Origin of the sequence: Pseudogemmobacter bohemicus (assembly GCF_003290025.1) — a bacterium.
Taxonomy (GTDB): domain Bacteria; phylum Pseudomonadota; class Alphaproteobacteria; order Rhodobacterales; family Rhodobacteraceae; genus Pseudogemmobacter; species Pseudogemmobacter bohemicus.
Map to the genome: position 1 here is coordinate 120,729 of NZ_QNHG01000005.1, position 53,290 is coordinate 174,018.

63 protein-coding genes and 1 riboswitch (1 of these 64 running past the window's edge) are annotated in these 53,290 nt (G+C 62.4%); of the genes, 31 read left to right on the forward strand and 32 right to left on the reverse strand.

Annotated features, from left to right (window positions below; translation table 11 throughout):
* The 7 genes from DRF71_RS28240 to DRF71_RS22935 all read right to left on the reverse strand — a co-directional run.
* Nucleotides 1-411, reverse strand: a 411-nt coding sequence (locus tag DRF71_RS28240; protein WP_332872077.1) for a DUF6629 family protein, incomplete at its 3' end; no start/stop codon positions are given.
* 16 nt (nucleotides 412-427) lie between these two features.
* Nucleotides 428-1,363, reverse strand: a complete 936-nt coding sequence (gene arcC, locus DRF71_RS22910) for a carbamate kinase (protein WP_456300094.1) — start codon at nucleotides 1,361-1,363, stop codon at nucleotides 428-430.
* On the reverse strand, nucleotides 1,341-2,342 hold the full coding sequence (gene argF / locus DRF71_RS22915; RefSeq protein ID WP_112312793.1) for an ornithine carbamoyltransferase: 1,002 nt from the start codon (nucleotides 2,340-2,342) through the stop codon (nucleotides 1,341-1,343). Before argF ends, arcC begins: the two co-directional genes overlap by 23 nt.
* 18 nt (nucleotides 2,343-2,360) lie before the next feature.
* Nucleotides 2,361-3,590, reverse strand: a complete 1,230-nt coding sequence (locus DRF71_RS22920) for an arginine deiminase (RefSeq protein WP_112312794.1) — start codon at nucleotides 3,588-3,590, stop codon at nucleotides 2,361-2,363.
* A 13-nt stretch (nucleotides 3,591-3,603) separates the two neighbouring features.
* Nucleotides 3,604-5,040 carry a YfcC family protein gene (locus DRF71_RS22925; protein WP_112312796.1) on the reverse strand — a complete coding sequence of 479 codons (1,437 nt, stop codon included), beginning with the start codon at nucleotides 5,038-5,040 and terminating at the stop codon, nucleotides 3,604-3,606.
* A gap of 70 nt (nucleotides 5,041-5,110) precedes the next feature.
* Nucleotides 5,111-5,764, reverse strand: a complete 654-nt coding sequence (locus tag DRF71_RS22930) for a methyltransferase family protein (protein WP_112312797.1) — start codon at nucleotides 5,762-5,764, stop codon at nucleotides 5,111-5,113.
* Entirely contained in the window at nucleotides 5,761-6,072 is a 312-nt protein-coding gene (locus DRF71_RS22935) for a DUF2933 domain-containing protein (RefSeq protein ID WP_112312799.1), read from the reverse strand. The genes DRF71_RS22930 and DRF71_RS22935 overlap by 4 nt, the downstream gene beginning before the upstream one ends.
* 199 nt (nucleotides 6,073-6,271) lie before the next feature.
* On the opposite strand from DRF71_RS22935, the gene DRF71_RS22940 reads away from it, so the two are divergent.
* From DRF71_RS22940 to DRF71_RS22970, 8 genes are all read left to right on the forward strand, one after another.
* A complete protein-coding gene (locus tag DRF71_RS22940) occupies nucleotides 6,272-6,646 on the forward strand; it encodes a hypothetical protein (protein WP_112312801.1) in 375 nt (124 codons plus the stop codon).
* Between the two features lie 93 nt (nucleotides 6,647-6,739).
* A complete protein-coding gene (locus tag DRF71_RS22945; RefSeq protein WP_112312803.1) occupies nucleotides 6,740-7,357 on the forward strand; it encodes an RNA polymerase sigma factor in 618 nt (205 codons plus the stop codon).
* Nucleotides 7,354-7,947, forward strand: a complete 594-nt coding sequence (locus DRF71_RS22950) for a sigma-70 family RNA polymerase sigma factor (protein WP_112312805.1) — start codon at nucleotides 7,354-7,356, stop codon at nucleotides 7,945-7,947. The genes DRF71_RS22945 and DRF71_RS22950 overlap by 4 nt, the downstream gene beginning before the upstream one ends.
* Nucleotides 7,948-8,036: 89 nt before the next feature.
* A complete protein-coding gene (locus DRF71_RS27720; protein ID WP_157971252.1) occupies nucleotides 8,037-8,243 on the forward strand; it encodes a hypothetical protein in 207 nt (68 codons plus the stop codon).
* 71 nt (nucleotides 8,244-8,314) lie between these two features.
* Nucleotides 8,315-10,699: a heavy metal translocating P-type ATPase gene (locus tag DRF71_RS22955; protein WP_112312806.1), complete on the forward strand. Its 2,385-nt coding sequence runs from the start codon at nucleotides 8,315-8,317 to the stop codon at nucleotides 10,697-10,699.
* On the forward strand, nucleotides 10,696-11,193 hold the full coding sequence (locus DRF71_RS22960) for a hypothetical protein (RefSeq protein ID WP_112312808.1): 498 nt from the start codon (nucleotides 10,696-10,698) through the stop codon (nucleotides 11,191-11,193). The genes DRF71_RS22955 and DRF71_RS22960 overlap by 4 nt, the downstream gene beginning before the upstream one ends.
* Nucleotides 11,194-11,273: 80 nt before the next feature.
* Nucleotides 11,274-12,593, forward strand: a complete 1,320-nt coding sequence (locus DRF71_RS22965) for an SAM-dependent methyltransferase (RefSeq protein WP_112312810.1) — start codon at nucleotides 11,274-11,276, stop codon at nucleotides 12,591-12,593.
* Between the two features lie 18 nt (nucleotides 12,594-12,611).
* Nucleotides 12,612-13,655 (forward strand): type II glyceraldehyde-3-phosphate dehydrogenase, encoded by a 1,044-nt coding sequence (locus DRF71_RS22970; RefSeq protein ID WP_112312811.1) that lies wholly within the window; start codon nucleotides 12,612-12,614, stop codon nucleotides 13,653-13,655.
* An 11-nt stretch (nucleotides 13,656-13,666) separates the two neighbouring features.
* Here the strand turns inward: DRF71_RS22970 and DRF71_RS22975 are convergent, their stop codons facing one another.
* Nucleotides 13,667-14,167, reverse strand: coding sequence for an SRPBCC family protein (locus DRF71_RS22975; protein ID WP_112312813.1), 501 nt, complete (start codon nucleotides 14,165-14,167; stop codon nucleotides 13,667-13,669).
* A gap of 48 nt (nucleotides 14,168-14,215) precedes the next feature.
* The gene (locus tag DRF71_RS22980; protein ID WP_157971253.1) at nucleotides 14,216-14,563 is read right to left on the reverse strand and encodes a hypothetical protein; all 348 of its coding nucleotides are present in this window, start codon (nucleotides 14,561-14,563) and stop codon (nucleotides 14,216-14,218) included.
* A gap of 646 nt (nucleotides 14,564-15,209) precedes the next feature.
* Between DRF71_RS22980 and DRF71_RS22985 the strand changes: the two genes are divergently transcribed.
* Complete coding sequence (locus DRF71_RS22985) at nucleotides 15,210-15,533, forward strand: four-helix bundle copper-binding protein (protein ID WP_198672324.1); 324 nt, start codon at nucleotides 15,210-15,212, stop codon at nucleotides 15,531-15,533.
* A gap of 131 nt (nucleotides 15,534-15,664) precedes the next feature.
* On the opposite strand, the gene DRF71_RS22990 is transcribed toward DRF71_RS22985, so the two are convergent.
* Nucleotides 15,665-16,054, reverse strand: coding sequence for a DUF305 domain-containing protein (locus DRF71_RS22990; protein ID WP_112312816.1), 390 nt, complete (start codon nucleotides 16,052-16,054; stop codon nucleotides 15,665-15,667).
* A 77-nt stretch (nucleotides 16,055-16,131) separates the two neighbouring features.
* Nucleotides 16,132-16,320 carry a heavy-metal-associated domain-containing protein gene (locus tag DRF71_RS22995; RefSeq protein ID WP_112312817.1) on the reverse strand — a complete coding sequence of 63 codons (189 nt, stop codon included), beginning with the start codon at nucleotides 16,318-16,320 and terminating at the stop codon, nucleotides 16,132-16,134.
* Between the two features lie 169 nt (nucleotides 16,321-16,489).
* Here DRF71_RS22995 and DRF71_RS23000 point away from each other — a divergent pair, with 169 nt between their 5' ends.
* From DRF71_RS23000 to DRF71_RS23020, 5 genes are all read left to right on the forward strand, one after another.
* Nucleotides 16,490-18,967, forward strand: a complete 2,478-nt coding sequence (locus DRF71_RS23000; RefSeq protein WP_112312819.1) for a heavy metal translocating P-type ATPase — start codon at nucleotides 16,490-16,492, stop codon at nucleotides 18,965-18,967.
* Between the two features lie 12 nt (nucleotides 18,968-18,979).
* Complete coding sequence (gene cueR, locus DRF71_RS23005; protein WP_112312821.1) at nucleotides 18,980-19,450, forward strand: Cu(I)-responsive transcriptional regulator; 471 nt, start codon at nucleotides 18,980-18,982, stop codon at nucleotides 19,448-19,450.
* A gap of 17 nt (nucleotides 19,451-19,467) precedes the next feature.
* Nucleotides 19,468-19,683: riboswitch (cobalamin riboswitch) on the forward strand.
* Between the two features lie 35 nt (nucleotides 19,684-19,718).
* Nucleotides 19,719-19,895: a CbtB domain-containing protein gene (locus DRF71_RS23010; protein ID WP_112312823.1), complete on the forward strand. Its 177-nt coding sequence runs from the start codon at nucleotides 19,719-19,721 to the stop codon at nucleotides 19,893-19,895.
* An 18-nt stretch (nucleotides 19,896-19,913) separates the two neighbouring features.
* The gene (locus tag DRF71_RS23015; protein ID WP_112312825.1) at nucleotides 19,914-20,669 is read left to right on the forward strand and encodes a CbtA family protein; all 756 of its coding nucleotides are present in this window, start codon (nucleotides 19,914-19,916) and stop codon (nucleotides 20,667-20,669) included.
* Nucleotides 20,670-20,792: 123 nt separating this feature from the next.
* Nucleotides 20,793-21,188, forward strand: a complete 396-nt coding sequence (locus tag DRF71_RS23020; RefSeq protein WP_112312827.1) for a hypothetical protein — start codon at nucleotides 20,793-20,795, stop codon at nucleotides 21,186-21,188.
* 69 nt (nucleotides 21,189-21,257) lie between these two features.
* Here DRF71_RS23020 and DRF71_RS23025 read toward each other — a convergent pair whose 3' ends face one another.
* The 4 genes from DRF71_RS23025 to DRF71_RS23040 all read right to left on the reverse strand — a co-directional run bounded on the left by DRF71_RS23025 (nucleotide 21,258) and on the right by DRF71_RS23040 (nucleotide 22,928).
* Nucleotides 21,258-21,533, reverse strand: a complete 276-nt coding sequence (locus DRF71_RS23025; RefSeq protein ID WP_157971254.1) for a hypothetical protein — start codon at nucleotides 21,531-21,533, stop codon at nucleotides 21,258-21,260.
* A 71-nt stretch (nucleotides 21,534-21,604) separates the two neighbouring features.
* Nucleotides 21,605-21,787: a hypothetical protein gene (locus DRF71_RS23030; protein WP_112312829.1), complete on the reverse strand. Its 183-nt coding sequence runs from the start codon at nucleotides 21,785-21,787 to the stop codon at nucleotides 21,605-21,607.
* A gap of 81 nt (nucleotides 21,788-21,868) precedes the next feature.
* Nucleotides 21,869-22,255, reverse strand: a complete 387-nt coding sequence (locus DRF71_RS23035) for a DUF302 domain-containing protein (RefSeq protein ID WP_112312830.1) — start codon at nucleotides 22,253-22,255, stop codon at nucleotides 21,869-21,871.
* A 208-nt stretch (nucleotides 22,256-22,463) separates the two neighbouring features.
* Complete coding sequence (locus DRF71_RS23040; RefSeq protein WP_112312831.1) at nucleotides 22,464-22,928, reverse strand: EF-hand domain-containing protein; 465 nt, start codon at nucleotides 22,926-22,928, stop codon at nucleotides 22,464-22,466.
* Between the two features lie 184 nt (nucleotides 22,929-23,112).
* Between DRF71_RS23040 and DRF71_RS23045 the strand changes: the two genes are divergently transcribed.
* Both DRF71_RS23045 and DRF71_RS23050 read left to right on the forward strand, forming a co-directional pair.
* Nucleotides 23,113-23,850, forward strand: coding sequence for a response regulator (locus DRF71_RS23045; RefSeq protein ID WP_112312832.1), 738 nt, complete (start codon nucleotides 23,113-23,115; stop codon nucleotides 23,848-23,850).
* The gene (locus DRF71_RS23050) at nucleotides 23,847-25,250 is read left to right on the forward strand and encodes an ATP-binding protein (RefSeq protein ID WP_112312833.1); all 1,404 of its coding nucleotides are present in this window, start codon (nucleotides 23,847-23,849) and stop codon (nucleotides 25,248-25,250) included. The genes DRF71_RS23045 and DRF71_RS23050 overlap by 4 nt, the downstream gene beginning before the upstream one ends.
* Nucleotides 25,251-25,328: 78 nt before the next feature.
* Here DRF71_RS23050 and DRF71_RS23055 read toward each other — a convergent pair whose 3' ends face one another.
* Nucleotides 25,329-26,396 (reverse strand): hypothetical protein, encoded by a 1,068-nt coding sequence (locus DRF71_RS23055; protein ID WP_112312834.1) that lies wholly within the window; start codon nucleotides 26,394-26,396, stop codon nucleotides 25,329-25,331.
* 226 nt (nucleotides 26,397-26,622) lie between these two features.
* On the opposite strand from DRF71_RS23055, the gene DRF71_RS23060 reads away from it, so the two are divergent.
* The 5 genes from DRF71_RS23060 to DRF71_RS23080 all read left to right on the forward strand — a co-directional run bounded on the left by DRF71_RS23060 (nucleotide 26,623) and on the right by DRF71_RS23080 (nucleotide 33,680).
* Nucleotides 26,623-27,516 carry a recombinase family protein gene (locus DRF71_RS23060; protein ID WP_112312836.1) on the forward strand — a complete coding sequence of 298 codons (894 nt, stop codon included), beginning with the start codon at nucleotides 26,623-26,625 and terminating at the stop codon, nucleotides 27,514-27,516.
* A 323-nt stretch (nucleotides 27,517-27,839) separates the two neighbouring features.
* Entirely contained in the window at nucleotides 27,840-29,024 is a 1,185-nt protein-coding gene (repA, locus tag DRF71_RS23065) for a plasmid partitioning protein RepA (protein WP_227754464.1), read from the forward strand.
* Nucleotides 29,009-29,980, forward strand: a complete 972-nt coding sequence (gene repB / locus DRF71_RS23070; protein WP_112312840.1) for a plasmid partitioning protein RepB — start codon at nucleotides 29,009-29,011, stop codon at nucleotides 29,978-29,980. Before repA ends, repB begins: the two co-directional genes overlap by 16 nt.
* Nucleotides 29,981-30,219: 239 nt before the next feature.
* Nucleotides 30,220-31,275, forward strand: a complete 1,056-nt coding sequence (gene repC / locus DRF71_RS23075) for a plasmid replication protein RepC (RefSeq protein ID WP_112312841.1) — start codon at nucleotides 30,220-30,222, stop codon at nucleotides 31,273-31,275.
* A 224-nt stretch (nucleotides 31,276-31,499) separates the two neighbouring features.
* Nucleotides 31,500-33,680, forward strand: coding sequence for a ParB/RepB/Spo0J family partition protein (locus DRF71_RS23080; protein WP_112312842.1), 2,181 nt, complete (start codon nucleotides 31,500-31,502; stop codon nucleotides 33,678-33,680).
* An 84-nt stretch (nucleotides 33,681-33,764) separates the two neighbouring features.
* Here DRF71_RS23080 and DRF71_RS29640 read toward each other — a convergent pair whose 3' ends face one another.
* The 5 genes from DRF71_RS29640 to DRF71_RS23110 all read right to left on the reverse strand — a co-directional run bounded on the left by DRF71_RS29640 (nucleotide 33,765) and on the right by DRF71_RS23110 (nucleotide 37,832).
* Complete coding sequence (locus DRF71_RS29640) at nucleotides 33,765-34,490, reverse strand: hypothetical protein (protein WP_198672325.1); 726 nt, start codon at nucleotides 34,488-34,490, stop codon at nucleotides 33,765-33,767.
* A 26-nt stretch (nucleotides 34,491-34,516) separates the two neighbouring features.
* On the reverse strand, nucleotides 34,517-35,644 hold the full coding sequence (locus tag DRF71_RS23095; protein WP_198672326.1) for a hypothetical protein: 1,128 nt from the start codon (nucleotides 35,642-35,644) through the stop codon (nucleotides 34,517-34,519).
* Nucleotides 35,641-36,888, reverse strand: a complete 1,248-nt coding sequence (locus DRF71_RS28840) for a type II toxin-antitoxin system HipA family toxin (RefSeq protein WP_112312845.1) — start codon at nucleotides 36,886-36,888, stop codon at nucleotides 35,641-35,643. Before DRF71_RS28840 ends, DRF71_RS23095 begins: the two co-directional genes overlap by 4 nt.
* Entirely contained in the window at nucleotides 36,881-37,216 is a 336-nt protein-coding gene (locus DRF71_RS23105) for a helix-turn-helix domain-containing protein (RefSeq protein WP_112312847.1), read from the reverse strand. Before DRF71_RS23105 ends, DRF71_RS28840 begins: the two co-directional genes overlap by 8 nt.
* A 295-nt stretch (nucleotides 37,217-37,511) precedes the next feature.
* On the reverse strand, nucleotides 37,512-37,832 hold the full coding sequence (locus DRF71_RS23110) for an H-NS histone family protein (protein WP_112312848.1): 321 nt from the start codon (nucleotides 37,830-37,832) through the stop codon (nucleotides 37,512-37,514).
* Between the two features lie 428 nt (nucleotides 37,833-38,260).
* Here DRF71_RS23110 and DRF71_RS23115 point away from each other — a divergent pair, with 428 nt between their 5' ends.
* The 4 genes from DRF71_RS23115 (at nucleotide 38,261) to DRF71_RS23130 (ending at nucleotide 43,501) form a co-directional block, all read left to right on the forward strand.
* Nucleotides 38,261-38,665: a single-stranded DNA-binding protein gene (locus tag DRF71_RS23115; RefSeq protein WP_112312850.1), complete on the forward strand. Its 405-nt coding sequence runs from the start codon at nucleotides 38,261-38,263 to the stop codon at nucleotides 38,663-38,665.
* 399 nt (nucleotides 38,666-39,064) lie between these two features.
* Nucleotides 39,065-40,126: a hypothetical protein gene (locus DRF71_RS23120; RefSeq protein ID WP_198672327.1), complete on the forward strand. Its 1,062-nt coding sequence runs from the start codon at nucleotides 39,065-39,067 to the stop codon at nucleotides 40,124-40,126.
* Nucleotides 40,123-42,333: a Mov34/MPN/PAD-1 family protein gene (locus DRF71_RS23125; RefSeq protein WP_112312854.1), complete on the forward strand. Its 2,211-nt coding sequence runs from the start codon at nucleotides 40,123-40,125 to the stop codon at nucleotides 42,331-42,333. Before DRF71_RS23120 ends, DRF71_RS23125 begins: the two co-directional genes overlap by 4 nt.
* Nucleotides 42,323-43,501 (forward strand): patatin-like phospholipase family protein, encoded by a 1,179-nt coding sequence (locus DRF71_RS23130; RefSeq protein WP_112312855.1) that lies wholly within the window; start codon nucleotides 42,323-42,325, stop codon nucleotides 43,499-43,501. Before DRF71_RS23125 ends, DRF71_RS23130 begins: the two co-directional genes overlap by 11 nt.
* 124 nt (nucleotides 43,502-43,625) lie before the next feature.
* On the opposite strand, the gene DRF71_RS23135 is transcribed toward DRF71_RS23130, so the two are convergent.
* Together DRF71_RS23135 and DRF71_RS23140 are read right to left on the reverse strand one after the other, a co-directional pair.
* Nucleotides 43,626-44,021 (reverse strand): type II toxin-antitoxin system VapC family toxin, encoded by a 396-nt coding sequence (locus DRF71_RS23135; RefSeq protein ID WP_198672328.1) that lies wholly within the window; start codon nucleotides 44,019-44,021, stop codon nucleotides 43,626-43,628.
* 11 nt (nucleotides 44,022-44,032) lie between these two features.
* Nucleotides 44,033-44,302, reverse strand: coding sequence for an antitoxin (locus DRF71_RS23140; RefSeq protein WP_112312978.1), 270 nt, complete (start codon nucleotides 44,300-44,302; stop codon nucleotides 44,033-44,035).
* Between the two features lie 310 nt (nucleotides 44,303-44,612).
* Between DRF71_RS23140 and DRF71_RS23145 the strand changes: the two genes are divergently transcribed.
* Nucleotides 44,613-44,975, forward strand: a complete 363-nt coding sequence (locus DRF71_RS23145) for a bactofilin family protein (protein ID WP_112312858.1) — start codon at nucleotides 44,613-44,615, stop codon at nucleotides 44,973-44,975.
* A 6-nt stretch (nucleotides 44,976-44,981) separates the two neighbouring features.
* Here the strand turns inward: DRF71_RS23145 and DRF71_RS23150 are convergent, their stop codons facing one another.
* Nucleotides 44,982-45,296, reverse strand: a complete 315-nt coding sequence (locus DRF71_RS23150) for a WGR domain-containing protein (RefSeq protein WP_112312860.1) — start codon at nucleotides 45,294-45,296, stop codon at nucleotides 44,982-44,984.
* 42 nt (nucleotides 45,297-45,338) lie between these two features.
* The gene (locus DRF71_RS27725) at nucleotides 45,339-45,548 is read right to left on the reverse strand and encodes a hypothetical protein (RefSeq protein WP_126976287.1); all 210 of its coding nucleotides are present in this window, start codon (nucleotides 45,546-45,548) and stop codon (nucleotides 45,339-45,341) included.
* 85 nt (nucleotides 45,549-45,633) lie between these two features.
* Between DRF71_RS27725 and DRF71_RS23155 the strand changes: the two genes are divergently transcribed.
* On the forward strand, nucleotides 45,634-46,098 hold the full coding sequence (locus tag DRF71_RS23155) for a hypothetical protein (RefSeq protein WP_126976286.1): 465 nt from the start codon (nucleotides 45,634-45,636) through the stop codon (nucleotides 46,096-46,098).
* A gap of 39 nt (nucleotides 46,099-46,137) precedes the next feature.
* On the opposite strand, the gene DRF71_RS23160 is transcribed toward DRF71_RS23155, so the two are convergent.
* Nucleotides 46,138-46,434, reverse strand: a complete 297-nt coding sequence (locus tag DRF71_RS23160; RefSeq protein WP_157971256.1) for a hypothetical protein — start codon at nucleotides 46,432-46,434, stop codon at nucleotides 46,138-46,140.
* 109 nt (nucleotides 46,435-46,543) lie between these two features.
* On the opposite strand from DRF71_RS23160, the gene DRF71_RS23165 reads away from it, so the two are divergent.
* Both DRF71_RS23165 and DRF71_RS23170 read left to right on the forward strand, forming a co-directional pair.
* A complete protein-coding gene (locus tag DRF71_RS23165) occupies nucleotides 46,544-46,951 on the forward strand; it encodes a M23 family metallopeptidase (protein ID WP_408634565.1) in 408 nt (135 codons plus the stop codon).
* Nucleotides 46,948-47,418: a DUF411 domain-containing protein gene (locus tag DRF71_RS23170; protein ID WP_112312868.1), complete on the forward strand. Its 471-nt coding sequence runs from the start codon at nucleotides 46,948-46,950 to the stop codon at nucleotides 47,416-47,418. Before DRF71_RS23165 ends, DRF71_RS23170 begins: the two co-directional genes overlap by 4 nt.
* Nucleotides 47,419-47,478: 60 nt before the next feature.
* Here the strand turns inward: DRF71_RS23170 and DRF71_RS23175 are convergent, their stop codons facing one another.
* The 3 genes from DRF71_RS23175 to DRF71_RS23185 all read right to left on the reverse strand — a co-directional run bounded on the left by DRF71_RS23175 (nucleotide 47,479) and on the right by DRF71_RS23185 (nucleotide 49,946).
* Nucleotides 47,479-48,012, reverse strand: a complete 534-nt coding sequence (locus tag DRF71_RS23175; protein ID WP_332872078.1) for a TlpA family protein disulfide reductase — start codon at nucleotides 48,010-48,012, stop codon at nucleotides 47,479-47,481.
* 45 nt (nucleotides 48,013-48,057) lie between these two features.
* Entirely contained in the window at nucleotides 48,058-49,527 is a 1,470-nt protein-coding gene (locus tag DRF71_RS23180; RefSeq protein WP_112312870.1) for a multicopper oxidase family protein, read from the reverse strand.
* 62 nt (nucleotides 49,528-49,589) lie between these two features.
* Nucleotides 49,590-49,946: a hypothetical protein gene (locus DRF71_RS23185; protein WP_157971257.1), complete on the reverse strand. Its 357-nt coding sequence runs from the start codon at nucleotides 49,944-49,946 to the stop codon at nucleotides 49,590-49,592.
* A 182-nt stretch (nucleotides 49,947-50,128) separates the two neighbouring features.
* Here DRF71_RS23185 and DRF71_RS23190 point away from each other — a divergent pair, with 182 nt between their 5' ends.
* Complete coding sequence (locus DRF71_RS23190; RefSeq protein WP_112312873.1) at nucleotides 50,129-50,740, forward strand: membrane lipoprotein lipid attachment site-containing protein; 612 nt, start codon at nucleotides 50,129-50,131, stop codon at nucleotides 50,738-50,740.
* Nucleotides 50,741-50,810: 70 nt separating this feature from the next.
* Nucleotides 50,811-51,302, forward strand: coding sequence for a DUF411 domain-containing protein (locus DRF71_RS23195; RefSeq protein ID WP_232831647.1), 492 nt, complete (start codon nucleotides 50,811-50,813; stop codon nucleotides 51,300-51,302).
* 39 nt (nucleotides 51,303-51,341) lie between these two features.
* On the opposite strand, the gene DRF71_RS23200 is transcribed toward DRF71_RS23195, so the two are convergent.
* The 3 genes from DRF71_RS23200 to DRF71_RS23210 form a co-directional block, all read right to left on the reverse strand.
* Nucleotides 51,342-51,782 (reverse strand): hypothetical protein, encoded by a 441-nt coding sequence (locus tag DRF71_RS23200; RefSeq protein ID WP_126976248.1) that lies wholly within the window; start codon nucleotides 51,780-51,782, stop codon nucleotides 51,342-51,344.
* 203 nt (nucleotides 51,783-51,985) lie between these two features.
* A complete protein-coding gene (locus tag DRF71_RS23205; protein WP_232831648.1) occupies nucleotides 51,986-52,708 on the reverse strand; it encodes a DsbA family protein in 723 nt (240 codons plus the stop codon).
* Nucleotides 52,709-52,820: 112 nt separating this feature from the next.
* A protein-coding gene (locus tag DRF71_RS23210; RefSeq protein WP_112312878.1) for a c-type cytochrome crosses the window boundary here: on the reverse strand, nucleotides 52,821-53,290 show its 3' portion. Its footprint extends 7 nt past the window's final position; 470 of the gene's 477 nt are visible here — the last part of the coding sequence; the start codon falls outside the window, past its right edge; it ends in the stop codon at nucleotides 52,821-52,823.

The window sequence follows — 53,290 nt, forward strand, 5'->3', positions numbered from 1 at the left end:
GGCCAGCGAGTCGCGGTTGACCGTTACCACCAGCCAGTCCGTTCCAAAGCCGTGGGGAGTGTAGAGCAGCAATCCCAGCACCAATCCGACCCCGGTCATGGCCAGGAACCAGGGCCGGCGGTGGCTGTCCGGCGGCTCCAGCACCCAGACCGAAAAGGGGATCCAGAAGGGCCACATGAACCAGGTGAAGAAGATGAAGCTCATTGCGCCCCAGACCATCGTGGCATGGTCGCCTCCGTTGACGCCGACCCAGACGAACCCTTCGCTGAACTGCTGGATGCCGGCGAACAGCGGCATCAGGCCGATGGGGAGGTAGCGCCAGTTGCTGCGTGCGGCCTTGACGATGATTGCGGTTCCGCCCGCCGTCAGAAGCGCACTGGCAGCAAAGCTGACCGTTGCCGAGAGACACATTGCGCTGTCCTTTCCCCTAAGCCGAGATCACGGTTCCAGCCGCCCCGTTCAGTATGGCGGCAGCATTTTCCATCCGGCCGATGCCGGCCAGTCGCCCGCCCGAAGCGACAAAATTCGTCCCGGCCGTCACCTTCGGTCCCATCGACCCGGCAGGCAGCACAAGGTGCCCGGCCTCGACGGCGGACAGGCGCGCAATGCGGCGCGCGGCTGGGGTGCCGAACCCTTCCATCACCCCGTCCACATCCGTCAGCATGAGAAGCGCGTCGGCCTTGATCGAGGTTGCCAGCAGAGCGCTGGCGTAGTCCTTGTCGATCACCGCCTCGACGCCCGCCAGGCTGCCATCGGCGCGCCGCACCACCGGGATGCCGCCGCCGCCGGCACAGATCACCACCACGCCCTGCGCCAAAAGCAGGCGGATCACCCGCAGGTCGGGGATCTCGACCGGCTTCGGCGAGGGCACGACGCGGCGCCAGGACGGGCCATCCGGGGCGATCGTCCAGCCCCGCTGCGCGGCAAGCGTCCTTGCCTCGGCCTCGGCATAGACCGGACCCACCGGCTTTGTCGGGTGCCGGAAGGCGGGATCGGCAGGATCGACCACCACCTGCGTCAGCAGCGTCGCGACCGGGCGGTCGTGGCTCAGCGCATTCTCCAGCTCCTGCTCGATCAAATAGCCGATCATGCCTTCGGTGCCCGCCCCCAGCATGTCCAGCGGGTCGGGCGCCTCGGGTCGGAAGGCAGCACCCTGCAAGGCCAGCAATCCGACCTGCGGGCCGTTGCCGTGGGTGATGACCAGATCATGCCCCGCCCGCACCAGCCCGGCCAATGCCAGCGCCGCGCGCGCCGCATTGGCACGCTGCACCACGGCCGTCATCGGCTCGCCCCGCCGCAGCAGCGCGTTGCCGCCAAGGGCTGCGACCACCAGCACCCGGTCAGCCCCCCAGCGTGGCGACAAGCACCGCCTTGATCGTGTGCAGCCGGTTCTCGGCCTGGTCGAACACGATCGAGGCCGCGCTCTCGAACACCTCGTCGCTGACCTCCATCTCGGTCAGGCCGAACTTTTCCGCGATCTCGCGGCCCACCGCCGTTTCGGTGTTGTGGAAGGCGGGCAGGCAATGCATGAACCGCGCCCTGGGATTGCCGGTGCGCGCCATCATCGCAGCGTCAATCCGCCATGGCGTCAGAAGTTTTATCCGCTCGGCCCATTTCGCCTCGGCCTCGCCCATCGACACCCAGACATCGGTGTAAAGGAAATCCGCGCCCTTGACCGCTTCGTCGGGATCCTTGGTCACGGTGATCCGCGCGCTGGTCTCTTTCGCAATCGCAAGAGCCTCGTCGATCACCGGCTTTTTCGGCCAGCAGGCCTTAGGCCCGCCAAGCCGCACATCCATCCCCATCTTCGCCCCGCCGATCAGCAGGCTTTCGCCGACGTTGTTGCCCGCATCGCCAAGGAAGGCGAAAGCGATCTTGCGCAACGGCTTTTCGGCATGTTCCTGCATGGTCAGGAAATCGGCCAGCACCTGGGTCGGGTGAAACTGGTCGGTCAGCCCGTTGTAGACCGGCACACCGGCGTAGCGGGCCAGTTCCTCGACGATCTCCTGGCCGAAGCCGCGATACTCGATGGCGTCGTAGACCCTGCCCAGAACGCGCGCGGTGTCCTTCACGCTTTCCTTGTGGCCGATATGGCTGCCGGACGGCCCGAGGTAGGTGACATGCGCGCCCTGATCATGCGCGGCGACCTCGAAGCCGACGCGGGTGCGGGTGCTGTCCTTCTCGAAGATCAGGGCGATTTCGCGCCCCCGGAGCATCTGCTGTTCGGTCCCGGCATATTTCGCGGCCTTCAGGTCAGCCGAGAGTTTCAAAAGAAAGCCGATTTCCGCCGGGGTATAGTCCCGCAGCGTCAGGAAATGGCGGTTGCGCAGGTTGAAGCTCATGGTTCTTTCCTTTTCAGGTCACGCCGGGTCTCGGATCGTCGGGCAGGTCATGCAATGCCCGCCGCCGCGACCCCGGCCCAGTTCTGCTCCCGGCATTTCGCGCACGTCGATGCCTTCGGAGCGCAGCATGGCGTTGGTGTCGTCGTTGCGGTCGTAGCCGACAATCACGCCCGGCCGCAGCGCCACCACGTTGTTGCCGTCGTTCCATTGCTCGCGCGCACGCTCGGCCTGGTCACTGCCGCCGGTGGGCACGATCCTCAGTTTCTTGAAGCCGATGATTTCCGCGACAACCTCGAAGATCGGACGGCGGTCCTCGCTGACGCGGAACGGCTTGTCCGGCCCGCCTGGGCGCAGGTCGAAGCAGGTGATGCCGTCGGCGACTTCCTTGAAGGTCGTCACCACATCGCCGCCGCAGAAGGTAAACACGGTGTCGAGATGCATCGCCGAGCGGGTGCGCGGCAGTCGGCAGGCGACGACGCGCGACGCCACGCCCTGGTCGAACAGGGCTTGCGCGAACAGCCCGATGCCTTGCGCCGAGGACCGCTCGCCCATGCCGACCAGAACGGTATCCTTGCCCACCGGCATGATGTCGCCGCCTTCAAGGCTGGCCGAGCCGAAGTCGCGCGCCGGATCGCCGAAAAGTTCGCGCACCTTGCCGGCGAACTTCGGATGGTGGCGGTAGATCGCGGTGGTGAGCAGCGTCTCGGGTTTGCGCGCCGCCCAGAACATCGGGTTCAGCGATACCCCGCCGTGGACGAAGGCGCTGTTGTCGCGGGTGAAGATCATGTTCGGCAGCGGCGGCAGGATGAACCCGGACTTGCCGAGCCAGGCCCCGAACAGCCCTTCCGGCACGAAGGGCAGATCGCCCACCGTCAGCCCGCCGATCAGCCAGCGCGCCAGATCGGCACCGGGCAGCGTCTCCATCCACAGGCGCAGCGGCTCCACCATGCCCGCGCCTACAGTGGTCAGCGTGACGCGGTGGTCGAGCACGAAGGCCCGGCCCGCCGGGATGTCCAGCGCCTCGGCCAGAAGATCGTTGGCGTCCAGCACCTCGATCCCTTCCGCGCGCATCAGGTCGGTAAAGACGGCATGGTCCTTGATCGCCTGCTTGACCCAGAAAACGTCGTCGAACAGCAGCTCGTCGCAGTTTTCCGGCGTCAGGCGGCGATGCGCGAGGCCGGGGCGGCAGACGATCACCTGGCGCAGGCGGCCGGATTCGGAATGGACACCGATGGAGGGTTGGGACATGGGCTTTCTCCGTTCAGAGCAGGGTGGCGACGCCGAGGGCGGCCATGATGAAGATCGTCAGGATCAGCAGAAGCGGCCAGACGAAGGCCAGCCAGCGTTCGTAGGGCACCCGCGCGATGGCCAGCCCGCCGATCACCACGGCGAAGGTCGGGTTGATCAGGTTCACCAGCCCGTTGGCCGACTGGTAGGCGGTGACGGCCAGCGACCGGTCCACCCCGGCAAAGTCCGACAGCGGCGCAAGGATCGGCATCGACAGCACCGCAAGGCCCGACGAGGACGGGACGAAGAAGCTCATCCCGACCTGGATCCAGTAAAGAAGCGTGATGAAAGCCAGTTCCGACAGGCCCGCCACCGCGTTGGCGGCGGCGTTCAGGATGGTGTCGGCGATCAGCCCCTGTTCCATGACGACCACGATGCCGCGCGCCAGCCCGATCACTAGCGCTACGCCCAGAAGGTCGCGCGCGCCATCGATAAAGGCCCCGGTCAGCCGCTTCTCACCCAGCCGACCGACCAGCCCCGCGACGATGGCGGCGGCGATGAACAGCGAGCCCATCTGTGCCATCCACCAGCCCTGCGTGGACACACCCCAGATCAGCGCCGCAAAGGTCAGTGCGAAGACGATTAGGACAACCGACTGTGTGGCGGTCAACGTGGCGTCAACGCCATTCGCCGACCCGGCAAAGGCGGCCCGATGGTCTGCCGCAAGGTCCGCCACGCGCGACTGCGACGGGTCGCGGCGCACGCGGGCGGCATATCGCATGACATAGGTGATTGCGATTGCTAGGCCTCCCAACAGGATCACCAGCCGCAGCGGAAGCCCGTCGGTGAAGGCGACGCCCGCAGCATTCGAGGCGATGACCGTCGCGAAAGGGTTGATGGTCGAGCCGAGTGTGCCGATCCCCGCACCCAACAGAATGATCGCCGCTCCCGTCACCGCATCATAACCTGCCGCGATCATCACCGGCACCAGAAGCCCGTAGAAGGCCAACGTCTCTTCGGCCATGCCGTAGGTCGTGCCGCCGAGGGCAAAGAGGCTCATGAGGATCGGGATCATCCAAATCTCGCGCCCCTTCAGCTTGGCCATCGCACGGCGGATGCCGGTGTCGATGGCACCGGTGGCGTTGACGACCCCCAGAAAACCGCCGAGCAGAATCACGAACAGCGCCACGTCGATGGCATTCGCGGCATAGCTGTCGGGGTCATAAAACCCCGCAACCGGCGCCATCAGGACGTCTAGGATGCCCTGCGGGTTGGCTTCGACCGTCTTGTAGGTGCCTGCGACCGCGATCTCGCGGCCGACCGCCTCGTTCTCGACCCGGTCGAAACGACCGGCGGGTATGATCCAGGTCAGGCCCGCAACCAGCACAATCAACGCGAAGAGGATCGTGTAGGCGGTCGGGAAGCGGGGGGCAAAGCGAGCTGTTCCCGGATCGGTGTTGACGTCGCTCATGCGGTGTTCCTTTCTGACGGGTTGGGGTGCTGATCGATAACCACCACCCGAATGCGGGAAGTGGTGCCGATCAGGTCGTTGCGCTGTCGGTACGGCCCATGGGCAGATAGGCGGGCACCCGACGTGCCCAGGCGTCATATTCAGCGCCAAACCGCGCGCGGGCCTCGGCCTCCTCGCTGCGGGACAGGCGGAGGTACATCCAGATCAATACGGGATACATCGCCAGCGTCAGGATCGTAGGCCATTGCAACAGAAACCCGGTCAGGATTAGCACAAAGCCCACATACTGCGGATGCCGGATCCGCGCGTAAGGCCCGGTCGTCGCCAGCCGCCCGGCGCGCTGCGCTGCGTAAAGCACCGGCCATGCCACCGAGAGCAGCCAGAACCCCGCCCCGATCAACACGAAACTGAGCAAGTGAAATGGTCCGAAATGCGGATTGGCTTTCCAGCCGAACAGCATTTCGGGCAGATGCCCGGCATCATGCGAGAACCAATCGGTGCCCGGAAAGGAAGATTGCAGCCAGCCGGACAAAAGGTAGATGGTCAGGGGAAAGCCGTACATCTCAGCGAACAGCGCCACCAGGAAGGCGCTGAAGGCACTGAAACTGCGCCAGTCGCGCGGAGTCTGCGGCTTGGTAAAGCTTAGGGCGAAGATGATGAAAACCGCCGCGTTGACGAAAGCGAGCAACCAGAGACCATAAGCAGGCGCGGTTTCGGGTGTCATGACTGTTTTCCTCTCTCGTCCTCGACCCTGGTCGCCGCAGATGGCCCGGATGCAACGTTCTTGTCGGATCTGCCGTGGTTGCCGTGTCCTCCACCATGCCCATGGCCGCCGTGCATCAGCGAGTGCAGCCCGAGGCAGGCAAAGAGCGGCAAGATCACAAGAATGCTGCGGAACGGGATGTGAACCCGGTGCTCGTAGACGAGAAGAAGCGCGCTTATGAGGGCAAATCCGATCAGCGCCATTCCCCAGCGCGTCCTGAACCAGGCGCCAGAGGCTTGGTTTCCAAAAGAATGATGGTGCTCGTTCATGGTCGTCCTCCGATGACATGGGCCTCGGCCCCGCACTGAGAAATAGACGCTTGAGCGGTATCGCCATTACACCCAATCACCGCACTCATTGCAGCAGAACGCCGAAGAGCGCAGTGCGGTGCTGTCGGCAGTGGTGCCGACCCGGTCTCCATTGATCTAAGTCAACGTGTGTTTCGTCCAATTGCTACAGGTTGGCCGTATGGATGGAATTTGGCAGTCGGAAATGGGTTCATGGTCGCGCGCGCTCCGCGCCGTCCTGACGGCCTTTGTGATGGCGCTAACTGTCCTGTCTCTCCTGACCGCTTCCCTTGCCGCAGATGCCGTTCCCCGATCCGAACCGCCGATTGCCACCTCCACTCATTCAGCAGCGACACAACAGGATGACTGCAGTCTGCCGACTGAAAACTATCATTGCCAGCTCCCGACCGTGGTGGTCGCTGAGAACGTATTCGACGCGAAACACCCGATCTGGGTCATCAGCATCCAGTGGGTGTTCGAAGGACAATCGGACCGCACGCAGCACCGACCGAACGATCCGCTCCGACCGCCGAGCGCAGTTTCCGACTTCGCCTGACACCAGAACTTCCGTAGGCAATTGCCGTCCTCAGCCGTCGGCGCGTCTTTTCGGGGGTTCTCTTCCCCCGATTGACAGCGAACGGAAAACGCCATGCGCCACACTGACCTTTCCCGGAAGGGACCGCCGCCCTCAAGTGCGGTCGAACCTGATCCGCGCACAAGGCTCGCCACAGGGCAAAAGGCTTATCTGAGCTACTTGCGCCGAAGGATCGCTGACCCGAGTGCCGCGGAAGACGTGTTGCAGGATTTCAACCTGAAAGTCATCTGCGCCACGAACCGGACGAAACCCATCCGCGACACCGATGCTTGGCTGGCCCGCATCCTGCGCAACAGCTTGTTCGACCATTACCGTCGCCGTGACGCGCGTCGGAGGGCGGAAAGGGCCTATTGCGATCATGTCATACTTCTCTCGGCCCCGGTCGAGGACGCGGCAGAGGCTCCACCTTCCAGCGAAGACTTTGCCGCAGTGGAAACAGCACTAGAGAGCCTTCGCCCCGATTACGCCGAACTGATCCGTGCACTGTATCTTCGCGGCGTGCCGCGCGACGCGTTCGCACTGGAAATTGGTGTAGAGGTTGGCACACTGAATGTCCGCACCCTGCGGGCCAGACGGGCGCTGCGCGCCTGCCTGGACCATCAGGCCGAAGCGTCTGGGGAGTACAATCGCGCCTCGAACGGCACAGGAAACGCAATGGAGACCGTGAGATGAGCCGAAAAGCCGTCGAGGCTGTCCTTCTGGAAGACCAGCGCCGGTTTCTGGGCTTCCTGGTCAGCCGCTTGCGCAACGTCGATGACGCGATGGACGTGATGCAGGATTTCGCCGCCAGGGCGATCGCGCGGGCTGATGACCTGCGCGACATTGCCAGCCTGCGCGGCTGGCTCAGTCGGCTTCTGGCCACCACACTTGCCGATCACCAGCGAAAATCTTCGCGCCGACGGCAGCGGGAAATGTCCGCCGAAGTCGAGTCCGAGACGCTGGACATCTTGGCTGAACCCGATGCCGAAATCGACGCCGCGATCTGCGAATGCATCGCCGACATGATCCGCCACATGCCGCGGGGACAGGCCGAACTCATAAGGCGGATCGACCTTCAGGAAGAAGGGCGGACGGCGGTTGCCGTTTCGCTCGGCATTTCCTTGGGCACGCTCGCCGTGCGCCTGCATCGGGCCCGGGCCAGATTGCGGGACCTGCTGATGCAGATGTGCCTGACCTGCCCGGATCACGGGTTTCTTGATTGCGGCTGCGCCCGAGCCCGGAAGCGGGCCGTCGAAACTTCGCCGGCTCTCGCCAAGGTGTAATGTTTGCAGCCTTGATACGTCCATATCTTGGCAACGGCGACCACAGGTCGGCTTTGTCGGAACCTTGAGCAAATCGACAGGAGAAGACGATGAACACGCATGAAACCAACGTTCTGGCCGAGACCGAGGCAGGCGGCTGCTGTGGCGGCGGATCGCAGCAGGCGAAACACCACGAGCACGGGCACGGCCGTGCGCAACGCGACCAGGCAACCAGCGAAACTTCGCAAACGGTGGAAGCCTCGCCAACTGCCGCGGTTCAAAAGCCGGTCGGCAAGTCGGGCTGCTGTTGTTCCTGAATGAATTACCGTGCGGCGCGCCGGGTTGCCGGGACGCGCCGCACGAAACTGCTTGACCGGGAAAATTGACCATGACGACGACCGCATCACTCGATTTCAACGCCACGTTCGACCGCCTCGGACATCTCGGCATCGAAAAGCAACTTCGCGCCCAGCCGGGTGTCACCTCGGTGGCCGCCAATCCGGCAGGTCCGTCGGTGACCGTGACCTTCGACGAAGGCAAGACCAGCATCGAGACGTTGCGCAAGGTCGTCGAGGACTGCGGCTTTCACTGCGAGGGTGAGGCCCTGCCGCGGCACGTGTGTTCCGCCCACGACGGCCATGCCGCAGCCATGGCGGACCATTCAGGCCATGGCACGGGACATGGCAAGGGGGCTGACAGCCCCGCCCCGGCCACCCCCTCCGGCCACGATGCAATGGCCCACGAGATGGGTCATGGTTCAGGCGACATGCAGTCGATGGTGCGCGACATGCGCAACCGGTTCTGGGTCGCCCTGATCTTCACCATTCCGATCTTCGTCTGGTCGCCGATGGGCGGCATGTTCACGCCGCCGGCGCCGCCGTTCGGGTTGCGGCTTGACCAGTGGCTGTTCATTCTGGCGACAGCCGCCGTGATCTGGCCGGTCTGGCCTTTTGTCGTCGCAGCTGTGCGAGCGCTGCGCAACGGCGTGCTGAACATGGCGGTGCTGGTGATCCTGTCGGTTGGAACCGGCTACGCTTTCAGCGTCGGCTCGACCTTCTTTTTCCCCGGCGTGCAATTCTACGAGGCGGTCGCGGTCCTTCTGGTGTTCATCCTTCTTGGCCACTGGCTCGAGATGCGCGCCCGGGCCGGTGCTTCAGAGGCGATCCGCGCCCTGATGGACCTTGCGCCGCCGATGGCGACCGTCATCCGCGATGGGCGCGAGGTCGAGGTGCCCACCGCCGAGGTGCAGAAGGGCGAAACCGTGGTGATCCGTCCGGGGAACAAGATTCCTGTCGACGGCGAGGTTACCGAAGGCACGTCGCTGGTCGACGAATCCATGCTGACCGGTGAGTCCATGCCGGTGCAGAAGACCGTCGGTAGCACAGTGATCGGCGCCACGATCAACAAGTCGGGAACCTTCCGCTACACCGCCACCAAGGTCGGTGCCGACACGGCGCTCGCGCAGATCGTCAAGCTGGTCCAGGAGGCGCAGAACTCCAAGGCGCCGGCGCAGCTGCTGGCCGACCGGGCATCGCAATGGCTGGTGCTGGTCGCCATCGTCATCGGCGTCGCGACCTTTGCGGTCTGGTATGGCTGGATCGGGGCGGAGCTTCTGTTCGCGCTGACGCTGACGATCACCGTCTTCGTCATCGCTTGCCCTGACGCACTGGGGCTGGCAACCCCGATGGCCGTGATGGTGGGAACCGGGCTTGGCGCGATGAACGGCATCCTGTTCAAGAACGCGAGCGCGCTCGAGGATGCGACGAAACTCGATGTCATCGTCTTCGACAAGACCGGCACGCTCACCATGGGACAGCCGAAGGTGGTTGATGTCGTCGCCGCCGAGGGTGTCAGCCCCGACGAGGTGCTTGCCGCCGCCGCCGCCGTGGACAAGGGCTCGGATCACCCGCTGGCGGTCGCCATCGTCGAGCGCGCCGCCAACCTGACCCTGGGCAAGATGTCCGGGTTCGAGACGCTGGATGGCCGGGGGGCCAGCGCTACTGTCGCGGACAGTCGGGTTCTGGTCGGCAACCGCCGCCTGATGGATGAGGAAAAGGTGCCGCTCGGTGCCCTGTCCGAACGGGCGGAGGCGCTCAAGGGCGCGGGCCGGACCGTCGTGCACGTCGCCAGGGACGGTGCTGTCCTGGGGCTGATCGCGATCGCCGATGCGCTGCGTCCGACCGCGAAGGAAACCGTGACCCGGCTGCGCGAACGCGGCGTCCAGGTGGCGATGCTGACCGGCGACAACGCAGGGACCGCCGCGCGCATCGCCGGGGAACTCGGGATCGACATCGTGCTCGCCGACGTGCTGCCGGGTCAGAAGGCCGACAAGGTCAAGGAGCTTCAGGCCCAGGGCAAGAAGGTCGGCATGGTCGGCGACGGGGTGAACGACGCTCCGGCGCTGACCCAGGCCGACGTGGGCTTTGCCATCGGCGCGGGCACCGACGTGGCGATGGAAAGCGCCGACGTGGTGCTGATGAGAAGCGACCCGCATGATGTGCTGGGGGCGATAGTGCTGTCGAGGGCGACCCTGCGCAAGATGCACCAGAACCTGTTCTGGGCAGTGGCCTACAACGTGGTCGCCTTTCCGGTCGCGGCGGGGGTGTTCTTTCCCTACACGATCAGTCCCGAGGTCGCCGCCCTGGCGATGTCGGGAAGCTCTGCCCTGGTCGCCGTGAACGCCCTGCTTCTGAAACGGACGCGGCTAGAGGGCGTGACCCGCCGTTCTCCGGCCAAGGCTGCCGCGCCGCAGGCGCTGGAAGTGGCGTCATGAAACCCGACGGGACCGCCTTGTCGCGCCGGACGGCACTCGTCCTGCCGTTGGCGGCGGTCGCATCGGCGGCCTTCTCCGCGGTCGCGCGCGGGCAAGACGGTGTGAATGCCGACACGATGACCGTCGCCGGCGTCCTGGCCTATCTCGGCGTGATGCCTGCAGCCATCGTGCAAGGCCATCCAAAGTCCCACACCGAGGGCGCGATGCACGGCGGCGCGCCCGATGGGCAAGATCAGTATCATCTGGTGCTTGCCCTGTTCGACGCCGCGTCTGGCGCCCGGATCGAAACAGCGCAGGTTTCGGTTAATGTCATGGGTCTTGGTCATATCGGTGGAACCTTGCTTAACCTTGAACCGATGAAGATTGCAGATACGGTGACTTGGGGTGCTTTCGTAAAGCTTGCTGACCGCACTCCCTATCAGCTCTCTTTCAAAGTCGTTCTTCCAGGCCGGGCAAAGGCCGTTCCTTTTCCTTTCACCTACACGCATTCGTGAGGATAGCGCTTCGCGCCTGCAATCCTTTCGGCGCTCGCGCGTCTGTTGATTGCAACCTGACCATGATGGATCCACAGCAAATGCCGCAGCAGAGTTCATTCGAGAGTGAAGTTGAGATTGCGCCACGCGCGCAAAGGAGCCGGAGGGGATCGGTCGTCGGCGGCGCTTCGGCGCTGGTTGCCGCGATCCTGCGGCGGATCGTCCGGCGCGGATCGCTGGAATGGACCGAGGCGGGTGGCCGGACCTACCGCTTCGGCACCGGCGGCGCGCCCGATGTGGCGGTTCGGCTGCTTGACCGCGACCTGCCCTTGCGCCTGCTGACCCAGCCGAGCCTTGCGCTTGGCGAAGCCTGGATGGACGGCCGGCTGGTGCTGCAACGGGGGACGCTGCGCGAGCTTCTGGACCTGCTGACCTCGGGCGGGCCGGAGGCGCTCGACTCGCTGCCCGGAAATGGTCTGAGGGCGATGGCCGACCGGCTTCTGTCGCGGCGCCGGCACCGCAATCCGTGGGCGCGCGCGCGGTCCAACGTGGCGCATCACTATGACCTGTCCGACGATCTCTACGATCTCTTTCTCGACCGCGAGCGGCAGTATTCCTGCGCCTATTTCGAACGTGGTGACGAGACCCTGGACGAGGCACAGGCGGCAAAGATGCATCGCATCGCTGCCAAGCTGGTGCTGGACCGTCCCGGCCTCTCGGTTCTCGACATCGGTTCGGGCTGGGGCGGGCTGGCGCGGTCGGTGGCGCGCGATAGCACCGCGAATGTCACCGGCATCACCCTGTCGCGGGAACAGCTGGCCTACGCCACCGCGCGGACCGAAGCCGAGGGTCTGGCCGGACGTGTCCGCTTTCACCTGCGCGACTACCGCGACGAGCGTGACCGCTACGACCGGATCGTGTCGGTCGGTATGTTCGAACATGTGGGGCCATCGGACTACGACAACTACTTCTCGGCGATGGCCCACGCGCTGAAACCGGACGGCGTGGCGCTCCTGCACTCCATCGGCATCATGGGTCCTGAGGGCGGCAGCGATCCCTGGATCCGCAAGTACATCTTTCCCGGCGGCTATTGCCCCACGCTGTCGCAGGCCATCGCCGCGGCCGAGCGCGCGGGGCTCTGGGTGACGGATGTGGAAGTCCTGCGCCTCCATTGCGCGGAAACGCTGCGTCACTGGCACGAGCGGTTCGCCGCCCGCCGCGACGCAGCGCGCGCGCTTTATGACGAACGGTTCTGCCGGATGCGGGAGTTCTATCTCGCGGCCTGCGAGGCGGGATTCCGCAACGGTCGGACCATGGTGTTCCAGTTGCAGCTTGCCCACCGGCGCGATGCCGTGCCGCTGACACGGGCCTACATCGACGGCGCGAGCCCGGCTCAAGGCCGCGATACGAATTTTGCTTGAAACAAGAGGAATCGCATCATGACCACCACGCAGAAAATCCGCGTCGCGGTGAACGGCTACGGCGTCATCGGCAAGCGGGTGGCGGATGCCGTCGCCATGCAGCCCGACATGGTACTGGCCGGGGTGTGCGACGTTGCCGCCGACTGGCGCCCGCGCATGGCAGAGGCCAAGGGCTACGCGCTTTACGGTGCCGGCCCGGACCATGTCTCGGCCATGCGCGCGGCGGGGCTGGAGGTGGCCGGAACGCTGGAGGACATGCTGGCCCGCGCCGACATCGTGGTGGACTGCACGCCTAAGAAGGTGGCGGCGGCCAATGTCGAGGCCTATCGCCGGCGCGGCATCAGGTTTATCGTCCAGGGCGGCGAGAAACATGCCGTCACCGACCACTCCTTCGTGGCCGAGGCCAGCTTTGCCGGTGCCGTCGGGCGCGACAGCACCCGCGTGGTCTCGTGCAACACCACCTCCATCGTCCGCACGCTGACCGCGCTCAAGCGCGCGGGGCTGCTTGTACGGGCGCGCGGCACGCTGTTGCGGCGCGCGACCGACCCCTGGGAAAGCCATCTCGGCGGCATCATGAACACACTGGTGCCCGAGCGCGAGATCCCGAGCCACCAGGGCCCCGACGCGCAAAGCGTGGACCCAAGCCTGGACGTGGTGACAATGGCGGTCAAGGTGCCGCAGACGCTGGCCCATCTGCACTACTGGTCGGTCGAGATGACGCGCGCGGCCACCAGGGACGAGGTTCTTGCCGCCTTCGGCGCCTCGACGCGGATCGCGCTGATCCGCATGGACGACGGCCTCGACGCGCTGAACGCGGTCAAGGAGATGATGGCCGACCTTGGCCGCCCGCATGACAACCTCTACGAGGTCGCGCTGTGGCAGGACATGCTGTCCGTGCGGGGCAACGAGCTCTTCTATGCCTACATGGTCGACAACCAGGCCATCGTGATCCCGGAAACCATCGACGCCATCCGGGCAATGACCGGACTTGCTGCGGATGCCGCGGCGTCGATGGCGCTGACCGACACTGCCCTGGGGATCGGACACTTGGCCAAGCTCTGACCGCGCCGGACTCAGGCGATCCGGCTTCGGCCCGGACCTTGCGCGAAATGCGCCCGCGTGCCGACAGCAATCCGCGACGCGCACCAGCGCGCATAAAGTGGTGCCAATGCCCGACCGAGCAGGCGGCCCGGCAGTCGTTCCGGCAGCGTGTAGTCAATAAAGACGCGCAGTTCGGTCCCTGCCTCGACCTGCAGCGTCTCGAACCCCAGCCGATAGGTGTCGATCACGATCATCCGCTGCGGACCTGTCGTCTTCCAGATCTTGCGGACGGGCGGCACGCGTTCCGTGATCACTTCCGTCACCCGCAATGCCAGACCCAGCATCCTTCCTTCGACGCGGATGACAGAACCGACCCTGCGCCCAGCTTCGGCATCCAAATGATAGTGCATGCTGCCGCCCGCCATCATCAGCGATCCCCCGGACATGTGGGCGCCAATGCGCTCGGGGTCGTCGAGGTAGTCGAAAACCTCCCGCGGTGTTGCGCGAACCAGCACCGAGGTGGCAAAATGCATCACAGCCTCTCGCATCTCGTATCTGCTCTCGTTTCGTCTTGACGACGTTCAGTCGATCTGGCGGACAAAACCCGGATACCTGTTGAACGACAGTCTCTGTACTAGCGCCCCGTCGACAGTGCGGATCTCGGCGATGATGCTGCCATCCGCAGCCGTCTCGATCGTGCCGAGTGTCAGCCGTGGATTCTGCAGGCTGTCGAGTTGCGTCTGAAGCCAGCCGCGCACCACGTCGGGCGTCGTCTCCGGTGTCGCGGCAGGTGCAAGACCAAAGACCACTTCCGACCCCTGCCCGACCGCGCCGGTCATTCCGTCCTGGATGCCCGGCCCCGGGGTCGAACCGGCGACATGATGCTGGGCCATCATCTGCATCATCATCTGCATCATTTCAGCAGACATCATCATCCCCGGTCCCGCACCCTGCGAGTCCATCCCTGGACCCGCAGGGTCTGTTGGCTCGTCGGAGCCAGCCGCATTAGGGAGGGCGGGGTTCTCGGTGCCGGCCGTGTGATGTGGATCTTCCGCCTGAGGCGTGGTCTGACCGACCGCGCCGCCGGCCATCAGGACAACAGCAAGCATTGCTGCTGAGAAAGTTCGAACTGTCATCATCCTGTTCCTTTTCGGCTGAAGGCGGCCCGGTCGTGGCTTCGACCGACCGCCAGGCACCGACCGAGTCTGCCGCCACGGAGTTCCCGCAGAAGTCCCGATCATGCGAGAGCCAACCGACGCCTATCTTCATTGACGGATGTCGAGGCAAAAGATTACCGGGCAAATGCGTTTGCCCGGTCACGACAGATCTCGCAGAGCCCGGTTTGTAGAGTCCCGCGCAAGCTGTGTAATCCCCCGACCGCATGGACGTCTGTCATTTCGGTTCGTGCAGAAGTCAGCGGATATCGGTGGAACCACACAGAATGCCTTCGCGTTTTCAAGACCGATCCCGCTGGCACTGAACAGCCCGTCCGCGGGCGATAGGGGGTGGCTCAGGCTTCTTCGCTGCGCTCCGGTCCAAGGGCAATTTGGCAACCACAGAACAGGAGTACGAGAGATGAACATGAAGGAATGCATCGAAAACTGCAGCGACTGCCACAACATCTGCCTGGAAACGCTGGCCTACTGCCTCGGCAAGGGCGGTCAGCATGTCGCATCCGCACACATCCAGGCGCTTCTGGATTGCGCGGATACGTGCCGGATCAGCGCCGACTTCATGCTGCGAAACTCGGCGCTGCATGGCCGGGCTTGCGGTCTTTGTGCCGAAGCCTGCGAGCGGTGCGCCCAGTCCTGCGAAGCCTTCGGCAATGACGCGCAGATGAAGAAGTGCGCCGAGATCTGCCGGCGCTGCGCCAAGTCCTGCCGCGACATGGCTGCGTGACATGGCGGCCGGGCAGGCGCAGAGACGCCCGCCCGGTCAGTGTGCGTCATGACGTCCCCAAAAAAAACGCGGCAGAGCGGCTTTGCGGCCGCTCTGCCCCTTGCCGGATCAAGGCCGGATCAGTTCCCGGATCAGTTCGAGGCCGCCGGCGGCTCGACACCCATCGCCTTCAACAGTGCTGTCATTTCGGCAATCTCGGCTTCCTGCGCATCAATGACCTTCTGCGCCAAAGCGCGGGTGCCCTCGTCGTCGCCCTGCTCAAGTTCGACCTTGGCCATGTCGATCGCCGACTGGTGGTGCGGGATCATCATCAAGAGGAAATCGGCATCGGCGTCGCCCGTCAATTTCATTCCCTGCATCGACGACATCATCGTGTCCATCGCAGCCATGTAACCGCCCGTGGCGCCTTCCATGTTCATTGCAGAATGGTCCATCCCAGCCATGTTGTCGGACTGTGCAATGGCATAGCCGGAAGTTGTCATGACGAGAGCAGCCACTGCTGCCAGTGCGGATGTTTTCATGGTATTCTCCTGTTTTTTGGTGGTTTTTAGCGCTTGAAACGGGTAAACCCTTCAAACGGCATTTGGTTGCAGAATGGTCAGGCGGGCGCGTAGCCTACCTCGGTCAGCGCAGCGACCAACCGGTCGCGAGAAGCCGCTGATTTCACTTCGACCTTGTGCGACGCCGGGTCCGCGGTCACTTCGGCAGAGGGGTCCACCGACTGGATTGCCTTCGTGACGCTGCGCACGCAGCCGCCACAGGTCATGTTCTCGATATGGAACTGCATGAGTGTCTCCTTCGGACAATCGCCTCATGCAACTCGATATGGGCCTTCCCACCGTTGTAAGGTCAAGGGAACAAATCCGTGAACAGACAAATTGAAATCAGGGCTTGACCTTACCATCATGGGAAGCCCTATCTCAGTCAGCGGAGTACCTCGACACTGGAGTGCCGCTATGAACATACAAACCCTTCATCACGCCACGGCGGATCTCGGCAAGATCGTGATCGACGTCGAAGGCATGACCTGCGCATCCTGTGTCGGGCGCGTTGAGCGCGCACTTCAGGCGGTCCCCGGGGTCAAAACTGCAGCCGTCAACCTCGCGACGGAACGGGCAGAAGTCATCGGATCAGACGTGGACCGGTCGGCTCTGGTCAAGGCAATCGAGGACGCAGGCTATGATGTGCCAACGCGCCCCGTCGATCTCATCATCGAGGGGATGACCTGCGCCTCCTGTGTGGCACGGGTGGAGCGGGCCTTGAAGACGGTACCCGGTGTGACCGCAGCCAATGTCAATCTGGCCACGGAACGCGCCACGGTCACCGGAACGGCGGCCCTTGCCTCCCTGATCGGCGCAATCGCGGATGCGGGTTACGAGGCACGGGCAGCGACCGAAACCGCCATCATGTCAGAAGAGTCCGCCGCGAAGAAAACAGCCGAGGAAGCCGCATTGCGGCGCGATGTGCTTTTTGCTGCGGCTCTGACTCTGCCAGTGTTTGTCCTCGAGATGGGATCGCATCTGTTCATGTGGGTCCACATGGCGGTGATGAACAGCATTGGCATGCAGAACAGCTGGTACATACAGTTCGCCTTGACGACCGTGGTCCTCCTTGGTCCTGGCCTCAGGTTTTACCGCAAGGGGTTTCCGGCCCTGGCGCGTCTGGCGCCTGACATGAACAGCCTGGTCGCGGTCGGAACGTTGGCTGCCTTCGGCTATTCCCTGGTGGCAACCTTTGCCCCCGGAATCCTGCCCCCAGGCACCCAGAATGTCTACTACGAGGCGGCGGCAGTCATCGTCACATTGATCCTCCTTGGTCGTCTGCTTGAAGCTCGCGCAAAAGGCCGGACCTCAGAGGCGATCAAGCGGCTGGTCGGACTTCAGGCCAAGACTGCTCGTGTCCTTCGCAATGGCGGCCTGGTCGAAGTGCCAGTCGCCGAAGTCCGCCCGGGCGATGTCGTCGAGGTCCGCCCTGGCGAGCGGGTGCCGGTCGACGGCGAGGTCACGACGGGCGCAAGCTGGATCGACGAAAGCATGATCTCTGGCGAGCCCGTGCCGGTCGAGAAGGCACTGGGGAGCACCGTGACCGGCGGCACAGTAAACCAGACCGGCGCGTTCAGTTTCCGGGCGACGGCGGTGGGCGAGGCCACGATGCTGGCTCAGATCATCCGCATGGTCGAAGCCGCGCAAGGCGGTAAGCTGCCGATCCAGGCGCTGGTCGACCGCGTGACGATGTGGTTCGTTCCCGTGGTTATGGCGCTTGCCGTGCTGACCTTCGCCGTCTGGCTGATCTTCGGGCCTGATCCGGCCCTGACCTTTGGCCTGGTCAACGCCGTCGCCGTCCTCATCATTGCCTGCCCCTGCGCCATGGGTCTGGCCACGCCAACGTCGATCATGGTCGGCACCGGGCGTGGTGCCGAGATGGGCGTGCTCTTCCGCAAGGGTGAGGCCCTCCAAGCCTTGCAGAGCGTCAAGGTAGTCGCGTTCGACAAGACCGGTACCCTGACCGAGGGCAAACCGCGCCTGACCGACATGGCGCTGGCACCGGGCTTCGACCGCGCCGCAGTGCTGGCCGTGGTGGCGGCTGTCGAAGCGAAGTCCGAGCATCCGATCGCCCGCGCCATCGTCGCGGCGGCCGAAGCCGAGGGCCTGATCCTTCCTGAGATCACTGCTTTCGACTCCGTCACCGGTTTCGGTGTCACGGCGGCGGCGGGCGGACAGCGGGTCGACGTCGGCGCCGACCGCTACATGGTCAAGCTCGGCCTTGATGTCTCCGCCTTCGGCGACACCGCGACCCGGCTCGGCGACGAGGGCAAGTCACCGCTCTATGCCGCCATCGACGGCAAGCTTGCTGCAATCATCGCCGTTGCGGACCCGATCAAGGAAACCACGCCGCAGGCGATCCAGGCATTGCACCTGCTGGGGCTGAAGGTTGCCATGATCACTGGCGACAATAGCCGCACGGCGAACGCCATCGCCCGCCAGCTTGGCATCGACGAAGTTGTGGCCGAGGTGCTGCCCGACGGCAAGGTCGCTGCGGTGAAACGTCTGAAGGCACTGGGCGCGCTGGCCTATGTCGGCGACGGGATCAACGACGCGCCCGCCCTGGCCGAAGCGGATGTGGGCCTTGCCGTCGGCACCGGCACCGACATTGCCATCGAAGCGGCGGACGTCGTACTGATGTCGGGTAGGCTGACTGCCGTCTCGGATGCCATTGCGCTTTCCAAGGCCACGATGCGAAACATCCGCCAGAACCTGTTCTGGGCCTTCATCTACAATGCCCTGCTGATCCCGGTTGCCGCAGGCGCGCTCTGGCCCGCCTTCGGTATCCTGCTGTCGCCGATCATTGCCGCCGCCGCGATGGCGCTATCGTCGGTCTTCGTCCTTGGCAATGCGCTGCGACTGCGGCGCTTTGCACCTTCAATCGCCGCGTAAGGAGGCCCCGAGATGAACATCGGTGAAGCTTCAAAATCTTCGGGCGTTTCCGCCAAGATGATTCGCTACTATGAGTCGATCGGGCTCATCCCGGCAGCAGGAAGGACGGTTGCAGGATATCGCGTCTACTCGATGACCGATGTTCAGCTACTGCGCTTCATCCGAAGGGCGCGGGACTTGGGTTTTTCCGTCGAGAAGATCGAGGAGTTACTGGCGCTCTGGCAGGATCGTTCGCGGCAGAGTGCCGACGTGAAACAGATTGCGCTTGAGCAGATCGCCGGTCTTGAAGTTCGAATTCGTGAAATGCAGGCAATGATGGACACGCTTCGTCATCTGGCAGATGCGTGCTGCGGCGATCACCGCCCGGACTGTCCGATCCTTGCCGACCTCGTGAATGGCCCCGATCATGGCAGCGGAGCGCGCGAGGAAGATCAACAATCCGCGCCCCGCTCCGGCAAGGCTGCCGGACTTCAAGCGCATTGACATTCTGCGGCGTGCGCATGATCGTGATTTTGTTTGGTGTTCATGGGATGCAGAATCCCCGAACTCAATCGGGAATGAGGAAGGGCGGACCCAGTTGCGGCGCCCGATACCTCAGCCGCCCCCGCGACTGTATGCGGTAGTGGCCCTTCGATATGCCACTGGGCAACTGCCCGGGAAGGCGAAGGGTTGCAGTGACCGTGAGCCAGGAGACCGGCCAGACAGGAGACTTAACCCCAATCCCGTCGGGTGTGACGGGCGGAGAAACATCATGTCTGCCACCACTCTTTCCACCGCGTCCGTACAGCACGCAGGTCTGGTTCGGCCCATCCTGACCAGTGCTGTCCTTGGTGCGTTTCTCATCTTTGCGGCAGGTTTCGCCTCTTCAGATGCGCTGCATGCCGCAACACATGATACCCGCCACGCCACCGGCTTTCCCTGCCACTGACAGATCGAGTTCGCTGACATGACGAAGTCCCTGCTGTCCGGCGGGGTGATTGCTGGTGCCGTTACGGGCCTAGCGGTTGCCCTCTTGCAGTTTTTTCTGATCCAGCCACTTATCGTCGAAGCCGAGCGATACGAGACCGGCGAACTTGTCCTGATGGGGGTGGCGCAAGACGACCCCTCAGGATCGAGTGGCGATACGGTCCTGTCTGCGCACGATGCCCACGACGCGGATGATGAGTTTTCTGTCGTCGTGCGAAGCGGCTTGACGGTCCTGACTTTGGTTTTGACCTGGTCAGGCTTTGGCCTTGTTGCGGGAGCTTCTCTTGCGACACACCGTGCCCTGTGGGGTCCAAACAGCATCTCTGTGCCCGCGCTCGCTCTTTCCGGCTTCGCTACTTTCGCCCTGTCACCCAGCTTGGGACTGCCACCGGAGTTGCCAGGCATGCAGGCCGCTGAACTGTCGGACAGGCAAATGTGGTGGGTCATGACGGCGGCGGCGACGGTGGCGGGGCTTTTCCTCGCCAGTGGGGTGAAGTCCTGGCTCGGGCGTCTCGCAGGGCTTGCCCTGATGGTGGCCCCCCACCTTCTTGGGGCACCGCAGCCACCTGCGTCCGTCCCGGTCATTCCTCCGGATCTGGCCGCGCTCTACAGTGCGCGGGCACTCGGTCTGAGCCTGATCGGCTGGCTTGCTCTCGCTTCCCTTCTCTTCCGCTTGATGCCGGAAGACGGGCGGGAGCAACCTACTGCGGTCGCGGAAGCTGTCGACACCCGTTGAGTACAGCCGAGACGCGCGATCACAGACTTGTGTCAGGTGAACTCTGCGTCGGTTGACTTGCATCAAGGCGGTTGGTGGCTCCCAGCGTAGAACCTTCAACAGTTCAGACGCCAGGGATGCGTAATGCGGCGCACCATTCATGCTAAAGAAGTGAGCGGAGGCCGCAGACAGCGCCAATATAGTCTGCGGTTGATCTGCTGGATTGCAGTCGTCTTTCTGAGTCTTTTCGGACAGTTCTCTATGGCTGCGGCGCGCGACCATTCGTCGGGGTGCAGCAGCATGGTGTCGCTAGCCTCCACAGCTGCTGAAGCGAGTGTCAACATTCCTGTTGAAAGGCGGATGGTCAAGAAGCAGCAGATGCGCTGGATTGAACGCGGGGCAAACCTGCTCCTTCAAGTTCGCGTCGCCCTTGCCAACGACGATCTTTCGGAACATCTCGCTTGCCAGCCACCCCTTCAACGAAGGCAGACCATCATTTCGCCATTTGTGCCGCTACCGCTCTTTCAGCGTGCCGCATGACCTCAGGTCGTTGAACGGTCCCACGACCGACTGTTGATTTTGTTGAATTTCGTATCTCGAAACTAATAGCTACGCGACACGCACAGGCAGCGTTACAACCAGAGCCGCAATCAGCTCCAAGGCACCCGTCGCACCTCCAAACCCTCCCAATCCACGTGTCAGCGCAACGCCCAGCGTCAGCCCCAACAGAAACTCAGAAATTCCCGCCAGCGAGACAAACGTCAACCGACGACCCAGTTCCACCTTGGTCGCCAGCAGGTCCGAGACCGCCGCAAGGGCAACCGGGGTGACCGCGGCTGCGAAGAGCCCGCTCAACACCCGTTCCACATGGGCTGCGTTCAACATTTCGAACACTGCGAAGGCCACTGTAGCCGCGGCAAAGCCCACAAGCCCGATCAGCAGGACAGCCGCCGCACCTACTGATCCGACAGCCGCACCCAGAACGGTGCACAAAGAAACAAGGCGAAGATTTGAAGCGCCGTCAACAGCCCGGTAGCGCGCGACACCTGCTCCGCCTTGCTGGCCGCGCACAGCAGGCATTCGATCAGGTCGGGCAGCTGCGGCAGCAATATCCCGAAACCGACGGAAATGGTGAACAAGTCAGCATCAGGGCTGCAAGCATAGATGCCCGAGGTCAGGCTTTGACAAGATCACGAGGGGTGTCTGTCATGCGGCGCGGCTCAGATCGCTGCAACTGTGCCAGTCAGCATATCACGCACCCGCCCGGCCACCTTGTTAAGCGCCGGATTATCGATGGCCTGCATCGACGCCACCGGATCAATCGCACTTACCTCGACTCCGCCTTCGATCTCGCGAAGTATAACGTTGCAGGGCAACATCGCACCGACGCGCGGTTCCATCCCTATGGCTTCCAGTGCCATCTTCGGATTGCAGGCCCCTAGAATCCGGTAGGCTGGCATATCCACGTCCAGCTTCTTCTTCATCGTTGCCTTGACGTCGATCTCTGTCAGCACGCCAAAGCCGTTCTCCGCAAGCGCGGCACGGGTTCGGGCGTCGACCGCGTCAAAATCCGCGCCGGTGATCAGGCGGTTGATCGTATAGTTCATCGTGTTTCCTTTCGACTATTTGCGCAAATATTTGACCAGCGCCGCAATCGCGAGGCCGACCAGCACAAGGGTGACCATCATCCAGAGCCAGCCGAAGCCCATTCCAAATCCCATACCGTAGCCGTTCATTTTCATGGCCTCCTGATCTGTGTTGGGATTTCTCCCGCCAACCGGAGCTTTGCCCAGTTAGCGGGAGAAAAAAGGCGCGTCAGTCGTTGTCCATCATCCCATGACCCATGCCCGGCATGTTGCCCTGCTGCCCGCCCATGTGGCTTTGCATCATGTCTGCCATGGCGGACATTTCAGCCTCGGTCACCTGCGCGTCACCGTCGGCGTCGTGCATCTGGAAGGCTCGCACGGTCATCGGTCGGGTGTGAGCCGCGTGCATCACCGCGAATTCCTCCAGCGACAAAGTACCGTTGGCGTCGGTGTCATAGGTCTTGAGTTCAGCCTGAATCCCGGCTGTCATTTCCTCGGGGCTGAGCGTGCCGTCTTTGTTAGTATCGAACGTGGCCATGGCATAGCTCTGGCCGCCACCCATCATACCGCCATGCTGGCCCATCATCATGCCATCATGTTGCATCTGACCCTGCTGGGCGACGACCGGTACGGCGACAGCGGCCACGCCAAGGGCTGCAACGGCTGCGAGGGCGAATTTTGTTGAACGTTTCATTCTGTCTCTCCTGGATCAGATTGCGATGAATCCAATCTGGGGGCGAGGTGTCCCACAGGTTTGTCAGGGCGACGCCTGTTTTGTATCAAACTGTCGCAAGCCAAGGTCCTGAGAGAGGTTTGCGACAATCTTCTGTCCGCAGACCCACGGGGTTCAGCTAGGGTCGACAGCAGGAGACAAGAAGATGACCCAGCCGTCGCATATCCTGCCCCCCCATATCCTGATCGTTGATGACCACCGCGAGATCCGCGATGCGCTGGTGAAGTATCTGGAAAAGAACGGCCTGCGCGCAACTTCTGCCGCCAATGCCGTCGCAATGGATGCCGCAATGAAGGTGGGTCAATTCGACCTGATCGTGCTGGATGTGATGATGCCTGGCGAAGATGGCCTGTCGGTTTGCCGACGTTTGCGCGCTCAGGGGGACATTCCGATCTTGATGCTGACAGCCCTGGGTGACGAAACTGACCGTATCGTGGGGTTGGAGGTCGGCGCGGACGACTACCTGCCCAAACCGTTCAATCCGCGTGAGTTGCTGGCCCGGATCAAGGCGATCCTCCGCCGATCCGACCGGGCGGAAGTTGTTGGTGGCAGCCTTGCTGGGCACAGATTGGCCTTCGACCGATGGGTGCTTGATACCGACCGCCGGACCCTGACCGACGACAATGGCATCGAGGTCTCTCTGACAACCGCGGAATTCCGTCTGCTGACGGTGTTTCTGGAACGGCCGCGCTTCGTGCTCAGTCGCGAACAACTGCTCGATCTCACATCGGGTCGCGCCGCACAGGTGTTCGATCGCACCATCGACAACCAGATCAGCCGCTTGCGCCGCAAGATCGAGGCCGATCCGGCCAAGCCTGCGCTGATCGCAACCGTCTGGGGTGGTGGCTACAGCCTTGCCGCAGACGTCAGTGCAATGCCATGAGTGCGCGCTTCCCGAAGCTTCGCAAGCTGTTCCCGCAATCTCTTGGCGGGCAGTTGCTGATCATATTGCTTTTGGCGCTGGCCATCACACAAGGGCTTGGCCTGTTGTTGCTGACAGACGAGCGGAACCGTGCCGTTCGTGCAGCCCTCGGGCTGGAGGCGGCAGGGCGCGCTGCAAATGTTGTCTTGCTTCTGGATGGCGCCCCCACTGATCTGCGCTCGTCGATACTCCGCGCGGCGGATTCTCCGCTTGTCCGGTTTGAAGTCGGGCCCGAGCCTGCAGCGTCCCACGACAGCGCAGAGGCGGACATGGTTCTGCGGCAGATCCGCCAGATTCTCGGAGAGCCGGAACGGGAGGTTCGCGCCGATGTCCATGCGCTTCCCCTCGCGTCCATGCCTTTGCCAGACGGAGTGCCAGCCATCATGCGCCCCATGCATGAGGCGATGATGGCAGGGCGGACCGACCCCATTGAACTGACGCTGTCGATTCGACTTGCGGCGGGCGATTGGCTGAACGTGCGCACGATGTTTTACCGCCCTGCCCTGCAACTGACTCCACAGGCCCTTCTGCCAGTAGTGTTGATGGCGGTGGCGGTAGCTTTGGTGGCCTGGTGGACCGCGCGGCGCGTCGTCGGCCCGATGCGCGCTCTTGCAGTTGGCGCCGACCGCTTGGGCCGTGGGCTTGATGCCGATCCGTTGCCGATGACGGGGCCATCCGAGGTGCGCGAGACCACGCAGGCCTTCAACCGGATGAAAGCCCGACTCACCCGCTTCGTGAATGAGCGCACGCACATGCTCGCCGCCTTGAGTCATGACTTGCGCTCGCCCCTGACCGCGATGCGGCTCAGGATCGAAATGCTGGACGAAACCGAGGATAGTGTACGCCTGAAGGCACTGGTCGAGGAAATGCAGGCAATGGTCGAGGCGACCTTGGAATTCGCACGCGGGGTTGCACGGGCAGAACCCGCCGCTGAAGTCGATCTTGCCGTCCTGCTGACTGATCTGGTCAACGATGTAGGGCGAGATCAGGCCAATCTTGCCCCGTCGTCGCGTCTGCCCATCACCGTCCGCCCGCACGCCTTGAACCGCGCGCTAAGGAACCTGATCGATAATGCTGTCCGCTATGGCGGGGTGGCGATGGTAAAGTTGGACCGAACGCCTGGATTGGCCGTCATCACCATCGCGGACAAGGGCCAGGGATTGCACGAAGACCAACTTGAAGCAGTCTTTGAGCCGTTCGTACGCTTGGAAGGGTCTCGCAGCCGAGATACCGGCGGCGTCGGCCTCGGCCTGGCAATCGCCCGCACCATCATTCAGGCGCACGGCGGGACAGTCTTGCTCCGCAATGTGGCGGCAGGTGGACTCGAAGCAGTTGTGACCTTGCCACTCGGTGATGCTTGATCTCACCTCACAAAAGCGCCCACCATTTTCGGCCCTCCGAAGCCGAGCCTCAGAAAAAGCTGTGGTCACATCTGGCCGCTAAATTGCTGCACGCCAAATCCTGAAACGCCCTTGGCCAGTCACCTCGTGGATCAGCCCACTCGCCTCCATCCAAGCCAGGTTTCGCTGAACAGCCGCGCGGCTGGCGCCGATCAAAGTCTCGGCCATCGGTGCGGAGACCAAGGGCCATTCGGTCAATACAGAGCGCAAAGCCGGAGGCGTACGGCCAGACAACACCGACATGACAGTCTCCGCTTGGGTAGACCATATTTCGAGATCGTCGAGGTGCCGCATCGCTGCGAGGCATGCGTTGTTCATCCCGTCCAGCCATCGGGTCAACCGCTCTGCCGGAGGTCCGCCGGCACGAATCCCCCCTGCCCCACCCATTGCTACTGGTGCGAAAATCGCACCCTTCCCTTCGGCTGCAGCAATCCGGCCTGCCGTGACCGCGGCTTCCATCCGGTCACCATGCTGACCGAGACCTGCCAGGCTCCAAAGGTGGAAGCCCAGACAAGCCCGGGTGATAGGGTGCAGATGTCGAGCGGCTCCCGTCACGGCGAGCCAGCCATCGGCGCGATCGGTGAACCGCTCGGCGTCATCCGCTATGTTCTCAGGGTCCCGCCGGTCGAGAAAATCGGCTAGCCCAGCTTCAGGGCCAGGCCCCTCAGTAAGACGTCGAACAGCCCATCCAACGCGTGACAGCGCCCCAGAGTCTTCCTGAGGGCCAGACAGACGAAGCGCGATCCAGAGTGCAAGGCGGTCAGGGCTGACTCGATCGCCAACGAACCAGCTCAGCTCTGCAGCCTCGATCAGGGCCAATCTGTGCCGCCAACCCGATGGGCCGCGTCGCAGACGGTCGTCAAGCGCGCCCAATCTTCCGGCCACGCGTGCGAGGCGGGCCGCACAACCCGCTTCGGCCCGGGCCCATGCGGCAACGACTGAGGTTTCACTGGGCTCAGCCAATGGGCCGGGAAGCAGATAGTTCGGTTCCTCTTCCATCGGGCCGGGCAGGAACCACAGATCGTCCTCGGATGACTGCCCGCCCCCCTCAGGATCGCCGAGAGTTGCTTCAGCTTCATCAGGCAGAACAGAGACATAGGACTTCATATGTGCAAAATAGGTCTATTATGCAAACTACCCAAGGGTTTTCTGTGGAGCTGCATTTGCTCCTTATATAGTACGCGCGCGCCGTGTGCGTGGAGAACTCTCTGATCGCGTTCAGTACATGGAAACCAAGGGGTTTCTGGCGATCAGCGCCACACAGCATGCCCTTGCATTCGTTTACAAATGGTCGTTTATTAGTGGTATGTGCAACTGCAAACGACCTGTTTTGATGCCCCTGATCGGCTATGCGCGCGTCTCAACCGAGGATCAGACCCCCCTGCCCCAGTCGCAGGCCCTGAAATCTGCGGGCTGCGCCGAGATCCATGAGGAGCAAGCATCAGGCGGGAACCGCGCGCGGCCAGTGCTGGCCCGCGTGCTCGAGCGGATCGCCAAGGGCGACACGCTGGTGGTGGTGCGCATCGACCGTCTGGCGCGGTCGCTTTCGCATTTGCTGGAAGTGATCGAGCGGCTGGAGGCGAAAGGCGCCTTCTTCCGCTCGATCATGGACCCGATCGACACGTCCTCGCCGCAGGGCAAGTTCACCCTCCAGGTCCTGGGCGCCGCCGCTGAGTTCGAGCGCGCCCTGATCCGCGAACGCACCAAGGCCGGCCTGGCCAGCGCACGGACCGAAGGCCGGGTTGGCGGCAATCCGGGCCTGCGCGCCCGGGATCCGGCGGCGCTGCGCAAGGTGCGGCTGGCGCGACAGGACGGCTACATGGAGCGCCTGAACGAGACGGCGCAGGACTGGGTTCCCCATGTCCGCCGCCTGCGCCCCGACATGGCCTGGGAAGACGTAGTGCGCATCGTCAACGGCCCCCTACCCCGCGAGCGCCAGTGGACGCAGAGCCGACTGCTACGTGCCGTGAACGCCTATGTGCGCGACGGCTTTCTGCTCGAGACTGTGCTCGCCCGCGCCGGCCGCCGCGAGACCGACGACCGCCTGCCCGCCATCGTCGCCGCCATAAAGGGCGCGGACCCCGACATCACGCTTCAGGCGATCTGCACTCGACTGGAAGCGATGCGCGAGCGTACGCCCCGCGGGCGGACCAACTGGCAGCCGTCATCGGTGAAGATGCTCTTGGGGCGGGCCGAGAAACTGGGGCTGCTTTCAACACTCCGGTGATCTGGGCGACCTTTCGAACTGCCAATGCGAGCCGGCTTAAGACGCCATGGACTCCAAGGTCGCCGTTCTGACGCGGCGACCGAAGGTGAAGAGCTTGAACGCTCACTTGCAGTTTCGACTATGGATCACAGGACACGCGCACTCGGTTGAAGCTCGCTAGGGATGTGCATAACTTTCTCCACCATATGTAGATTCTTCTTGATGGACTCACGCGTTCATGTCATTTCGGTTCTGACGACAAAACGCGTCAGATCGGCTTAATGCCGTCAAAATCAGAAAGAGCCCTGGTAGGGGCCTGAGGGCAGTGAATGACTGATCGAGGCATGAAACTCAATCGCGGGGTTGGCACTGCCGACATCGGTGCATTTGCGGACAGCTTGGCCGAGTCTTTGAACCGGCAAATGCGGGCTGCCTTTCAACCGGAGGAACGCAAGTCGCTGCGGCGCTTCAGTTCAACGGAGGTGGCTGAACTGCTTCGTGTCAGCCCGTCGAATCTACGCAACCGCCATAAGGATGGGAGCTTTCCGGAGGTCTTCACTGACGGACGTGGGCATCGCTACTACTCAGCTGAAGAGATCGACACCCTGCGCGACATCCTTGCCCGGACCGGAAAGAATGCTGACGCGTATTTGCCGGGCCGCCGGGACGGCGATCGACTTCAAATCGTCTCGGTCGTCAATTTCAAGGGCGGCAGTTCAAAGACCACAGCCACGATCCATCTTGCCCAGAGGTTCGCCCTTCGAGGATATCGGGTGCTGGCGCTGGACTTTGATCCGCAGGCCAGCCTGACCACCTTTTTCGGCATCCGGCCCGAGCTGGAGTTTGCAGAAAGCGGCACTGTCTACGACGCCCTGCGCTATGAAAACAAAGTGCCGCTCTCATCGGTCATTCAGAAGACCTACTTCCACAACCTAGACATGGTACCCGCTGGATTGCTCCTGTCGGAGTACGAAACCGAGACGGCGAATGCCCTGGCGCGTCGCGTGCAGCCTATCTTTGCCGAAAGGCTGTCGCTGGCGCTCGACGAAGTCGCCGCAGTTTATGATCTGGTGCTGATCGACTGCCCGCCGCAGCTTGGGTTCCTGACCCTGACTGCTCTTGCAGCATCGACAGGACTTTTGGTCACGGTGGTGCCGGGGATGCTCGATATCGCCTCGATGAGCCAGTTCCTAAAACTTGCTTCAGAGACCGTGCAGACCGTCGAAGAGGCGATCGGGCGAAAGGTGGCCTGGGATTTTGTGAAGTTCCTGATCACACGCTACGAACCATCAGATGGTCCGCAGACGCAGATGGCAGGGTATCTGCGTTCGATCCTGGCTGGCCAAGTCATGACGGAACCTATGCTGAAGTCCACGGCGATTTCGGACGCCGGAATGACGCAGCAGACGATATATGAAGTCGATCCGAGCCAGTTGATCCGCAAGACGATCGACCGGGCCATGAGCAGCGTGAACAACGTCGCGGACGAGCTTGAGCAGACGATTCAAATGGCATGGGGTCGACGCTGATGGGCCGAAATATCTTCAACCAACCTCCTGTGGACGTGGCCTCGTCCCCTGCCCCAGCAAAACCGACAAAGCTTGGCGGATCCGTTGGCGGCCTGCGAGAGTCACTTCGAGAGATCACGGCCAACTCCATCCGAGATATTGACCCTGATCAGATCGAGGTCGATGGCTTGCGGGACCGGCTGGCTTTCGAAGACGACGGTATCGACTTGCTAGCCGAAAGCATCCGCAAGCATGGCCAGCAGGTCCCGATTATGGTTCGGCCCTCTGACCAGCCGGATCGCTACCGCGTCGTTTACGGGCGCAGGCGACTTGCCGCGATTAGAAAAGTTGGCGGACCGGTCAAGGCAATCGTCCGGACTTTGGATGACGACGCTTCGCTGATCGCCCAAGGACAAGAGAACAACCTCCGCCTAGATCCGTCATTTATTGAGAAAGCCTTGTTCATCAAGGAGATGCAAGAAGCCGGATATAAGCCCGGCGTCATCCAGGACGCACTTGGATTGACGAGGCAAGGCATCTCTAATCACCGAGTGGTAATCGAACAACTTCCCGACGAGTTGATCAGACTCATCGGCCCGGCGCATGGTACCGGGCGGCGTCAGTGGGGTGATCTTGCAGCTCTCGCCCCAAAGGTCCCCCTTACCGAGGTTGCGCGAGCAGCCCTCGCTGCCCTGCCCCAAGACGCTACCGGCATCGACAGGTTCCAGACTGTGTACAGTGCCTGTCAGCGGGCTGCGAAGAGTTCAACAAGCCTCTCAGCGCAGGGACGCAGTTCCACGGTGAAGGATGAGGGTGGCAAGGTTGTTGCGACCCTCTCCGTCGACGCCAAGTCCATCGGGATTAAAGTCAACCGCAAGGACAATCCAGATTTCGGCCTCTGGCTGGAGGAACGCGCCGAAGCCACGCTTCGTGACCTCTTCCAGAAATGGCTGGAAGAGCGAAGGCAGGAAGACTGATCCCTGCCCCTAAACATGTAACGCGAGCAGAAGGAGAGTAGCGAAGGCCAAAAAAGAAAGAGCCCCCCAAGGTTTCCCTCGGAGAGCCCATCATCGATTTGCACCTATGATGTAGCAATCTCCCACATACCGGTCAAGAGTCGCCGATTCGGTGGACATGATTTTTGTTGCCTTCTGCACGAGAAATCGTGCGAGAGGCCGGGAAAGCTATGGGCCGACGTGGCCGTCGTTCAACAAACATGGCATTCACTCAGGTTTCCACAAGTACCGCCGGCGCCAGACAGCGCGACCGGCATGAGAATTGTACGCCTCCCGACATCTGGGCGGTCTTTCGAGCCTTGCGCGATGCAAGGTGTGTCTTCGGACTGAAGCCGGGGCATATCCAGACCCTGCAGGCCCTCATCAGCTTCCTGCGGCCAGGGCAAGGGGACACTGTGTTCGCATCGAACTTCGAGATCTGCCGAAGAGTCGGCGGTATCGACGAGCGGACCCTTCGTCGTCACATCGACCGTTTCATCGATCTTGGGATGATCGAGCGCCACGACAGCCCAAACCGAAAGCGCTATCGCGTCAGCTCGCGTGATGGTCGGGTCGTCAGCTTTGGCCTTTCGCTTTCACCGCTATTGAAACGCGCCGGTGATTTCCTTGATGCTGCCGCAGAACTCGAAGAGACCCGCCGCGATCAGGTCTTCCTGCGGAAACAAATTCTCGTCGGTCTGGCTCATATCGACACTATCGAACCCGGAAGCGCCGTTTCAGAAAACGCTCGCAGAATGATGCGACGCAAGTTGGCAGTGGACGAATATCGTTGCCTGCTGGATCAGGTCACGAACCATCTTGGTCAAATGTCCACCGTGGTGGACGTTAAAATTACAACAAAACTGCCCGCCAATGACGGTCAAACTGTCCGGCACCTTTCTAAGTCCGAAAAAGAAAAAAAAGAATCTGAAAGAGTCGAGAGCGATCTGCTTCCCTCCGTCCCAACGCTGACCGCGATTTGCCGAGAAGCTACGGCATTCGCTCCAGCGGGGCTCCGAACATGGGACGACATCGAAAGACATGCACAGAACCTCGCGCCGATGATGGGTATTCAACCGGGCACCTTCAACGAAGCCAGCAAGCGAGTGGGTTCTAGGCGCACAGCAACTGCTATCTTCATCCTCCTGCAACTTGGAACTCGGGTTAGAAACTACGCAGCCTATTTCCACAGCATCACGCTTGGAAAGAGGGCCGATAGCTTCAGACCATCAGCCATTCTGGCAACACTTTCGGTTTCGACGTCTGTGCCTGTGTGATGTCCACCGCGGTGGACATTGCTACGAAGACCAGCTGCATCCTTCATTTTGACTACCGCGGCTCCCCCAGTGGCGACTTAATGCGCTGGTCAAAGACAACCATGTCTCACCCAAGTTTGCGCGACACGCGTCAAGACGAAGAAAAGTCAGAGAAGTGCAGGTGAAGGGTGACGGTGAATGAGATCGGGAGAGTGGCTTCCGGCGCCCGTCGTGGAGATGGTCTGATGGCAAAAGCTGCTCAGAATGTGACCCTGTCGCCCTCGCGCGATATCGCCTTCGACCGGCTGGTGTTGAGCCAGTCCAACGTCCGGCGCATCAAGTCCGGGATGTCGGTGGAGGAGCTGGCGGAAGATATCGCCCGCCGTGGGCTCCTGCAGAGCCTGAACGTCCGGCCCGTGCTGGATGAGGCAGGCGGTGAGACCGGCAAGTTCGAGATCCCGGCCGGTGGGCGCCGCTTCCAGGCGCTGTCCTTGCTGGTGAAGCAGAAGCGGTTGGCCAAGACCGCGCCGATCCCCTGCATCGTGCGGGACGCCGGGTCCGCGATCCTCGCCGAGGATGACTCGCTGGCCGAGAACATGCAGCGCGTCGCTTTGCACCCGCTCGACCAGTTCCGCGCCTTCGCTGCCTTGCGCGAAAAGGGCCTCGGCGATGAGGCGATCGCGGCTGCCTTCTTCGTGACGCCCCATGTCGTGCGCCAACGGCTGAAGCTGACCTCCGTCGCCCCTGCCCTCCTCGACGTCTATGCCGAAGACGGCATGACGCTGGAGCAGCTCATGGCCTTTACCGTGACGTCGGATACTGCGCGCCAGCTGCAAGTCTGGGAGGCGGTGAAGGGCTCGTGGAACAAGGAACCTTACGCCATCCGGCGCATGCTGACCGAGACCTCGGTCCGCGCGTCGGATCGCCGCGCGGTCTTCGTCGGCATCGAGGCCTATGAAGCGGCGGGCGGGACCGTGGCGCGGGATCTCTTCCAGGGCGACGATGGCGGCTGGCTGGAAGACGTCGCGCTTCTGGAGCGCCTCGTCGGCGAGAAGCTGCAGGCCGTGGCTCAGGCGCTCGTCGCCGAGGGCTGGAAATGGGTCGAGGTTGCGGCAGACTTGCCCTACGGCTTCGGCTATGGGCTGCGTCGTCTGTCCGGCGAAGCTGCGGCGATGTCGGAGGCCGAGGCAGCCGAGCATGCCAAGCTTCTCGCCGAATACCAGGCACTCGACGCCGAGTGGTCCGAAGCCGACGAAATCCCCGCGGACATTGACGCTCGTCTCAGCGAACTGGCCGATGCAATGGAAGCCTTGGAGACCCGGCCCGTGATCTTCGATCCGGTGGAGATCGGGCGGGCAGGGGTCTTCGTCACCTTCGACCGTGAGGGCAAGCTGGTCCTCCATCGTGGCTATGTGCGGCCCGAAGACGAGGCACCGATCGAGACCGGGGTCAACCCAGACGATGGCATCGACCATGGCGCGTCGGACGGGCAGGGCGCAGCAATCAGCGCCTATGGCACGGTGATTACCTCGGCAGGTCAGCCCCTCTCGGCCTTGCCCGACGAGGAAGACGACGGCGCGCTGAAGCCCTTGCCCGAGCGGCTGGTCATGGAACTCACAGCCCACCGCACCCTTGCGCTGCGCGAGGCCCTGGGGCGGTCGCCTGAGGTGGCCCTGACCCTTCTGCTTCTGAAGCTAGTGACCGACACCTTCCGCACGTCGTCGTCCTCGGGATCCTGCCTCGAGGCCTCGGTGCGCCCAGTCTACATGGCCGCGCAGGCGCCGGACCTGAAGGACAGCGCAGTGGCCCAGGCCATCGAGGAGCGTCATGCGGCATGGGAGACCGAGCTCCCTCTGGGCGATGATGCTGGGCTCTGGGACTATCTCACGGCGCTTGATGCCGCGAGCCGTCTCTCGCTCTTGGCCCATTGCCTCTCCCAAGGCGTCAACGCGCTCCATGAGCGGGTGAACCCCTATGGCGCGGGCATCTCGGCCTCCGGTCTCACCCGCCGCATGAAGCATGCCGACATGCTGGCAAAGGCCGTCGATCTCGACATGGTCGAAGCGGGCTGGGAACCCACGGCGGAAAATTATCTCTCCCGCGTGCCCAAGGTCCGGATTGTCGAGGCTGTGCGCGAGGCGAAGGGCGAAGGCGCGGCGCAATTGATCGACCATCTCAAGAAGACCGAGATGGCCACGGAGGCCGAGCGGCTCCTCAAGGGCAGCGGCTGGTTGCCGGAGGTCCTGCGCCGTGCCGATCTGGTTGCGCTGCAGGGTGAGGCAAGCACGGAGGGGCAGGGCGGTGACGTGGGGGATCGTGACGACTTGACCGCAGACCCTGTCGAAACCCTCGAGGACATCGACCTTCCGGCCTTCCTCGTCTCCGATCTGCCGCCCGAGACGGCGCAAATGATCGCCGCCGAGTGATCTGAAGCTTCGGGGGCGGGGAAACCCGCCCGCACTTCACATAAAACCAAACAATATCAATGCAATGAGTGCGTTTCTTCGCATTCAGAGTGAGGAATCATGTCTGCAAACTCCATCATCGACACCGCGCCATTGGGTGCTTTGGTCCGTTACTCCGACGGCAGCCCCAAACCGCCCGCGCGCTTCACCAAGAAGCTCGCTGCCTGGGAGCGGTCGAACGGCATCGGCCGCCTTGTGAAGAAGGAACCGCCGCGCCCCCATCAAACCTGGACCGCGCCCGCCTCCTTCACGCTGCACGAGGGCAACTTCTCTTCCGACGGCATTATCCTTGTCACCATCATGCGCAGCCATTCCGCCGACAGCACATTGGCCTTCGAAGTCGTCGAGGTGCCGCAACCCGGGCAGGTGAAGATCCTGCTCGACTTCGGCGGCACGAGCGAGCTGCTGCACCTCGCGGCCAATAGGGCCGCCGCCGAGCTTTGGATCGCCCGGGAGGGCTATCGCAACGCAAGGCTGGAAGTGGTCGGCGACAGTGACGACGGTGGCTGCAGGATCCCTGACGTGGTTCGCATCGAGCGGACTGCCGGCATCAGCGCCTTTGCAGATCGCGACGAGCGCCGTGATGTCGGCAGTCTCCAGCTTGGACTGACCGCACAGCCGCCTGAGCGCATCGCGCTGCCAGGCGGGCAGATCCGCCGACCATTTGAGAATGTCGGCAAGTGCTGCGGCTTCGTTCGAGAGGTCATTCTCCTGCGCGTCCATGTCTTCTGCCCCGATCCTGCCCGCATGGTCTGGCGGGCCGTTTTCCATGATGCTTGTCTTCCGCCGTCGTTGTCTCAGATGCCGCCTATGATGCGCCGCTCTTGGCCAAGCGGAATGATCCAGCCGCCGGCACGGTCCGGTCGTGCAAACTCGTCCGGACTCCCTTTTTCGGCGAGACGGCTGCGAATGGCTTGCGGCTCGGCATCGATAGCAGCGCGAATGAGCTCGTGCTCGACCCCGACAAAGACTGGCCGGAGATTAAGGCGGGAGAGTGCTTCTTGATCGGCAGGCTCAACGCCGGTGTCGGTAAGCGGTCCCGCGCGGGTGACGATGCCGCCGATCAGACCGTCCATGGCGGCGCTCGCCTTGTCCACATCCCGCACCGGGGATGTGTCGAGCAGCGATCGCGCCCGCTGGGTCTCACCTTCGAGCCTTCGCGGGAATGATTGCAGTGTGAGGCCGCGAAGCGCGTCCGCTAGTTCGGCATGCCCGAGCGGTTTGATGAGATTGGCGATATGGAGCCGAAGCATGCCGATGAAGAGCGCGTCCTTCTCCTCCTGGGTATGCGGCTCGCCTTCCTCGACCGGGTCCCGAACCGAAAGGCGGGCATCGGCTGGACCGGCCGTCGCCATTCCCCAGCGCGTGGCGATCGCGATACGCTTCACCGTGACCTTGCGGCCTCGGGCGGTGACGTCGATCCGCCGGGCCTGCGCCCATGCTCGGTCCAGCGCTTTGGCGGGACCGCCGACATCATGGCAACCCTTGGCTTCGGCGACAGTCAGCGACGACAGGTCGGATGCGCAGGCGATCCAGTCGGGCAGGTCGCCGCGGGATAGGCGCGTGATCTTGACCTGACGGCGGCGATCAAGGTCGATCGTGCGGCTGCCGAGATGGGCGAAGATCGAGAGGTTGAAGTAGCGCTCGAGGTAGGCACGCGCGACGAACCGTCCGAACAAGCCCGAGAGCGCGACCTTGACCTCCCGTGCTTGACCGAGCGGCTCCCTGAACACGAACGGCGTGCCTGCGCCGGTCGGGGTCAACAGCGCATCGAGGATCGACCAGGCGCCATAGGCTGCGCCTGGCGTCTGCAGCACCTCCCGGATACCGGCATCCTCGATCTCGGAGACTTCTAGATCAACGGTGGCCCCGGAGACCGGGCTTGCGGCTTGCGGATCGAAGCTATGAAAAAAGGTCCTGGTCATAGCGCCAGCGCCCGCGTGAGATCGTCATGCTCGAAGGCGCTGGCCATGCGGGTGATCTCAGCCGACCGGGCGCCGACGGCCTTCGCGGTCTCGCGCCATGTCGCGGTCACGGTCGCGACCTCTTTGATGATCGCTCGGGCTTGCGCCAGCGTGAGTGCGAAATATTCCGACGCCTGTTCGAGCAGATCGAGCGAGCAGGTTCCCTCGTCGAGGTCGATGTTCGTCGTCAGCACACGCGCCTTGAGATCGGTGGGCACCGGATTGAGGTCATAGGCGGGCGAGAGCGACCACCCGGCCTTGCCGAGCCAGAGAAAGCCGTGGTTGCGCAGATGATCGTCGACATTGGAGATCAGCACATTGAAGGCGACGCGCCGATAGAGCGCGTGGGCGTCCGTCTTTCCCTGCGCGCCATGCTGGGCCAGGGCATCGACGATCTCGGGGTAGCTGCCACGCTCGCCGTCCCTGGCGCCCATCATCGCCATTGCGGACAGGAACGGGATGCGGATCGCGCCATCGCGATCGAAGCGTCGCGATAGCATCACCGACTTGCCGGCCACTTCGACAAGTTCGTGTTGCGGGGTGGCGATGCCGGCTTGGCCGGCCAGCCGCAGCGCGATCTCCTCCCAGGTTTCCATGCTGTAGTCGTCGGTCTCCTTCGGGAACTTGGCGATGGAGAGATGGCCATGTTGGTCGATGACCGAGGCCTTCGGCCGTGCACCGCCGAGGGAGGAGCCGGGCGCGAAGATCAGTTGAAGGTCTTCGTCCGTTTCCTCGTCCCGGAGAATCCGCTCGGTGATCTGAAGCAGACGGCCCAGCTCGATCAGGGCCGGCACGCCGGCCCTGATCGGCGCTTGGAAGGCCTCTTCGCCGACCCAGCGAAATCGTAACGCGCCGAGCCGCGTCTCATCTGCGACCCCGAGCAGGTAGTCACTTTCCGCGAGCGTGCGGACTGCGCGGCCCTCGCGGTCGGCGAAGCGTCGCTCAGCGCGCTGCATGAGGCGGCGGCCCCACGTATCTGGCGCGGAGTCGCCGATGGATCCGAAGGTCACCAGTCCGGCCGGAGGAGCGAAGGCGCCACGCGTGAGAGCAAGCGCGGGCTCGAGTGAGAAGCGCTCGGCGTCCTCAAGCCAAGCGCCGTCATATTCGAAAAGGATGGTCTCTGTGCCGCGAACGCGGTTGCTTCTCGCCAGTCCGATCGGGCGAGTGCGACCGTGGAGATCGATATGGACTTCGAAGTCAGCCATCGCGGGACGACCTCGTTGGCCGCTTGAGATGAATGTGCTTTGGCAGATCGGCACTCGCCAGTGCCTGCCCGACGCTGTCGTTGCTTATGTCCGCAACTTGACCAAGACCTTCAAGCAGGCCAAGAGCCTGAAGTATGCCTGCATAGATGCCGATGCTAACATTTGTGTCGCCGGCTTCGACCTTTTGCAAGGTCGAACGGGACGTGAAGGCGCGCTCCGCGACGACCGCCATCGGTAGCTTTCGACGGCGTCTGGCATCGTGGATATCCGCGCCGAGCTTCCGAAGGGCGCGGCGCACGGCCGCAGGAGGAGTATGTGGAGTAGGCATTTGCCACCTTCGCACTACAGATTTTCAAAATATGTAGCACGAAGATTACAATTTTTCTAGCCCCACTCGGGATGACTTGCGCTTTCCGGCAGCGGGAAAAGCCCAGCCGCACTGTCACTGGCTACTCCCCACCCATTGCGTCGGGCGTACGAGGGTGGCGGCCGCCGCCGCCAGGGCCTTTCACCTTTAGGTCGGCCCGATCGACGGGAACACTGCGGCTACGCGGGGTCGGCTTCGCGATCCTCGCAAACAGCAAATGGGGCGAGGCGGTCCATTGGACAGCGATTCCCGCAAGTCAGCCGAGCAGCACGTCTGGGTCTTTGCCTGCATCGACATGGGCGGCAAACCAGCCCGGCTTGCGTCCCCGCCCGGACCAGGTGAGGGTCGGGTTCTCCGGATGTCGGAAGGTTTTCGTCGAGGGCGACCGCTTGCGTTTCGGCTCCCCCAGTCCTGCCAGTTCGGCAAGAGTGAAGCCAAGGTCCTTGGCGAGCATCTCGACCTTTTCGCGGGCTTCCGCCTTTTGCCGATTTTCGAAGGTGGAGATGGCCTTGGCCACGGACTTCTGCAAGTCGCGCAGGTCTGCGAGCGACATGGTGGCCAGGTTGAAATCAGGCATCGGGTGCTCCGGTTGATCCAATACAGCAGGCGTAGTCGTGCAAGGACCGCGCGGCAAGAGACGAGCGGGGCAGGGGGCTCGGGTGGACGTGGTGATCGTACTCTCTCCTCTTCCCGGGTTCTTTCCCCCTGGGGCCTGACATTGCCGGATGAGATCGGTCTGGGCGTGTCTGCTTGGGTTTCTCCCCCTGTGATCCGGCTGAGGCACCTCCCCTTCGACGGACAGTCCCCTAAGCCTGTTCGGTTTCCTGCACGCAACCCCAACTCCTGCCCGGGCCGTGTTGGCCGCAAAGCGTCCTGCCCGCGCCACCCCGGGCCCTCGGAGGTTTCCGGCTGGTCTAGGCCCAGCCGTGCGGACGTCTCCCGACAGGCTTCTGCCGGGTCTTGTTGAAGGGATGGTCCCTTCAGCGGAAACTCAGGAGAACCACCATGCAGAACATCGTCATCCTCGCCGGCAACATCGGTCAGGCCCCGGAAGCCCGCACCACCCAAGGCGGCACGAAGATCACCCACTTCACCCTGGCCACCTCGCGCCCCCGCCTCTCGGAAGGCCGCGCGGTCCGCGACGAGCACGGCTACCGCGTGATGGATACCGAATGGCACCGCATCACCTGCTTCAACGGGCTCGGCAAGTCGGTCGCCGAGAACTGCGAGAAGGGCATGAAGGTTCTGGTGCAGGGCCGGATCCACTACACGAAGTGGACCGACGCGGCGGGCGTCGACCGCTACGGCTGCGAGATCATCGCCGAGAAGATCGACTTCCTCAGCCGCCCGAAGGCGGCCGAGGGCGATGCGCCCGAACTGGTCGATCGCGACGACGAGGTCGGCTTCTGAAGCCGACCGACAAGCTGGCCCGGCGGGAAAACCCGCCGGGCTGGACCGTCGGCTTAGTCGGGAGGGGGCCGTTCGACGACGCTCAGCCCATATAGGGTGCAGGAGATTCTCTTCGAAGTGGCCATTCTTAAACGGCGCAGCACGAAGCCGACTGTGGAGTATGCAAGTCAAGGACCACTGCAAGGAAGTAGCCAGTGTGAACTGACGCCAGTGCTCAACGGCCAATGCTGCAGCGAAAGCGGTAGCGGGCTCAGCCGGTATCATCCTCCGTCACAACGCTCTTGAGGCAGCCGCAAGTTCTCTTTATGTTCGACTTTAGGCAAGCAGGCCGGCCTTAGGTGTGAGGGATTAGATTTGCACATTGTCCGCTTTTTCAACATTGGTAACGCCGACAGCTGCTTGATCGAGCTTGAGAACGGCCGTCTCGCGCTCTTCGACTTCGCAGACATGCGTAACAAGGACGATGCCTCAGACAAGCGCTGCGATCTTGAGAAAGAGTTGCGGGAGTGCCTGGGCGACGACAAGGAGATCGATGTCGTCGCCTTCACTCACCTCGACACCGATCATTGCAATCGCGCGAAGGACGTATTCCATCTGGAGCATGCGGCCAAGTACCAAGGCGGCGACCGCATCAAAATTAAGACGATGTGGGTGCCCGCCACTGCCATACTTGAGGAGGGTGTGGAGGGTCAGGCCCGGACACTTCGAGCGGAGGCGCGGCATAGGTTTATCGAGGGCAAGGGCATCCGGGTCTTCTCGAGGCCGGACGCGCTGGACCAGTTCCTCCGGGATCGTGACATCGAACCGTCAAAGCGTCGCAACCTAATTAGCGACGCAGGTACGCTTTGCCCGGAGTTCAACCTGGCCTCAGACAGTGTGGAGTTTTTCGCGCATTCGCCGTTCGCCGAGCACACTGATAACGGCGTCATCGTGCGCAACGCGTCAGCCTTGTTTGTGCAGGCGACCTTCGAAGTCCAAGGCCGTGCGACAAAGCTGATCCTTTCGGCAGATGTCGACCACGAGACGATCGACGGAATAGTACGGGTGACGAGGTATCACAAAAACGACACCCGGCTTGAATGGGATATCAATAACGTCCCCCACCATTCGAGTTACACGTCGCTCGCGGAGGAGAAGGGTGCCGAGGAGACAGACCCGGTCGACCGGCTACGCTGGCTCTACGAGACCCAAGGCCGAACGGCCGGCATCTTAGTCTCGACCAGCGACCCAATTCCGTCCGAGGACACGACTCAGCCGCCTCATCGCCAAGCCGTCAATTACTACAAGCGGGTTGCACGCGACCTCGGCGGTCAGTTTATAGTAACAATGGAGCATCCCTCGAAGACCAGCCCGAAGCCGCTGGTCATCGAGATTGGCGGCACGGGCGCTAAGGTACGCAAGGCAGCTGGTGGTACCCCCGCCGTCATAGCCGCTCCCGCGCCTCGTGCGGGGTCTTTGTGACAGCGGGCGTATCGGAGGCCTCCTCCAAGCTCGCTCAAGCGGTCGTCGGCTATCTGACTAGATCGGTTGACCATCCCTTCGCGACACTGATCAAGGCGGACGGATGTGAGCTTGACATTGAGATAGAGCCAGAATTGGCACAGGATCGGGTAGTCCCGATCCAGCCGGTAGAGCCGTTGCGCCTTGTGTTTTCACCTGGCGACGTTGCGAGCCCACTAGTGCTTTCATTACGTGCCGACTTCCCAGTGGGCCTCGTTCACACGGTCAGGGATCGCGGGGCTGATGGGTTAAGCCTTTGCGTCTGGGAGGAGGCGTGGCAGGACCTGTCGCGGACGCTAACTGCACAAGTTTTGATAGAACGGCTACGCGATTGGCTGTCGCGGACTGCAAGCGGCCTGCTTCATCAGGATGAACAGGGCCTTGAGCCGTTAATCCCAGGTACGGCCCATACGTTGATCGTTCCAGCAGGAGAGCCAGTCGGTCCTTGGCATCTCGTCGGTGCGGTTGAACACGAAGAGCGCTGGACAATTTGCTTAGACACGCATCAGAGGTCTGACAGCGAAGGCTTGCCACGCTTCGCGCTTTTCTCGACAGTTTTGCCCTCGCAGGTACATGGTGCGTTGCACGCGCGTCCGTATGACCTTGGCGGCCTGCTGAAACTATCCGACGAACTGGGCGGCAACCTCTTCACCGAAATGCGACAGTGGATCGTTGCGCCAGAGCAATTGGCTCATGCAGCCGACCACTACCCTCTGCTCCTTGTATCCGTGCCGAAGCGTAGGACCGCCGAGGGGCCGGACGAGGCCGTGGAGGTTTGGGCCTATCAACCCGTCGGCACTTTGGCGGATTTCGGCGAATGCCTTGGTCTGACGATCACGCACCGAGACAACGGGAAGGTATTTACTGGGCAAGCCATGCTGCCTCGGTTGGTCAAAGACTTGAGTACCATCGAGCTTCAAGGCTGGCGCGTTGTACAGCGCTTGGATAGGAGCACGGCTCGAGCACATTCAGCGGTGCCAGAACGTGCTGATGCGCAACTTGTGGCCATCGGGGCAGGGGCAATCGGCTCCAACGTCGTAATGAACACTGCGAGAACCGGGATCGGTGCCTGGGCCATCATCGACGATGATGTGGTGTTGCCCCACAACACAGTTCGCCAAAGCTATGGCGATGCGTGGGTTGGCGCGCCCAAAGCCCACGCGCTTGCAGATCAGGTCAACCATCTTTTTGTTGAGGCTGATGCAACCGCTACTCGTGCAGACGTTCTTCGTATGGAGCCGCACGCTGACAAACTCGCGCTGGCCGACCTTGTGGTCGATTTCAGCGCTTCTCCAGCGGTCGTCGCCCACTTGTCCGACCGGCAAGACATAAAGCGAGCCGCCAGCATCTTCTTCAGTCCCGATGGGGCTGACCTTGTGATCCTTGCCGAAGACGCTAGACGGACAACCCGTCTTGACGAGATCGAGGCCCAGTACTTTCTGGCGACTGCTACTGCGCCAGGACTTGCCGGGCATCTCGATGCCGCCAGAATCGACCGCATCCGATACGCCAATGCTTGCCAAGACCTCACACGGCCGCTGCCGCCTTGGCAGGTGCAGACCCTGTGTGGGATTGCCGCTGGCCAGTTGGTCTCTTTGGTCGGTTCTACGGCGCTCACCGCTGTGATTTGGCGGCTCGACCCTGACTCTGGGGGCATTGTGCCAATAGCGCTGCCGATTTCGCCAGTGCATCGACATACGTCGGTCGACCTTCGTATTGCAGTCAGCAAATCAGTGCTGACGATGATGGCAGACCTTAGGGCCGCAGCAGCCCCCAATGAGACAGGTGGTGTGTTGGTAGGCACGTTCGACATTATTCGGGGCACCGTCAACATTGTCGCCGCCTTACCTGCTCCGCCTGACAGCCGACAAGCGCCAACCTACTTTGTCCGCGGAGCTCGGAACCTCAGGCCAATCATAGAAGGAATGGCGGCTAAAACTGCGGGTCGACTGCACTATGTCGGCGAGTGGCATAGCCACCCTGTTCATGCGGCAGCTCGACCTAGCCGAGACGACGAGACGGTCTTTGCCTACTTGTCACGGCACTTAGATCCTACTGATGTGCCGTATGCCATGATGATCTGCGGGGAACGTGAAACCTGGCTCCGCGTTGCCTGGCAGGGCCGTGTAAGCCTCGAAGGCACCATGTCCCATACAAATGAACAGTGACACTAAATCAAAGGCGCCAGAGCGTGTTGCATTGGCACTATCTGGTGGCGGAAGCCGGGCCATGGCGTTCCATCTCGGCTGCCTCAGGGCGCTGAGGTCCGAAGGACTCCTCGACGAGGTATCGACGATCTCGGCGGTGTCCGGCGGCAGCGTTGTCGCGGCGCTCTATTGCAGCTACCCAGGTGAATTCGACAAGTTTGAGCGCGTAATCATTGAGGTCCTGACTCGTGGGTTCGTTCGTCCAGCAATCAAAGTGCTGTTCACCACCGCCGAGGGGCCGAAGGCGGTTGCAAGCTGCACGCTAACTTGGCTGAACCGCCTAACCCTGGGGAGCACAAGGCTTGCCTTGAAGGCGTTTCCTCGTGCGGTTCGGCCATCCCTAGGATTTTTGCTGGAAAGTCGCTCACGTCGTTGGGCGAGCAGGACAACCGTGCTGCGGCGCGTTCTTGACGACCTTTTTGAAGGGCGCACTCTATCCGACCTTCGCGAAGATCGTCCCAATCTGATCATCGTCGCATGTGACATCATGGCCAGCTCAGCCTTCTACTTCGCGAAGGACGGCGTTGGCTCGTGGCGCCGCGGGGTTGCGGACGCTGGGTCGGTGAGGATTTCCGACGCGGTAACCGCGTCTGCCGCTTACCCGGCCTTTCTGCCAACCCTCGAACTCTCGATGATCTTCAACAAGAATGGCCAAAGGTCTCGCCAGCAGGTCGTTTTGACCGATGGGGGCGTGTACGATAACTTGGGCCTTGCGCCGCTTTGGTCGGATCGTGACCCAGCGATTAGCCTTCACGTCGGTAAGTATGAGCGCCTTGTAGTCTCGCGGGCCGGCTACAGCATCGCGATGTCCTCAGCTCCAACCTTTTGGGGATCCCGCATGTATGCTGTGATGGACACCATGTTCTCACGATCTCAGAACGCAACTATGCAACGATTATACGACTTGCAGAAGGGCGGTGTTCTGAAGGGCTTCATCCTGCCTTACCTTGGCCAAGCCGACGACCGGATCCTGAATCCTCCGCCGGACCTGGTAAGTGCCGACGAAGTTGCCAACTATCCCACCAATTTTTCAGCCATGGCGCCTGACTGGATCGAAAAAATCTCAAAAAGGGGTGAGCAGCTCACTCGGGCTCACATTGCGCAACACTGGAAACGTGAGAGCCCTTAGTTTGTTGGACTGGGGTCAGTCCTGTATGATGGATGTTTACATTACATAATCAAAATTATGCGACACCTTCTTGTAGCCGCAAAGTAGAACTGTCGCACCTGAGCAAAGTTAGAATGTCTGCGGCTCAAGGCTGGTCCAGCCAGTTCTCGACATGCAGGCCCCTCACCCGGGAAAACTCGCCCATGTTGGCTGTGACCAGAACCGCCCCGAGCGCATAGGCATGGGCCGCGATCAGGAGATCGTTGGGACCGATCGGTTTGCCAGCGGCTTCAAGTTCGACCCGTATCTTACCATACTCAGCATCGGCCGGCACGTCGAAGGCCAAGACCTGGATGCTGCCGAGAATTGCTTCGACATTTTCGAGCAGCTTGGCTGATCCCTTCCGCGCGCAGCCGTATCGCAGTTCTGCGGCGGTGATGATGCTGATGCAGATGGCCTCGGACCCGACCTTGATGATGTGCTGCGTGACCGGACCCTGCGGGTTGCGCACCAGATCGGACACGATGTTGGTGTCCAGCATGTACAGTCGGCTCAAAAGTCGACCTCGCGCGGAGGCAAGAGTGTGTCGTCGATATCGGGAAACTGGTCTTCCGGACCGAGTGGCTCAAGATCGGCCAACACGGCCAGAAGGCTCCGACGCCGAACCGGCTCGAGGATAAGGCGGTCCCCGTCGCGATGGATCATCACACGATCACCTGGCAATTCGAAGTCGGCCGGGATGCGCACGGCCTGGCTCTTGTTGTTGCGGAAGAGCTTGGCTTCCCGGCCTGGCACGTGGTCGTGGGAGTAAGCTTGCGGCATGGTGGCCTCCATTGCATATGCACAAACATATACATGCGCGTGAACGTGATTTCAAGCCGGCGCTCGGCGACACCCGTTTCCGCACCCAATTACACCCAATTGGCAGAGCGACCACGGCCTTGAGGATCACCATGATTGATGACGCAGTCTATACAGCTCGTAAGGGAGGACCGGCGACGACCGTTGCCGGACGAGTTATGTGGTACCGAGGGCTCTGCGTCTCTTCGCCGATCACGGCGCCGCGTGTTGCCCTTTCGTTTCGCTTCTGGTCCAGTCATGCAGCACGACGTTGAGCTAAGGCGGCACCAAGATGAATACCCCAAATGGCGACCTCGACCGTTGGCCGGACCCGGCCGTCGCAAACGCTCGCCGCAGCGTCTTCGCGCAGGACCTTGTCGTCGAAGGTGATGCCACCTCCAATGGACCGATCGAGGTCCAAGGCAATGTCGTTGGCTCACTGCGGGCGCCGGAGATCACCGTGGCTGGTTCAGGTCGTGTTGAAGGTTCCGTGGTCGCCCACGACCTCGTCGTGCTCGGGGTGGTTTCCGGCAGGGTCTCAGCGCGAAACGTTCAGCTCGCGCCGAGTGCGGTCGTGCAGGCCGACGTCACCCATGAGCAGATCGCCATCGAGGCCGGTGCCGAGCTGGAGGGCAGGCTTCAGCGTAAGGCCTGACAGATCTCACACCACAAGGTCTGGCGGCAGCATTTGGCCAGCAGGCAGATAGCCCCGCCGCATCTTCTGTCGAAGAGTTTGAGATGCCGCCCTCTCCGCTTCTTCCACGGTGGCGCAAGTCTCGAGTCTTGTCCGTCCGTGCGTTCCGATCCGGCCCCAGGTCCGCAAGACGGAGACGTCTCCGAACAGCGTCGCCGCAACATCGATGCAGTAGAATCGCGCCATCTTGTGCTCAGGGTCGATGCGGTGCAGATGTGCCAGAGCCAAGGCGGTCCTCCTCTGCACAGACTCCGCCTTATTGCTCTCCAAGTCTAATTGCATTTCTGAATCGATCCGGGCGGTCCGATTCAGAAAGCTGATGGGTCATGGTGACGGATCGCCCGGTGTTCCCTCGACAACCTCGACCCAGAGGACGCCACGCAGGCTTTCTTCCGGGACCAGCCACACGGTCCTGAACCGGCCATTCACGGTGCGGTGCCGTTCTGCAACGAGTTCCCGGTCTCCGCGGTCGATCCGCCACAGGCGACGATCGATGGTCGGGCTTTTGGAGCTGCTTCTAGCGACCTCTTCCATACCGGCCTCCTGTCATCCGTTGACGGCTAGCGGTCATGGACATGAACTCTGTCAGAACATATCTAACGACATCAGAAGTGGTGCTTTGCTGTCGCCACGCGAACCACGAAAGGCTTTCCTGTCGATGCATGTTCTGTCCCCCGTTCTGGCTGTTTCCGCGCTTGCGGCGATGTCTGTTCCCGTCCACGCGCTCGACGCCTGGACGATAGGTGTCGAACGTGGCCTGCCGACCTACGCGCTCACCAGCGAAGCGGGTGAGGTGCGGCTTGTCTGCGATCCGGATCGCGTCTTTGGGCCAACGCCCAACGGCGCGTTCGTGGTTCGCTTTGTCAAAGACGCCGCACCGGACATGGTCGTCGTTCTCGCAAAGTCGGGCGAACAGGCCCGCCTGCCGGTCAACAACGGCATCGCCGCACAGGCATCGGTTGACGCAGCGGACTGGTCGAAAATGGTGGCTACCTTCCGCTCGGGCGGCGAGTTCGCGCTCGTTACAAGCGCCGACAGTCTGACCTTCGAGACAGCGCCGCTGCCCGATCTTGCCTGCGAGTAACCGGAGGCAGTTCATCGAATTCTGTTGCATTGTCCGGGTCTATCTGACGCGTCGCGCCTCGATCAGCAGCGACGCAATCGCGGCGAGGAAGGCACCAACGATCGTCGCCCGGGCCTCGATCAGCCAAGGGTCATCAAGTGCCGCATGCATAGCCCGGATAGCGGAGCTTTGGGCGTAGACGGTCATCGGTTCGCCGACCGCCATGTCCGATGCTGCCATGGCAAAGATGCGCCTCGCCTCATCGACATGCGGCGCAAGATCATCTTCCGCCAAGAGCCGCCGCAGTTCGGCCCGGGCTTCCTTGGCAAAGGCGCGCAGCATGTAGGCTGGGGTCATCGTCTTTGAAGATGGCGAAGCCGTGCAGCGTTCCGCGGCCCCCATCCTTGGTGCCCGCCTGTCGTCCGTCTTTGGCCGCCGGAACCATCCCGTGCTGGGCGGAGTTCGAATGCATACCGGGATCGATTACGCGGCCCCCGTGGGGACCGAGGTTTCGGCGACTGGTGCCGGTCGGGTGATCTTTGCGGGCTCGATCCGCGGTTATGGCATCACGATCGACATCGACCACGGCGGTGGGGTCGTCACGCGATATGCGCATCTCTCTGAGATTGCTGAAGACGTTCGCGTCGGAACGCGGGTCAAGGCGGGCGACGAGATTGGCGCGGTCGGCGCGACAGGGCTCGTGAGCGGCCCGAACCTCCATTACGAAGTGCGTGTCGATGGCCGACCGGTCGACCCGAAAGACCAGGACGCCCTGCCGGAGCAAGAGATTGCTACTGCTGCTGACCTTGATGCACTTGCCACTTGGCGCAGCGAAACCGGCTTCATGCCAACAACCGACGGGGAACGTGGATGAAAAGGTATTTTATCGGTCGCCGTGAACTCATGCTTGCATCAGCAGCCTTCGCCCTGGCCCCTGCCGCCAGGGCAGAGGAAGAACCACCGATCCATGTCGTCAAAGGGCGCGGTTGCGAGTGCTGCGAGGCATGGGTGGATTACTTGCGCGAAAAAGGGTTCACAGTAACGGATGAGGTGTCGATGGGAACCTTGCTGATCCGCTTCAAGATGGATCAGGGCATTCCGGCAAAGGCCTTTTCCTGCCACACAGGAACCGTTGACGGCTATGCGCTCGAAGGCCATGTCCCGGCTGCAGATATCCGCAGGCTGCTCGACGAGCGTCCTGACGCAGTCGGCCTCGCAGTACCCGGCATGCCCTACGGCTCCCCCGGCATGGGATCAGAAGACAGTCGAGACGCCTATGACGTTCTGCTGGTTCGCCGGGATGGAAGTCTCGAAATCTTCACCAGCTATCAGGCAGCCTGATCTGTCCATTTCCGAACTCAACGTGCTAGGCAGGGATTTAATCAAGGGAATGGCGACCGATCAAAGCAGATCCGATATCTGACGGACAGCCTCGTCGCTTCCCCAGTCGAAGGGGCCCTGAAGCCGCCCGATTTCACGCGTCTCGCGGTCGATCAGAAGCGTCGTCGGCAGTCCGATGAAGGCCAAAGCCAGTTGAACCCGCAACGGTTCCGCCCAGTAGAGCGGCAGGTTTACAAGCCCGATCTCATCATAGAAACCTCGGCCCCTTTCGATCCCGCCCTCGTCGATGCAAAGGGGTAGCACGGCAAAATCCGGGCCTCCAAGCAGCCCTTCCAAACGTTCGAGTGCCGGCATCTCTTCCCGGCAGGGCGGGCACCAAGTCGCCCAGATGTTCAGAAGGATCACACGCCCGGCAAAGTCCCCAAGAACCCTGGTGGTTCCTGCTTCATCCTGGATAGGCGGGGAAAGCAGAGGCTGCGGGTCCTTTCGCAGCCGGAAAGGCGGTCGCGCTTGGGCGGGCCCCGCAATGAAGCTCGCTGCAAGACCGGCAAGGAGAGGTCGACGACCCATCTGAACAGGCATTGGTTTTCCCATCGCGGAAGGCCGGACCCGCAGGCAATCTGCGGGTCCGGATCGTCGTCAGGCCGAAACCGCGAACTCAGTCATCATGCCTGTCGAGAGATGCGGCATGTGATGGCAATGCAGCATCCACCGCGCCGCTTCACCCGCATCCACCGCGACCGTCACCATCCCCATCGGCGGCACATGAACGGTGTCACGAACAGCACCCGCGATCCGGTTCTGGCCCACGCCGACCACCTGGAAAGCGTGGCCATGCAGGTGCATGGGATGTGCCATCATTGACATGTTGTGGAACATGATCTCGACACGCTCGCCGGTTTTCGCGGTCACCGGGGAATGTTTGCCCCAGGTCTGCCCGTTGATGGTCCATACGTAGGGCATCATCGAGCCGCCCAGCATCAACATCGGCTGCGACGATGCCGCGCGCTCCGGCAGCGGGGTGACGGCGCGCAGGGCCGCTTCCTGCGTCAGATCGGCGCTGAAGGCAGGATGGTCGGCGTCGGACATGTTGGCGACCTTCGTCACCGTGGCCCCCGGGGTGGCAAGGACGAGACCCGTCCGTTCTCTTGCACCCTCGCGCAGGGCGAGGACCGGGAAGGCCCCGCCTTCGGCTGGAACATTAAGCTCGATGTCAAGCCGTTGGCCCATCGCGATTCCGAAACGGTTGCCAGGAAGGGGCTGCACCGGCTCTCCGTCCACAGTAACCAGCCGCCCGGTCAGTGCGCCGGTGTCGATCCAGAACACCGTCGCGGCGGCCGCGTTGATCACCCGAACAAGGACCTTGCTGCCCTTGTCCACCTGCACGACTTCGGGGTCGTCCAGCGTCCGGTCATTGGCAAGGTAGGCGTCAAAGTTGTAGTCGTTCAGGTCCATCGCCATGCCGTCCATGCCCGGCATGGCCATCATGTCCCCCTGACCCATTGCGCCCATGTCCATGCCGGCCATGCCGTCCTGACCCATCTGGCTGTGGTCCATCCCGGCCATGGACGCGCCGCCGGTAATCTCTGCCAGCACCTCCGCAGGCGGCTTGAACGAAAAGTCGTGCAGGAACAGCGTCACGTCCTGCCGATCGGCCGCAACATCCTCGGGCCGCCGCACGACCAGGGGGGCGGCCAGCAGCAGCATCTCATGCGCGGGGATATGGGCATGCATCCAGTGCGTGCCCGGGCGCGCGGCAAAGTCATAGGCGCGGCTTTCGCCGGGTTGCAGCGTGGCCATGGGCATGTCCGGCACGCCGTCTTGAGCGTTTGGCGGGATCTGTCCGTGCCAGTGGATGATGGTCGGCTCGGTCAGGGTATTCGTCAGATCGACGGCGAATGCCTGACCCGGGTCGAGGACCAATCCAGACCGGCCGTTGCCGTCCATCAGCCCCCAGACGGTGGCGGCCCTGCCCCGGATATCGAGCGTCCGGGTCGTCGCCGTCAGCGACATGCGGGCTGATTGTGCTCTAGCACGAGCAGGCAGAATAAGTGAGGCGGCAGCAGCCGCAGAAGCGCCCAGAAAGCCGCGGCGAGAGAGAGCGATCATGCGAATTCTCCTGTATCGCAATGTGAAAAGACTGAAGGCCCCGGCGAACCGGAGCTATAGGGTCAGATCAGTGTGCGTTTCGGAGGTGGGCCAGGTGGCGGGAGCGCAAGCGATGCAGCCAGCAGGTCATTGTTCAGGTTGATTTCAACCGAACGCGCGATGGCGACGACGCCCGGGCTTGGGGCGGGAAGAGCCGCAGCCGCAAAAAGACAATGTTGCTGGCAAAGCAGCCGTTGTGCATCGTCAATCGGGCTGCCTGCGGATGACATATGCGCGCCATGGCCAGCCATCGCCATCATCTGCTCATGGTCGGCCTGAGACTGTTGCCGACCTTCGGAGAAGGCAAGCATTGGCAGGATCGCCGCCAGAAGATAGGCGGCGAGGATCAGTGCACGCATAGGAAACAACGAGCGGGTCATGACGTCATGTGTATCAGTGTGGTCTGGTGCCGTCATCTGACAGTTTGGTGTCTGGGCAATATGGCGATGACATCGACTGCAGCAGAATTGCCGCGTTTTCCCTCGTCTTGACTTGATAGCGCAGAGTTTACTGGCAACCGAACGCGGGTCGCGAAAACTTCAATGATCTGACGGTACACACCATGAAACGATTGGTCTTCGCCCTTTTCGCAACTCTGTTGCTGTCCGCCTGCGGCGCCGAACCGATCTGGGCGCCGGATGAAGCCGTGGCCGACGCGCGCTATGAACATGTCGGCCCGACCTCGGTCACGCTCTATACCGTCCTGTCGACCCGCAGCGGCGCCGGTGCGCACGCCGGGCTTTTGATCAATGGCTCAGAGCGTGTTCTCTTTGACCCGGCGGGAACCTGGCGACATCCGAAGCTTCCAGAGCGCAACGACGTCCATTTCGGGATCACGCCGAAGATGGTCGACTTCTACATCGACTACCATGCTCGCGAAACTTACGACGTTGTCGAGCAGACAATCATGGTTTCACCAGAAGTTGCGGACCTGATCATGGCGCGTGCCAAAGCGTACGGCGCGGTGCCCAAGGCGAACTGCACAATTGCAATATCGCGCGTACTGGAAGGCGTTCCCGGCTTCGAAAGCCTGCGAATGACCTGGTTCCCGAAACGGATGATGGAAGGTTTCGCAGATCTGCCGGGCGTTCAGACCCGTCGGATTACGGACGATGACGCAGATGAGAATCACGGCGTCCTTCTGGTGCAGGCCGGGGACGCGCGTCTTCGGTAGTTTCTTGGTGATCAGGCCTATTGGGAGCCATACTGCGCTCGCCACGCCCGGCCTTTGGCAGTATTTTGCGGTGACACATAAAATGGGGCTTTTGATGATCCTTGCGCGCCGTACTCTTCTTCTTGCCGGACCGGCCATCCTTGCCATGAGCACTGTGCCTTTGCTGGCCGAAGGGGACGAACGGATCCATGTGGTGAAGGACCCTGGCTGTCCGTGTTGTAACGCCTGGATCGGCCACCTACGCGAAAGCGGCTTCAACGTCAGCTTTGAAGAGCGCAGTGTCGAAGACCTCGCGACCTATAAGCGGGAGCGCGGTATCCCGGAGAACCTGTCGTCCTGCCACACGGCGACCATCGGCGACTACACCATCGAAGGGCACGTTCCAGCAGCGGATATCCGCAGGTTGATGGCCGAACGCCCCTTGGCAGTGGGACTTTCCGTTCCGGGCATGCCATTCGGCTCACCGGGAATGGGACCAGAGACAGAGCGTCAGGCTTATGATGTCGTTATGGTCGGTCTGGACGGAAGCAGTACGGTCTTCACCAGCTATCCGGCGGCGTGAGATCCCCACCCGGTGCGCGCCGCGCGAGAGACCATAGGCTCATCTTTGCAAGCCGACCTCGGATGCTTGCCAGGCTTCCAGAAGCACATCCCGCGGCCCCGCTCCGTCAAGCGGTCTGATCGCGACATCCAACCTGCGCGCCGCGTGGTAGGCTGAGGCGGCCAAAAGACCGGGCTCCTTGCCGTAGGCGAGCCGGTAGCGTGTGACGAAACCGTCCATGCGGTCATCACCATTCCAGCCCTCCGCAAGGAGTGCTTGCACCAGAACGGTGCTCGCACGGCTGTACTTGCTCGCCGCGTCGTCGGCGGCAGGCTTCGGTCCAAGGACGATGACGACATCAGCCGGCTCGTCTGGTGAGCCAGTCAACTTCTGGACAAGTCTGGTGGCTTCGGCCGGAAGCGGAAGAACATGCACGTCAACGCCGCCCAGATGCCCGTCGGAGGTTTCGTTTGGGTGCCCGTCCCGCTCGTCGGCAGCCAACACGAATCCTCGGACAGCCTCCGCAAGGTCTTGCTCAACATTCTCACTGACGACGAGAATTGCTGCAATGAACGAATGCGCTGCCGCAATTCCAGACAGAGCGATCCATAGTACCGCCGCGAGGGCCGGGACGGCCGGGATCGTCCTGCGAGCAGGGAAGGCGGTGCAACAGGAGCATTCCGAAGCGACTCGTTTCGAACCACTCATTCTGATGCCCGAACAGAAGCCACGATTTCGGAAAGCTGCGCCTTTTCAACAAAACCGGGGACCAGCTGATCGCCTACGACAAAGGATGGCGTCCCGTTGAAACCGAGCGCCTCGGCCAGACGCATCGAGGTTGCAATGTGCTCGTCGATCTCTGGCGCCTGCATGTCTGCCTTGAGTCTGTCCAAGTCCAAGCCGATTTCGCCGGCGACACGCAGCACCGTGTCGGCTTCTACCTTGCCGCGCATACCCATCAGAGCATTGTGGAGCTCAGCATATTTGCCCTGCTTCCGGGATGCGAGCGCGGCGCGTGCGGCAAAGGCAGATCCCTCGCTGAGGATTGGCCATTCGCGCATCACCAACCGGATGTTGCCGTCTTCGGCCAGAAGAGCGTCGACTTCCGGCATGGCGCGCTTGCAGTAGGGGCAGTTGTAGTCAAAGAACTCGACTACCGTGATATCGCCCTTCGGATTGCCTAGAACCGGTGCGTTAGGGTCACGTTCCAATGTGTCGCGTTCATTGGCCAATACTGCGGTTGCGGCGGCTGCCTGCGCTTCCGCCTGCCGCTCTTCGAGGGCCTGGAGCGCTTCGAGGATCAGTTCGGGGTTTTCGCGCAGGGCCTCGGCGACGAGAGCCTTGATGCGTTCATCCGAGACCTCCTGCGCGAAGGACGGCATAGCGACTTGGAAACAGAAGACACTGGCAAGCAGCAGGGATTTCATTCGCATCGGGCGGACCTTTCATTTCGTACATTTTTTGAGGGTTGATGCTTCCTCAAGTAACTCGAGAGGCAAGTCCAAACTTGGACCGACAGACTATCGTTCGGGTCAGGCATCATGGGGCGAGTGCCTCGACGGCGCTCCGCTCTGCTTGCGTGGCGCGGATGCCGTCGGGCCAAGTCGATTTGATGTAATCGAGAACAGCTTCGATATCCTCGTCCGTCAGACGGTCGCCGAAAGCCGGCATGCCGGAGGTGAAGGCAACGCCCATTTCGTCAAGGACGGCCTGCCCGCCGCGTTTGATGTAGTCGTGCAGCATGATGTCGCCGTGATGCCAGGTGTGGCCGCCCGCGTCATGCGGCGGGGCGGGATAGGTCCCGTCCTCATTGGCCGTTCGCCAGTCGGGATGTCCTTCCAGATCGGCGCCGTGGCACGACGCGCATTCCGCCTCATAGATGGCGCGACCTTGTTCGAGATCGGGGCTATTGTGGAAGAACGCGTCTGCTTGTGGCGCGGACAGCAGAAAGAATGCCGCGGGCGCAACAATCGCAGCGCCTCTGAACTTGCCAGCTCTTGGCTTGGTGG

Excerpts from the sequence above, each read along its gene's own strand:
- argF (WP_112312793.1), bottom strand. The coding sequence starts at position 2,342 with ATGAGCTTCAACCTGCGCAACCGCCATTTCCTGACGCTGCGGGACTAT.
- DRF71_RS22920 (WP_112312794.1), bottom strand. The coding sequence starts at position 3,590 with ATGTCCCAACCCTCCATCGGTGTCCATTCCGAATCCGGCCGCCTGCGC.
- DRF71_RS22925 (WP_112312796.1), bottom strand. The coding sequence starts at position 5,040 with ATGAGCGACGTCAACACCGATCCGGGAACAGCTCGCTTTGCCCCCCGC.
- DRF71_RS22930 (WP_112312797.1), bottom strand. The coding sequence starts at position 5,764 with ATGACACCCGAAACCGCGCCTGCTTATGGTCTCTGGTTGCTCGCTTTC.
- DRF71_RS22935 (WP_112312799.1), bottom strand. The coding sequence starts at position 6,072 with ATGAACGAGCACCATCATTCTTTTGGAAACCAAGCCTCTGGCGCCTGG.
- DRF71_RS22940 (WP_112312801.1), top strand. The coding sequence starts at position 6,272 with ATGGATGGAATTTGGCAGTCGGAAATGGGTTCATGGTCGCGCGCGCTC.
- DRF71_RS22945 (WP_112312803.1), top strand. The coding sequence starts at position 6,740 with ATGCGCCACACTGACCTTTCCCGGAAGGGACCGCCGCCCTCAAGTGCG.
- DRF71_RS22950 (WP_112312805.1), top strand. The coding sequence starts at position 7,354 with ATGAGCCGAAAAGCCGTCGAGGCTGTCCTTCTGGAAGACCAGCGCCGG.
- DRF71_RS27720 (WP_157971252.1), top strand. The coding sequence starts at position 8,037 with ATGAACACGCATGAAACCAACGTTCTGGCCGAGACCGAGGCAGGCGGC.
- DRF71_RS22955 (WP_112312806.1), top strand. The coding sequence starts at position 8,315 with ATGACGACGACCGCATCACTCGATTTCAACGCCACGTTCGACCGCCTC.
- DRF71_RS22960 (WP_112312808.1), top strand. The coding sequence starts at position 10,696 with ATGAAACCCGACGGGACCGCCTTGTCGCGCCGGACGGCACTCGTCCTG.
- DRF71_RS22965 (WP_112312810.1), top strand. The coding sequence starts at position 11,274 with ATGCCGCAGCAGAGTTCATTCGAGAGTGAAGTTGAGATTGCGCCACGC.
- DRF71_RS22970 (WP_112312811.1), top strand. The coding sequence starts at position 12,612 with ATGACCACCACGCAGAAAATCCGCGTCGCGGTGAACGGCTACGGCGTC.
- DRF71_RS22975 (WP_112312813.1), bottom strand. The coding sequence starts at position 14,167 with ATGCATTTTGCCACCTCGGTGCTGGTTCGCGCAACACCGCGGGAGGTT.
- DRF71_RS22980 (WP_157971253.1), bottom strand. The coding sequence starts at position 14,563 with ATGTCTGCTGAAATGATGCAGATGATGATGCAGATGATGGCCCAGCAT.
- DRF71_RS22985 (WP_198672324.1), top strand. The coding sequence starts at position 15,210 with ATGAACATGAAGGAATGCATCGAAAACTGCAGCGACTGCCACAACATC.
- DRF71_RS22990 (WP_112312816.1), bottom strand. The coding sequence starts at position 16,054 with ATGAAAACATCCGCACTGGCAGCAGTGGCTGCTCTCGTCATGACAACT.
- DRF71_RS22995 (WP_112312817.1), bottom strand. The coding sequence starts at position 16,320 with ATGCAGTTCCATATCGAGAACATGACCTGTGGCGGCTGCGTGCGCAGC.
- DRF71_RS23000 (WP_112312819.1), top strand. The coding sequence starts at position 16,490 with ATGAACATACAAACCCTTCATCACGCCACGGCGGATCTCGGCAAGATC.
- cueR (WP_112312821.1), top strand. The coding sequence starts at position 18,980 with ATGAACATCGGTGAAGCTTCAAAATCTTCGGGCGTTTCCGCCAAGATG.
- DRF71_RS23010 (WP_112312823.1), top strand. The coding sequence starts at position 19,719 with ATGTCTGCCACCACTCTTTCCACCGCGTCCGTACAGCACGCAGGTCTG.
- DRF71_RS23015 (WP_112312825.1), top strand. The coding sequence starts at position 19,914 with ATGACGAAGTCCCTGCTGTCCGGCGGGGTGATTGCTGGTGCCGTTACG.
- DRF71_RS23020 (WP_112312827.1), top strand. The coding sequence starts at position 20,793 with ATGCGGCGCACCATTCATGCTAAAGAAGTGAGCGGAGGCCGCAGACAG.
- DRF71_RS23025 (WP_157971254.1), bottom strand. The coding sequence starts at position 21,533 with ATGTTGAACGCAGCCCATGTGGAACGGGTGTTGAGCGGGCTCTTCGCA.
- DRF71_RS23035 (WP_112312830.1), bottom strand. The coding sequence starts at position 22,255 with ATGAACTATACGATCAACCGCCTGATCACCGGCGCGGATTTTGACGCG.
- DRF71_RS23040 (WP_112312831.1), bottom strand. The coding sequence starts at position 22,928 with ATGAAACGTTCAACAAAATTCGCCCTCGCAGCCGTTGCAGCCCTTGGC.
- DRF71_RS23045 (WP_112312832.1), top strand. The coding sequence starts at position 23,113 with ATGACCCAGCCGTCGCATATCCTGCCCCCCCATATCCTGATCGTTGAT.
- DRF71_RS23050 (WP_112312833.1), top strand. The coding sequence starts at position 23,847 with ATGAGTGCGCGCTTCCCGAAGCTTCGCAAGCTGTTCCCGCAATCTCTT.
- DRF71_RS23055 (WP_112312834.1), bottom strand. The coding sequence starts at position 26,396 with ATGAAGTCCTATGTCTCTGTTCTGCCTGATGAAGCTGAAGCAACTCTC.
- DRF71_RS23060 (WP_112312836.1), top strand. The coding sequence starts at position 26,623 with ATGCCCCTGATCGGCTATGCGCGCGTCTCAACCGAGGATCAGACCCCC.
- repA (WP_227754464.1), top strand. The coding sequence starts at position 27,840 with ATGAAACTCAATCGCGGGGTTGGCACTGCCGACATCGGTGCATTTGCG.
- repB (WP_112312840.1), top strand. The coding sequence starts at position 29,009 with ATGGGGTCGACGCTGATGGGCCGAAATATCTTCAACCAACCTCCTGTG.
- repC (WP_112312841.1), top strand. The coding sequence starts at position 30,220 with ATGGCATTCACTCAGGTTTCCACAAGTACCGCCGGCGCCAGACAGCGC.
- DRF71_RS23080 (WP_112312842.1), top strand. The coding sequence starts at position 31,500 with ATGGCAAAAGCTGCTCAGAATGTGACCCTGTCGCCCTCGCGCGATATC.
- DRF71_RS29640 (WP_198672325.1), bottom strand. The coding sequence starts at position 34,490 with ATGGAAAACGGCCCGCCAGACCATGCGGGCAGGATCGGGGCAGAAGAC.
- DRF71_RS23095 (WP_198672326.1), bottom strand. The coding sequence starts at position 35,644 with ATGACCAGGACCTTTTTTCATAGCTTCGATCCGCAAGCCGCAAGCCCG.
- DRF71_RS28840 (WP_112312845.1), bottom strand. The coding sequence starts at position 36,888 with ATGGCTGACTTCGAAGTCCATATCGATCTCCACGGTCGCACTCGCCCG.
- DRF71_RS23105 (WP_112312847.1), bottom strand. The coding sequence starts at position 37,216 with ATGCCTACTCCACATACTCCTCCTGCGGCCGTGCGCCGCGCCCTTCGG.
- DRF71_RS23110 (WP_112312848.1), bottom strand. The coding sequence starts at position 37,832 with ATGCCTGATTTCAACCTGGCCACCATGTCGCTCGCAGACCTGCGCGAC.
- DRF71_RS23115 (WP_112312850.1), top strand. The coding sequence starts at position 38,261 with ATGCAGAACATCGTCATCCTCGCCGGCAACATCGGTCAGGCCCCGGAA.
- DRF71_RS23130 (WP_112312855.1), top strand. The coding sequence starts at position 42,323 with ATGAACAGTGACACTAAATCAAAGGCGCCAGAGCGTGTTGCATTGGCA.
- DRF71_RS23135 (WP_198672328.1), bottom strand. The coding sequence starts at position 44,021 with ATGCTGGACACCAACATCGTGTCCGATCTGGTGCGCAACCCGCAGGGT.
- DRF71_RS23140 (WP_112312978.1), bottom strand. The coding sequence starts at position 44,302 with ATGCCGCAAGCTTACTCCCACGACCACGTGCCAGGCCGGGAAGCCAAG.
- DRF71_RS23145 (WP_112312858.1), top strand. The coding sequence starts at position 44,613 with ATGAATACCCCAAATGGCGACCTCGACCGTTGGCCGGACCCGGCCGTC.
- DRF71_RS23150 (WP_112312860.1), bottom strand. The coding sequence starts at position 45,296 with ATGCAATTAGACTTGGAGAGCAATAAGGCGGAGTCTGTGCAGAGGAGG.
- DRF71_RS27725 (WP_126976287.1), bottom strand. The coding sequence starts at position 45,548 with ATGGAAGAGGTCGCTAGAAGCAGCTCCAAAAGCCCGACCATCGATCGT.
- DRF71_RS23160 (WP_157971256.1), bottom strand. The coding sequence starts at position 46,434 with ATGACCCCAGCCTACATGCTGCGCGCCTTTGCCAAGGAAGCCCGGGCC.
- DRF71_RS23165 (WP_408634565.1), top strand. The coding sequence starts at position 46,544 with ATGCATACCGGGATCGATTACGCGGCCCCCGTGGGGACCGAGGTTTCG.
- DRF71_RS23170 (WP_112312868.1), top strand. The coding sequence starts at position 46,948 with ATGAAAAGGTATTTTATCGGTCGCCGTGAACTCATGCTTGCATCAGCA.
- DRF71_RS23175 (WP_332872078.1), bottom strand. The coding sequence starts at position 48,012 with ATGGGAAAACCAATGCCTGTTCAGATGGGTCGTCGACCTCTCCTTGCC.
- DRF71_RS23180 (WP_112312870.1), bottom strand. The coding sequence starts at position 49,527 with ATGATCGCTCTCTCTCGCCGCGGCTTTCTGGGCGCTTCTGCGGCTGCT.
- DRF71_RS23185 (WP_157971257.1), bottom strand. The coding sequence starts at position 49,946 with ATGACCCGCTCGTTGTTTCCTATGCGTGCACTGATCCTCGCCGCCTAT.
- DRF71_RS23190 (WP_112312873.1), top strand. The coding sequence starts at position 50,129 with ATGAAACGATTGGTCTTCGCCCTTTTCGCAACTCTGTTGCTGTCCGCC.
- DRF71_RS23205 (WP_232831648.1), bottom strand. The coding sequence starts at position 52,708 with ATGAAATCCCTGCTGCTTGCCAGTGTCTTCTGTTTCCAAGTCGCTATG.